We start from the raw sequence: 56,610 nt of genomic DNA on the forward strand, positions 1-56,610 counted from the left end.
TGGCTCTCCTCGTCGGTTTGGCGCCCACTGAACGCCCGGTTGCGGGTTATGTTGTGTTCGCTTCATTTGTCAGGTGGGGGTGAACCTGTCAAGGGCCGGCGCGAGGGGCCGGCCCCTCGCGCTCCCCGAGGTATTTTTGGCCAGATGAAGGGGGATCTTGGAATTGCACTTGGGGGTGGGGCGTGCATGATGTCGGAAAAAGAAAAGAGGGTGTCATGGCAGCGACGAATTTTCTGGAAACGGCGCAGGGACGGCGGCTGGCCTATCACAAAAGCGAGGGCACCAGGCCGACCATCGTGTTTCTGGGCGGGCTCAAATCCGATATGGAGGGCACCAAGGCGGTGCATTTGGAGGCCTGGGCGAAGGGGCGTGGCCATTCATTTCTGCGGTTCGACTATTCAGGTCACGGTGAAAGCGGGGGCACGTTCGAAGAAGGATGCATTGGTGACTGGCATGAGGATACGCTGGCCGCGATCACGGAATTGACGGATGGACCGCTGATTGTAGTCGGCTCGTCCATGGGGGGGTGGCAGGCGCTGCTGTTGGCCAAAGCGCTGCCAGATCGGATTCAGGGAATGGTGACCATCGCTGCTGCACCGGATTTTACTGAGGACGGGTATTGGGCTTCATTCTCGGAAAACCAGAAACAGGCACTGGAAACTGTTGGCCATGTCGAGCTGCCTTCGGACTATATGGAGCCATACATCGTGACCAAACGGATGATCGAAGATGGTCGCCAACATTTGGTTCTGCGCAAGCCTCTGCATATGCCTTTTCCCGTGCGGTTTTTGCAAGGTACCGAAGACACAGCGGTTTCAACCGGAACAGCAGTGCGCCTGATTGAACATGCGTTCGGGCCCGATATGCGCCTGTCATTGATCAAGCACGCCGATCATCGCTTTTCGGATGGCCCATGCCTTGGGTTGATCGAACAAGCCGTTCTCGATGTGATGGCAGCCCAATAATGCGGATATTGGGTCGCGTTTTTCTGACATTGATCGTTGCGTTTGGCCTGATCTATTGGCTTGGCCCGCGTGAGAAGGTTGATCTGGCCCCAACATTTGACGCGCGCAAATTCGGTGAAGGGGTGCAGGTCTATTTCGAAAGTGTGGAATCTGCATTCGCCGACATCATTCCGGGGGTCGAAAAGCGAGTTATTTGGCAAGAGGGCTATAAAGAGCAGCGAACACCTGTTTCGATTCTATATCTGCACGGGTTTTCGGCATCATCCGAAGAGATCCGACCGGTTCCCGATCTGCTCGCCGAAACGTTGGGCGCCAATCTGGTCTACACGCGGCTGCAGGGTCATGGTCGCGGCGGGGATGCAATGGGTGAGGCGACGGCCTCGGGTTGGATGCAGGATCTTGCTGAAGGGCTGGCTGCTGCACGGGCGGTTGGGGATAAGGTCGTGGTGATTTCGACATCAACCGGCGGCACGTTGGCAGCGGCGGCCGCACTGAATGAAGAGCTGAGCCAAAACGTTGCAGGGATCGTATTTGTTTCTCCGAATTTCGGCGTTAAAGCGGCCGGAGCATGGATACCCGGATTGCCTTGGGCGCGCATTTGGTTGCCCCTGATGATGGGTGAAACCCGGGGCGTCGCAGGGGTGAACCCGGAAATGAACAAATTCTGGTCGGCGGTCTACCCTTGGCAGGCTGTGGTGCCGATGACAGTGCTGGTGGATGTGGTCTATGCGCAGGATTTTTCAGACGCAAAGGTTCCCGCGTTGTTCTGGTTCTCGAATGAAGATCAGGTCGTGCGTGCCGACCTGACCCACGAGATTACCAAGGCATGGGGCGCCCCTGCGTCGGTTGAGCTGGTAACAATGGGGCCCGGGGACGATCCTAATTCCCATGTGATCGCCGGGCGGTTGATGTCTCCGGGGCAGACCGACGAAGTGGTGGCTGGTATCCTGAGATGGCTGAAAACCTTGGGGATCGAGTGAGGAAGAAATAATGCGCAGACCAGGCAGTATGTGGAGCCTTGAAACCCTCGGTCGTGTGCGTCTGTCCCGTCATTTTTTCATGCGCGATTTTCTGTATTCGGAAATAGGCAATTTTCACGAAAAGCAGAATTTTCCTGACGATCCCGACCTTGCCATCGAAACCGGAAAGGCGCTTTGCGAAACCCTGCTGGACCCGCTTGAGGAGACCTTTGGCCGGATTGCCGTACGATCCGGCTATCGCTCGGCATCATTGAACCATTTCGGTAATGAAAACCGGCTGAATTGCGCGCGAAATGATAACCCGCTTGAATGTCACATCTGGGATCGCGCTGTGGGTGATGATCGGATTGCCGGGGCATCGATCGTGATCCCATGGTTTGCGGATCAATATGAGGCGGGGCGGGATTGGCGGGATTTGGCGTGGTGGATGCACGACCATCTTGAATATTCTGAAATCTGGTTCTTTCCAAAACTCTGTGCTTTCAATCTGGTCTGGAGGCCTGTGCCTTATAAGCGCATCGACAGTTATATTGCACCGCGGGGCTGCCTTCTGCGCCCAGGAGGCGCGCCTGGCGATGGTGACCTTGAGCGGCAAAAACGATATGCGGACTTCCCCGCTTTTCGCAGTATCCGCTACCCCTGAACTTTAACTTGCCGAACCATACAAAACCTCTCATCCTGAAACTAATGACGACGATTTGAGTGACTTTTCCAAAGGAGGAGTTGTTTGATCGAGCCGTTGGTTCTTTTGCCCGGTTTGATGTGTGATGCGCGGGTATTTGAGCATCAGATGCGCGCCCTGTCACGTGATCGCGCCGTGACGGTCGCTTCGGTTTCGACTGCTGAACGGATTGAAGAGATCGCGCGGGGCCTATTGGTTCAGTTGCCACAACGCTTTGCATTGGCGGGCCTAAGCCTGGGCGCAGTAGTCGCTTTGGAAATTGTCCGATATGCACCCGAGAGGGTGTCGCGCTTGTGTCTGATGGCTTCGGATGCGCATTCGGAATCGCCCCAGACCGCAGCCGCGCGGGAGGAGCTGTTGGTCGCCGCCAAGATGGGTCGGTTAGAGGAAGTGATGCGTCGGCTGATTGGATCGGATTCGCTGGCCCCGGGGCCTCGACGTATTCCCATTCTTGCTGATGTCATCTAGATGGCGTTGGATTTGGGCCCGCAGGTGTTCGAGCGTCAGATTCGCGCGCTGCAGCGTCGCCCGGATCAGCAGGGCAACCTGCGCCGGATCACGGCCCCGACTTTGGTGCTATGTGGGGCGCATGACACGGTTGTTCCGGTGCGAAGGCATGCGTTCATGGCGGACCTGATCCCAAATGCAGAACTGCACGTCATCAAGGATGCAGGACATTTGCCTACGTTGGAATCGCCTGAAAATGTCACCGAGGCGCTGAAGACCTGGCTCAGCGTGAAGCCTGCGCTGGACTACGCGTAGAGCGCTTTACGCTGTTCTTTGCTGAGAATGACCGGGGTTGAGATCGTCTGGCCCGTATTCTGATCAAAGAACGGGGTGTCCCTCCAACTGCCAGAAAGCCGGGATTTTAGTACCCGCGTAACAATCCCGGCGACAGCGTAACCCAGTCGCTTGTGTTTGTGTTTTCCATCGGCCTGCGGAATGAACCCTTGGGTCGTAACCGGCCCTAAACAGTCCGGATCGGAAGCTCGTTTCACATCAAAGCCCGCAAACGGAAATTTTGGAGTATTTGATGTCGTCGCCAGCGGTGCATTGCAGCAGCTGGCATACCAGCGCAGCATCCCCTTGGGGCCAAGGCGCATCGCGGCCAGGTGTTCGATGCCGCCGTCGATCCTGATTTCTTCAGGGGCCATTTGAAAAATGTCCACCGGTTCCGGCGCAGGGTCCGGTTGCCCGAAATATATCTGCGCGGCCCGGCAATCACGGCAAAAGCAGACTACATGCGTTCCGTACTGAACGCCTCTGGCTGTAATGCTGCCAAAGAGTTTTCCACAGTTGCAGGCGAAAGCCGTCTGTTTGGCGACTTTCTTTCCCATCGGCGTTAGGCCACTTTGTTGCGGTTGGCCGCTTTGCGAGAGGGTTTGCGGGCGTTGGCGTTCATAAATTCGATCACCAATGGGCGGATATTGTCGCGCCAGCTGCGGCCGGCGAAGATGCCATAGTGACCTGCGCCAGGTTCGACATGGCTGGCTTTTTTCGAATCCGGCAGCCCTGTACACAGCTCGAGCGCAGCAATGCACTGTCCAGGGGCCGAGATGTCGTCATTCGCACCTTCGACTGTTTTGACAGCAACGTTTGTAATTTTGCCGATATCCACCTTGTGCCCTGCAACAACAAACTCGTTGCGCGCGATTTCGCGGTTTTTGAAGACGCGTTCGACGGTCGAAAGGTAGAACTCGGCGGTCATGTCCATGACGGCGAGGTATTCATCGTAGAATCTGTTATGGGCATCGTGATCCGAAGCCTCGTCCCGCATAACCCTCTGGATCTGCTCGGAAAACGCCTGAGAATGCCGGTCCGAATTCATCGACATGAACGAGGCCAACTGCAGCAGGCCGGGATACACCATGCGCCCGACGCCCTTATACTTGAAGCCGACGCGCTGAATCATGGTTTCTTCCAGCTGCCCCATTGTCACGCGGCGGCCAAAATCAGTCACGTCGGTAGGTGTGGCATCCGGGTCAACAGGTCCGCCGATCAATGTCAGCGTGCTGGGTTGGGCTTTGGGTTCGACCTCGGCCAGATAGGCTGTGGCGGCCAGAGTCAGCGGCGCCGGTTGGCAGACGGCTACAACGTGGGTGTCCGGTCCCAATTCTTTCATGAAATCGACAAGGTAAAGTGTATAATCCTCTACATCAAACTTACCTTCGGACACGGGGATATCGCGCGCATTATGCCAGTCTGTGATATAAACTTCGCAATTCACCAAGAGGCTTTTTACGGTGGACCGAAGCAAAGTGGCGTAATGTCCAGACATCGGGGCGACCAACAGCACCTTGCGGGGCTGTTCGGCGCGGCCATTGACACGTATATGTATCAAATCACCAAAAGGGCGTTCGATCACCGGGACAATATCGACCAGATGATCCTTGCCGTCTTCGCAAGTGAATGTACGGATTCCCCAGTCGGGTTTTACAACCATGCGCTGGAACGTCCGCTCAGTCACCTCGCCCCAGGCGGCCATCATGCTGAACGCAGGGTTGGGCACCATCGAAAACAGCGGATAAGAAGCCATGGCACTTGCCGTAGCACCCATCCACTGATTGGTGTTGCGCATCGTTTCCATCAGATCGTAGGTCATCATGTAGCGCATGAAATGGGCCTCCTGAGTGTCAGCCTGATAATTCGGACCATTCGTCGCTTTGCCCCCCGACGCCCACGACGTTATTCTGCATAGCAGCGAGGTTAGGGTGGAATTGTTAAAATGACAACAAGTGAAGATAACGCGCCAGAGCTGTCCGAGGAACACCTTGAACGGATTAGAGAAAATATGACGAAAGTCGAAGAATTGTCGAAAAGGCTGATCGATGTGATGGCTGGCAAAGAGGCGCACACTCCCGCGTTGGACGGTCCGAATCAAGATCTTTTCGCAAGAGCAGCAACTTCGTATTTCGCCGAAGCGTGGCAGAATCCCGCCAAGCTTCTGGAACATCAGGTCGCCTTCTGGGGACAATCCGTTATGAACTTTGCTGAGGCTCAGCAGGCGCTGGCCGCCGGCGGGGTCGAGGACAGCGAACCCGGACCCAAGGATAAAAGGTTCTCAAACCCTCTTTGGGACACCAACCCCTATTTCCGGTTTATTCGCCAGCAGTATCAGACAAATGCCGATGCAATCGCGCAGGCGGTTGCTTCGGTCGACGATCTGGACGGCAAGGACAAGCAGAGGCTGCATTTCTTTTCGCAACAGATCATTGACTTGATGTCTCCGACGAATTTTCTGGCCTCCAATCCCGACGCGCTGGAAAAGGCGGTCGAGACGGAAGGGCAATCGCTGATCAAAGGGCTAGAGAATCTAGTTGCGGACCTAGAAGCCAATAATGGTGAAATGGTTGTCAGACTGGCGGATGAATCCGCGTTCAAGCTTGGCGAGAATATCGCGACAACTCCGGGCGACGTGGTCTATCGCAACAGGCTTATGGAGTTGATCCAGTACAAACCCACGACCGAGACCGTACACGAAACCCCGATCGTTCTGTTTCCGCCCTGGATCAACAAATACTATATTCTGGACCTTAAGGCGCAGAACAGCCTCATCAAATGGGTGACCGAGCAGGGCTATACCCTGTTTGTTGTGAGTTGGGTAAATGCGGATGCTTCTCATGCCGAGGTCGGTATGGGCGACTATGTCGAAGAGGGATTTCTGACCGCCATCGAGACCGTCAAGTCGATCTGTAAGGTAAAGCAGGTCAATGCGGTGGGATATTGCATTGCCGGCACCACGTTGAGCCTGACGCTGTCCCTGATGAAACAGCGTGGCGACAAATCCATCAAATCGGCGACCTTCTTTACAACCTTGACCGATTTCGGTGAGCAGGGGGAATTCACGCCGTTCCTACAGAACGACTTTGTCGACGGCATTCAAGAACAAGTGACGAAAGACGGTATCCTAAAAGCATGGGTCATAGGTCGTACCATGTCGTTCCTGCGATCGAATGACCTGATCTACGGCCCCGCCATTCGAAGCTATATGATGGGCGAGACCCCTCCGGCGTTTGATTTGCTCTACTGGAACGGGGATGGCGCAAATCTTCCGGGCAAAATGGCAATCGAGTATTTGCGGGGGCTTTGTCAGAAAAATCAATTTGTGACCGACGGTTTCGATTTGCTTGGGCACAAACTACATATCCGCGACGTTGATGTTCCTTTGATGGCCATCAGCTGTGAAACCGACCATATCGCCGCCTGGAAAGATTGTTATCGGGGTGTGCAGCAGATGGGGTCACGTTCGAAGACGTTTGTCGTTTCGGAATCCGGTCACATAGCAGGCATCGTGAACCCGCCGAGCAAGAAGAAATACGGCCACTACACCAACCCTGATCTCAATGCGGATGCCGATGCGTGGATGAAAGAGGCCGATTTTCATAAAGGGTCCTGGTGGCCGCAGTGGGAAGCTTGGCTGAAGAAGAGATCCGGCAAGCAGATCCCCGCGCGCCAAGTGGGCGATTCGGGATACGCTTCCCTGGCCGAGGCACCAGGAACCTATGTTTTGGTGAAGGCAACAGATTGATTTTTAACAGTTTAGAAAAATATTGCTGCAGTGCAGCAAGAAAAAACTTGCAATGCTGCGATGCAGCAACGATATTATCCTCAAGCTGATGAAGCCCGGGGTTGGCCCGGATCGGCAAGCAAAGGATTTGGACAATGGCAAAGACTCAAGACTTTACCGCGACCCTGAAAGACATGATGGGTGCATTCCCTGTTGACACCACCGCTCTGGAAGGTGCGTTCAACACCACCGCGACCTTGAACGAAAAGCTGTCGGGCGTTGCTCTGGAAGCGGCTGAGAAATCGGCTGAGATTTCGAACAAATGGACCAAGGAAACCCTGGCCAAACTGTCCGATATGTCGAAAGCGAAATCTGACCCTGCAGATTACGCAAAAGCTGCAACCGACTACGCAAGCGCGTCGGCAGAAGTTGCTGCTGAAAACCTGGCTGCTTTCGCTGAAATCGCGAAAAAAGTTCAGTCGGAAACCGTTGAGCTGCTGATGGCTGCTGGCAAAAACGCTGCAGAAGACGCAACTGCCGTTGTCAAAAAAGCAACCAACGACGTGTCCACTGCTGCGAAAAAAGCAGCTGGCGCCAAGTAAGGTAAGATAGCGAGGCGCACCCACTCCTCCCATTTGGTGCAATCGCGTTGGGCGGGTCGAAAGACCTGCCCTTTCTTTTTGTTCTGCACTCGCATAATCTCTGCTGCAATGCATCATTCCTTGGGGAGGGTAGACGGTGTCAGAACAAGAAAAACCGTTGCTAATCAAACGATATGCCAGCCGTCGGCTGTATAACACTGAAACCAGTGACTATGTCACGCTCGAAGATATTGCGGCATTCATACGTGACGGTCGCGAAGTTCAGATCATAGACCTGAAGACTGGGGATGATCTGACACGGCAATATCTGCTGCAAATCATTGCCGAGCATGAAAGCCGCGGTGAGAATGTCCTGCCGGTGAACGTGCTGAACGATCTTGTGCGCAGCTATATGTTGCCGGGCGGAGGAGTGATGCCGCAATTCCTGCAAAGCTCGTTCGAAATGCTGCGCGAAAGCCAAAGCAAAATGATGGAAAACATGTCTGCGATGAATCCGATGACCCAGATTCCGGGTTTCGAAGCACTGCAAGCGCAGCAAAAGGCATTTCTGAAGGCGATGACCAGCGGCATTTCCGGCAGTTGGTCCGGTCCGGAAACGGATAGCGAGGCCAAACCCCAGTCGAGTGAGGATCTGGACGACATCAAGAAGCAGTTGGCGGAGTTGCAGCAAAAGCTGTCTAAACTGAACTGAATTTGTCCACACAATGAAATAGGCCCGCCGCTGGCGGGCCTTTTCGTTTGAATTCAGCTTGTTCAGGTTCCAAATGCGATTTTCGGGGCGGTAATTTCCCCTACTGAAGCCAACAGAATATCAGCGATCACATCCAGTTCCGCGCCTGTCAGGCGTACAGGCAGGCGCACGTCGCAAGCTTTCATCAGCATGTTTCGCGTTTGTGGCAGCTCGGTCTGTTCCGGCAGGAATTGCCAGTTCCAAAAGGCACGGGCGTTGTCTTCACTCAGGCCGAATACCTGAACTTTCACTCCGCGTGCTTCGGATGCTGCGGCAAAGGCGCGGATATCATCATCGCTTAGGTCAACCAGATTGAACTGGATCGAGTCCGGCGCCCGGCGTTCTGGCACCAGCGGGGCAGGCACGTTGATATAGGGCGATGAGTTCAGGCGCTCTGCCACATAGTCGTGGTTTTGCAACCCATCGCCGACACGGCGTGCCAATTCAGGCATCTGGGGACGGATTACTGCAGCGCTCAGGTTGCTCATCCGCAGGTTATACAGCGGCAACTGGTTCTGCCAGCGGCCAAAGGCCTGCTCGAGTTCCGATGAGTTGTCGCCACGCGGGCCTTTGTGTTTCTTCCAGTTATGTTCGTAGGCGCCGGACATGATCACGGCACGCGCGACCAGATCAGCGTCGTCGGTTATCAGAATGCCACCTTCGCCCGCATTGATCATCTTGTAGGACTGAAACGAGAAACAGCCGATCTTGCCAATCGTCCCAATATTGCGGCCATGCCAAGTTGTCCCCAGCGAATGGGCTGCGTCCTCGATCACCGGAATGTCGCGCGCGCTACACAGAGTCATGATCGCGTCCATATCCGAAGTATGTCCGCGCATATGGCTAATGATCACGGCCTGCACGTTATCCAGTTTGGCGGCAAAGTCATCCATGTCGATGCGATAATTGTCACCCACCTCACACAATACGGGGATGCAATCCGCATGTATGACCGATGAGGGCACCGCCGCAAAGGTAAAGCCCGGTATCAGCACCCGCGCGTCCCGCGGCAAACCCAGCGCCTTGAGCGATAGGAACAGCGCCGCCGAGCAGGACGATACAGCCAGCGCGTATTTCGTGCCCAGCAGTTCCGCGAATTCCGACTCGAGCAGCGCAACCGGAGCGTCCTGCGGCGCAGTGTAGCGGAACAGGTCGCCTGACTGCATCAGGGCATCAATGGCGTCGCGGGCGGCCGCGGGGATGGGTTCGGCGTCATGGACGTTCGGAGGCAGCGTCATATTTGGCATTCCTGAATTCTATCTTTGGGAAAGATAAAGCTAATGAAGTGTCAATCCAAGCCCTTAATCTTCAGGGTGGCGAAATTTCACTATTCTGTCGTAGTCAGAGAGACACAGGTTGGCTTACCCCGCGTAGCGGGAAATTCTTTTGAACTTGCAACTTTGGGGGAAGTAAGGTGGCAATGGATCTTCTTTGACGTTGTTCTCGTATGATGGGTTGGATCACTGCATTGACTATCATTCGTTTGGCCCTCTGGGGCGCGCTTTCAACTTTCGCTTCAGCGGTTCACGCAGATTATCTTCTGTCGGATGGCACTGAAGTTGCGCCGCTTGAGATGTTTCAGGAATGCGATGTTTGCCCTGAGATGATTGCCTTGCCTATGGGTGAGTTCATGATGGGTGGACCACCGGGAGAATCGAAACGAAACTTTCATTGGGATGAAAAAGGGCTTCGCCCCGCGACAGCGGAAGAGCCGTATATCGCACATCATGAAGGTCCGGTTCACAAGGTCACGATAGATATGCCCGTCGCCATGGGGCGGAATGAAGTCACTCATGACCAGTGGATGGCTTGTGTGATTGATGGCGGTTGTGGTGGGTATACCCCGCGAGACTGCATTTTGCAGCGTGACGGTCCCTGCGTTGAAATCAAGAGAAATCATCCGGTTGTAGACGTATCCTATCAGGATGCCGTGTCCTACACTGGGTGGCTAAACGACAAAATTGGGGCGGATGTTTATCGTCTACCTACGGAAGCTGAATGGGAATATGCCGCTCGTGCGGGGACGCAAACACCTTTTGCGCAAGGAGAAGAGGTCTCGACGGATCAGGTCAACTTCCACGGCAAACCAACAGAAGAAATGTTAGGGGTGAAGCGACCTGATCTGGCCCGTCGCGGTTATCCGGTTCGCGTTGATGAACTTGATGCCTCCAATGCTTGGGGTCTTCGGCATATGTCGGGGAATGTCGGGGAAAGAACGATGTCCTGTTGGACAGAGACGCACCCGGGTTGGTCGACTTCCATCCAGCACTTAGAGATGGCGAGATCAGTCGATTGTCACAGGCGGGTTGCAAAAGGCGGCTCTTATCCATTTGCTATGGATTTTTCACGGGTTGCAACTCGCGGTGGGGGAAGCATTGATTTGGGGTCAACATTGACGGGGTTCCGTGTTTTGAGGGAGTTTAAGTAACCTCCTCAGGCAATCTCGAAATCAGAATCCCAGCCGGTCCCGCAGAGAGAACCATGTCATCGCCAGCACCAGCAACGGGCTGCGCAGGGAAGGGCCTCCGGGGAAGGGCATGGCGGGTACGCGGGACATGGTGTCGAACCCCTCGGCCTGGCCTTGAATGGCCATCGCCATCAACTGCCCGGCATGGGTGGCCGTGCCGACCCCATGGCCGGAATAGCCCGAGGCCGACAGGATATTGGGCGCAACCCGCGTCAGATAGGGCATCCGCCGCATAGTGATGCCCAGAGTACCGCCCCAGGCATAGTCGATCTTTACATCGCGCAGATGCGGGAAAATCTCGGTCATCGGCTTGCGCACCTTGGAGGCGATATCTGTCGGGAAGCGGTAGCCATAGCTTTCCCCGCCGCCGAATAGCAGGCGGTTGTCGGCGCTCAGGCGGAAGTAATTTACCACAAACTTGGTATCAGCGACGGCGACATCCCGGGTCAGGACACGGGCGGCATCGGTGCCCAAAGGCTCGGTCGCGGCGATGAAATTGTTGATCGGCATGACGCGCGACGCCACTTTGCCGTTCAGATCGCCGAGATAGCCGTTGCAGGCCAGAATGACGTGGTTGGCCGTCACCTTTCCCTGCGGGGTTTGCACGATGGCCGGATCGACTTCGTCGATCCCGGTGACCTCGGTGCTTTCAAATATGCGCACGCTGGCCTTGGCTGCGGCATCAGCCAGCCCCAAGGCAAAGTTCAGCGGGTGCAGATGCGCCGCCCCCATGTCCAGATAACCTCCGCGATAGGTTGGGGATGGGCACAAGCCATGCGCCGCGCCTTCGTCCAGCAGCTCCATATGGTCATACCCATATCGCGCGGACAGATGCGCCGCGTGGTCGTGGAGGTCTTTCTGATCCCCGGTGCTGAGGCCCAGAACCGCCACGCCCGGTTTCAGATCACAGTCGATTTTGTGCTTTTTGATCAGCGATTTGACCAGATCCTTGGCATCTTCGGCCAGATCCCACAGCTTGGCGGCATCGTCATCGCCGACCAGGCGTTCAAGGTCTTCCTGATCCATCCGCTGGGCGCTGCCCAGCTGCCCGCCATTGCGGCCTGACGCTCCGAAACCAACGCGATGCGCCTCAAGCAGCACGACGTCGAACCCGGCCTCGGCCAGATGCAGCGCGGCGGACAGGCCAGTATAGCCGCCACCGACCACACAGACATCAGCTTTGGTATCCCCAGCAAGCGCTGGAAAACGGTCGAGCGTGTTGGCCGTCGCGGCATACCAGCTGGCCGGATACTCGGCCTTGCGGTCGTTGGAATAGAGGAGATTCATCGCGGCTTAAACGTTCATGAGCAGGTGCTCACGCTCCCACGGAGAGATGACCTGTAGAAATTCTTCATACTCGGCACGTTTGACAATGCCATAGACGCGGGCAAATTCCGGACCCAGCACTTCGTGCAGGGCGGTGGCCTCGTCGAACAGGTCCAGCGCATTGCCCATGACCTGCGGGATATCACCGTCACCTTCGTAGGCGTCGCCATAAAACTGACGGCGCGGGCGTTCCTGCTGGGTCAGGCCGAGATAGCCGCAGGCAAGCGACAAGGCGATGCCCAGATAAGGGTTGCAATCCATGCCTGCGATACGATTTTCAACGCGCCGCGCCTCGGGGCCGGACAGGGGAACACGGATGCCGGTCGTGCGGTTGTCACGAGCCCATTCCAGATTGATCGGCGCGGCATGGTCTTTCACATAGCGGCGGTACGAGTTCACATAAGGTGCCATGACTGCCAGGCCTGCAGGCAAGTGGTTTTGCAGCCCTGCAATGAAGTTATAGAATGCATCCGTTTCGCCGCCCTGAGGTCCGGAAAAGATATTCTGTCCGGTTTCGATCTCGGTGATCGAGTGGTGGATGTGCATGGCCGATCCGGGCTCATCCGCAATCGGTTTCGCCATGAAGGTCGCAAAGCAGTTGTGTCGCAACGCGGCTTCGCGGATCAGGCGTTTGAAATAGAACACTTCATCTGCCAACTTGACCGGATCACCATGGCGCAGGTTGATTTCAAGCTGTCCGGCGCCGCCTTCCTGGGTGATGCCGTCAATCTCGAATCCCTGATGTTCGGCAAAGTCATAGATGTCGTCGATCACCGGGCCGAATTCATCCACCGCTGTCATCGAATAGGCCTGCCGCGCGGCCGCCGGACGACCCGAACGGCCCATCATCGGTTTGATCCCCTGCGCGGGGTCGACATTGGGGGCGACCAGAAAGAACTCCATCTCTGGCGCGACAATCGGTTTCCAGCCTTTGTCGTGATACATTTTTACGACGCGCTTCAACACGTTGCGTGGGCTGAACGGGATCGGCTCTCCGTCCCGGTCATAGGCGTCGTGGATCACCTGCAGCGTCCAGTCACCCGTCCAAGGAGCAGCGGAAGCAGTCGAAAAGTCAGGCTTAAGGATCATGTCCCGTTCAATGAAGCCGTCCTCTCCGGCGGCTTCGCCCCAGTCCCCGGTGATAGTCTGGTAAAAGATACTATCGGGTAGATGGAAGTAGGACTGGCGTGCAAATTTGGTGGCCGGAACCGCTTTCCCGCGCGCGATGCCGGGCAGGTCAGAGATGATGCACTCGACCTCATCCAATCGGTGACCTTCAAAATAGGTACGGGCTGCCTGTGGCAGTTGTTCTGTCCAATCGGCCATCAGGCCCTCTCTTTCTTCAAAAACTCTGCCATGAACTGTCCGATCTTCGGACTGTCGTCGCGGGTGGGCAGGCGGTCGGCGGCGGCCTGCATCAGATTGTCTGGAACGACACCTTTGCCGCGAGTGTCCATCAGCCCTTCGATGAAGCTGTCGCCATACTCTGGGTGGGCCTGAACGGTCCAGATCGTGTCGCCATAGGCCAGCATGGCATTCTGGCAAAAGGCGTTCGAACCGGTTACTTGTGCACCGGCGGGCAGCTCCACCACCTGGTCCTGATGCCAGGCATTCAAAGTGACGGTCTGTCCGTCCAAATCGTAGTCCGTCCGCCCCACGGCCCAGCCCTGTTTGAACTTTTCAACTTTCCCGCCAAGGGCTTGCGCAATGACTTGATGACCAAAGCATATGCCGATCAGTGGTTTGCCGCTTTGATGGATGTCGCGGATCAGCGCTTCGAGCTTGCGAATCCAGGCATGGTCCTCATAGGCGCCATAGCGCGAGCCGGTGATGATCCATCCATCAGCATCGTCAAAACTTTGCGGAAAGTGATCGTCGACAACCACATAGGTCACAAATTCAAAGCCGTTGCCATCCAGCAGCGCGCGAAACATGCCGTCATACTCACCGAACTGATCGTGCAATTCGTCAGGGGGGTGGCCGGTTACAAGGATACCGATTTTCATGGGTCACCAAATTTGATCAAATTTATTCTAGCTGAGCAGAACGAAGCGGGCAAGGGGCTCAAACCGCCTCGAGATAACTTAGCCAATGCTCCTCGGGTGGGCGTTCGTCAAAGCGCAGGATTTCTTGTCGCTTTGTCATGGCGAGATTGCTGATCAGCGGGGCGGGAAAGATGCGCGCAACTTGCGGATCGGTTTCAAGGGCGGTGATGGCTGAAGCCCAGTCGCCAGCGAGTTGCGGCAGGCCGTCGATCTCATATGCGTTGCCCGTGATCGGAGCTGGCGGTTCAGTTCCGTCCTCGATGCCGTTCAGCGCCGCACCGAGCACGGCACTCAGCATGAGGTAGGGATTGATGTCACCACCAGCAACGCGATGTTCGATCCTGCGGGCAGAGGGTGCGCCGCCGGGAACGCGCAGCGCGGCAGTGCGATTTTCATAAGCCCAGCATGCCTCAGTTGGGGCATGGGCGCCGGGGACAAGCCGGGTGTAGGAGTTCCCGTGCGGTGCAAAAATCAGAGTTGAACCAGGCATTGCAGACAGACATCCGGCTATGCCCGAGCGCAAAAGATCAGTGCCTTCAGGCCCGCCATTGTCAAAGATATTTTGCCCATCCTGGTCGACGACCGAAAAATGGACATGCATCCCATTGCCCGCATCCTGGGCATAGGGTTTGGCCATGAAAGTTGCGGTAAACCCATGTTTGCGTGCAAGGCCACGAGTCAACACCTTGAAAAGCAACGTATCATCTGCGCAGCGCATGGCGTCCTGATGGTTCAGGTTGATTTCAAACTGGCCGATCCCGCTTTCGGAAATGGCGGTTTGAGCCGGGATGCTCATTGCCTCGCATCCGTCATAGAGGTCTGTGAAAAAGGCGTCGAACGCATCCATTTCCGCCATAGACAGGACTGCCTCGTCGACCAGCCGTCGCCCCGTCAAAGGATTGATCGGAGGCACCGGTCGTAGACCTGATGAGTCCAATAGCGTGAATTCCAGCTCGGTCGCCGCGACAACAGACCAGCCACGCTCGGCATAGCGTTGCAGCACCGAGGTCAGAGCATGGCGAGGGTCGCCGGCAAAGGGCGTGCCCTGATCGTCATACAGGGACATCAATACCAGCGCTGTTTCGGTTTCAAGCCAAGGAACTGGGACGGAGCCACGCTCGGTTGGCAGTAATATGCCGTCCGCGTCGCCTGATTCAAACACAAGCGGGCTATCCTCGATATCCGCGCCCCACAGATCAACATTCAATGCCGAAAAGGGCATCCGCACCACACCTTTACTCAGCTTGTCAGCATAAGAAGGAGGCACGCGTTTGCCGCGCAGCTGACCGTTAAGGTCGCAGGCCGCTACGCGAAAACTGTGTAGGGCGTTCAGGTCCATCGGCGTCTCCATCACTCTGGTACCCCGAGGTTTAATCGACACAAAGCGCCTTGTCACGAAATTTGATCAAATTATCCCCGCGCCGTTTTTTTCGGCGCGGGGTCGGGACCTTATGCAAAGCTTATGCCGTTCTCGGCCATCGGCAGATCGGCAATCAAGGTCCCCGACATTGCCTTGATTGCGTTCGCGAGCGCGGGGGCCGAAGGCGGCGTGCCGGGTTCGCCCACGCCCGTGGGGGCTTCGGCCGAGGGCAGGATGTGGACGTCGATTGTAGCTATATCGCCGATCCGAAGGGGCTCGTAATCCGGGAAGTTGTATTGATCCACGGAACCGCCGGTCAGTGTGATCTGATCGCGCATCACATGCCCGATGCCATAGCCAATCCCACCTTCCATCTGGGCACGCACCACGTCGGGGTTCACCGCGATACCGCAATCGACAGCACAGGTAACCTTTTCGATCTTGATGCCGTCATCCGGATCGCCCGAGATTTCGACCACCTCAGCCACATAAGAACCAAAGGATTTGTGCACCGCAATACCTTGCGCGCGACCGGCAGGGACGTTGCCCCAATCTGCTTTCTCGGCCGCAAGTTTCAGGACACCGGCCTTGCGCTGTTGGTCGGGATTGCCCGCATCCGCCAGATGGGCGAGACGGAACTCAACCGGGTCACGGCCCGCGGCGGTGGCGGCCAAATCCATCATTGTTTCCATCGTATAGGCAGTGTGGGTATGTCCTACCGACCGCCACCATAGGACTGACGTGGCCTTGGGTGTGTCGGTCAGTCCAAGCGCCATCCCCGGAATATCATAGGGGCTGTCTGCGATGCCCTCGATCGAGCTGTGGTCGACGCCGTCATGCACTGCAACCGCTTCGAACGGGGTGCCCTTCATGATCGACTGCCCAGCGACCTGATGCTGCCATCCGACGATATTCCCCTCCGCATTCAACCCGACACGGACTTTGTGGCCGAAGGCCGGGCGGTAGTACCCGCTGCGAATGTCGTCTTCCCGCGTCCAGACCAGTTTGACCGGGCGCGAGCGGTCGGTGACAACAAAGGCCAACGCGGCCTCAACCTGATAATCCGCATCCGGTGTTGCGCGACGCCCGAAAGACCCGCCGGCCAGCATCGTTCTGATGTGGATTTTCTCGGGTGGCAGCTGAAAGATTTGCTGATACGCCATGTGCGGACCGGTTGGCATCTGAGCGCCATCATGCAGAACGATGTCACCCTCTGCTGTCTGTTCGATTGTGCAGTTCAGTGGCTCCATCGGAGCATGGGCGAGGAGCGGGTAGTAAAAAGTTTTTTCTACGACCGTATCCGCCGCGTCGATCGCCGCCGAAACCGTGGCAACATCTGCCTTGTTCACGTTATAGGTCGGCTGGGCATTCAGCGCGTCCATGATCTCGGCCTTGATCTGATCCGAGTCGCGCGTTTCAGCGCCTGACATGTCCCATTCGACCTCAAGCGCGTCACGCGCCTGAATCGCCGCCCATGTATCTTCGGCATAGACCGCGACACCGGCCTGATTGGGCAGTGCGGCGGCGCTGATATAGCCTTTGACCTCTTTCGAGGCGCTGTCGTCAAAGCTGATGACAACGCCACCGCGCGACTCCGGACGTTTGATCATCGCAACCATCTGGTTGGGCAGGTGGACATCCATGGCATACATGGCTTGCCCGTTACCCTTGATGGCCGAGTCCGTGCGACGCACGGCCTCGTTCCCGATCAGGCGGAATTCCGAGGGGTCTTTCAGGCGTGGCTCGTTCGGCGCTTCCATCTGTAAAGCGGCCGCCACAAAATCGGCAATCGGGGCGGATTTGTCGCCTGCTTTGACGATGCCCTCCTCAATGGTGATGCCGGACGCACCCACACCCCAGCTTTGGGCGGCGGCATTGATCAGCATCTCGCGGGCGGCAGCGCCAGCCTGACGGTATTGCAGCCAGGAATTCGCCATCGCGGTCGAGCCGCCGGTGCCCTGGAACGGGCCGAACAGCAGGTTGTTATAGACTTGGGAGTTCGACGGCGCGAATTCGTAGTCTATCTGGTCCATTGTGACGCCGATTTCCTCGGCGATAAGCGTCGGCAGGCCGGTCGCCGGCCCCTGACCCTTTTCGAAGTGTTTGACGATGGCAGTCACAGTGCCGTCCGCGTCAATCTTCACAAATGGGTTGAGCTGCGTCATCTCAGATGAGGCCGCAGCCAGAACGCCATCGGGGCGGGCGCCAATCAGCAAGACGGCACCGGTAGCAGCAGCGCCTTTCAGAAAACTACGGCGAGAGGTGTTGATGGTCATGGATCAGGCCTCCAGAATTTCGGATGCGCGCTGGATACCGGCGCGGATGCGTTGATAGGTGGCACAGCGACAGGCGTTGCCGGACATGTAATCGTCGATTTCTTCAACGCTGGGCTTTGGATTCTCGGACAGCAATCCGACCGCCGACATCACCTGACCGGATTGGCAGTAACCGCATTGAACCACGTCCAATTCGACCCAGGCCTGCTGTACCGCGGCGCCAATATCGTTGTTTCCGACAGCTTCGATCGTGGTGATTTCGGCGTCTTCGACATCCTCGATATACGTCTGGCAAGAACGCACAGGCTCTCCGTCCAGATGCACGGTGCAGGCCCCACAGGACGCGACACCGCAGCCGAACTTGGTTCCTGTCATCTTCAGTTCGTCCCGGATTACCCACAGCAGGGGCGTGCCGGGCTCGGCCTCAACCGTGTGGGTCTGGCCGTTCAGTTTCAATGTTAAAGCCATTGGGGGGTCTCCTGTTGGGCTGGCTACCTGAATCGGTAAACTCGCGGGTTTACCTTAGGCAGGGGGCAGGGCCTTGTAAACCCGAGAGTTTACCTAGCGTTTGACCGGCTCATATCAAAGGGTCTATAGCTTTGGAGCATGAATGACCTCAGCGCACCGAAAGCATCAAAGCATGCCCAGATCATCGAGGCTGCCGTAGCTGAATTCCAGGAAAAGGGGTTCTCGGCGGCCAGTATGGATCGGATCTCGGCACGGGCCGAGGTCTCCAAGCGCACACTGTACAAGTATTTCGAAAGTAAGGAAAACCTGTTCCGCTCGATCGTGGTTGAGCTGTCGAACCGCTTCTCTGAGGTGTTGGATATTAGATACGAAAAGGGCCGGGATATCCAAGAGCAACTGACCGATCTGGCCTGGGCCGAGGGGCGCATTCTGATGTCACCCGAGGTGATGGCGATGTCGCGTATGGTGATCAGCGAAACCTTGCGCAATCCCGACCTTGCGGTCGCCGCGCAGGGTAAGCTGGACAAAACCGCTATTTTCTCAGCCATGCTGAAAGAAGCAGCGGAAGATGGTCAGCTACGCATCGATAACCCCGACATCGCGGGTCGTGAATTCATCGGTTTAATCAAGAGCAGGGCATTCTGGCCTATGGTTTTTTGCGGGTCCGTACTTAGTCAGGAGGAAATGTCTGATACCATTCAGCGCAGCGTCGAAATGATGATTTGCCGGTACGGTGTCGACAATCGGTGACGCGGTTGGCAGGCACAGGGACGACCCCTTTCGAATATGCTAAACCCCAGGCTGCCCGATTCGAGGGGCAGGAATTTGCGGTTTCGATCCGTCTGAATGGATACCGGGTGCGACGAGGGCTCAGCATTGAATGACAAGGTAAGACAAGCCGCACGCCTGAGCGTCGCCCCTATGATGGATTGGACGGACAGGCATTGTCGCTATCTGCATCGGTTGCTGAGCACCGAGGCGCTGCTGTACACTGAAATGGTCACAGCGCCTGCGTTAGTTCGGGGTGGTGCGCTGCATTTGCTGGACCACAACCCGCAGGAGCATCCCGTGGCCCTGCAACTGGGAGGGTCGGACCCTCAGGAATTGGCACAAGCGGCCCGGTTGGGGGCGGATGCTGGTTATGATGAGATCAATCTGAATTGTGGCTGCCCGTCTGATCGAGTGCAATCTGGCACTTTTGGTGCGGTGCTGATGAAATCCCCTGACCGCGTTGCGGATTGTGTTGCCGCAATGCGCGAAGCCGTGGACGTAGATGTCACGGTCAAATGCCGCATTGGAGTCGACGACCAACAGCCCGAAGATATTTTGCCTGAGTTTCTGAGCCAGATCAGGCAAGCGGGATGCACACGGGTCACGATCCACGCGCGCAAAGCCTGGCTGCAAGGGCTCAGCCCCAAAGAAAACCGGGATATTCCACCCCTGGATTATGATCTCGTGCATCGGATGAAGGCGGAATTCCCGGATATGCACATCTCTATAAATGGTGGCATTGCTGATCTGGAACAGGCGCGCGGGCATCTGGATGCAGGGCTGGATGGTGTCATGATCGGGCGGGCTGCGTATCATCAGCCGTCAGATGTTCTGTCCACAGCGGATCCTGTGATTTTTGGGGTCGGTCAGACCGCCGACCCGTTTGCTGTTGCCCGGAAAATGGTGCCTTATATCGAATGCCATCTTGCTGGCGGAGGGCGCTTGCACCAGATTACGCGACATATGCTTGGCCTGTTCGCAGGACGGCCGGGTGCGCGGGCTTGGCGACGGACCCTGTCTGAAGGTGCGGTGCATGACGGGGCGGGCCCCGAGGTTATGTTGCAGGCACTGGATCATGTCGCGCCTCTGACCGAGGCCTGAATGGTGGCAATACGGCAAAAGGTCGGTTGGGGGGAATGATGCCCGAAGTAATGTTGCTTGCTCAGATGCTGGTTCTTCTGCTGGTGATCGGAGCGCTGGCAGGCGTTTTGGCGGGTCTGTTGGGTGTCGGTGGAGGCATCGTGCTGGTCCCTGCTTTTTTCTATGCGTTTCAGACCCTTGGGTATGGCGGCCCGCAGTTGATGCAGCTGTGCCTCGCCACCTCACTGGCAACGATTATCGTAACCTCACTGCGGTCGCTTCTGGCACATAACAAAAAGGGTGCCGTTGATTGGGATATCCTGCGCAGTTGGGGTCCGGGCATCGCCATCGGTGCGGTGTTGGGCGTGATGGTGGCATCCGCTCTTCGGACCGAGGCATTGCAAGCCCTGTTCGGTGTATTGGGTATGGTGATTGGCGCCTATCTTGGTCTGGGTAAATCCGAATGGCGGCTTGGAGACGCCATGCCCAAGGGCCTGAAACGCGCTCTCCTGTCGCCCTCGGTCGGCTTCCTATCCGTTCTGATGGGTATCGGCGGCGGCAGCTTTGGCGTACCGCTAATGAGCTTGTTCAACACGCCAATTCACCGGGCTGTGGCCACGGCGGCCGGGTTTGGCGTGATCATCGCTGTGCCCTCGGTCATGGGGTTCCTGTTTCTCGAAATTGCCCCTGAACACCGCCCGCCCTTTACCATCGGCGCCGTCAACTTGATTGCCTTTGGGATTGTGGTCGCCATGACCATGATCACTGCGCCTTGGGGCGTAAAGTTGGCCCATGCGATGGATCCAAAGCCGCTCAAGCGGATATTCGCGGTCTTCCTGACTCTGGTCGCCCTGAATATGTTACGCAAGGCGTTGGGTTTTTGAGTTCTTTCGAGGAAAAGGGCTGGGTGAAATTTCCCCACGACCGGGCTATTCTGGACTGGGTATCTTATGCGCTGCCCGCAGCACGCGCTGCTGCGGCGGATCCGGAATTCGCGCATTGGCTGGACTGTGAAGGGACCTGGTTCATTGGGGTCGACGCGCTGAACAACGACACCGAGGGCAGGGTCCAGGGTTCCCCGGTTCTGACCGGGGCCGTCATGGATTTCATAGTGTCGCGTTATGGGTCGTTGCCATTGCACAAAGCCCAGGTCTCGGTCATTTTCCCCGGCTACCCGTTGCCCCGGCGCGGAGAGGGCGAGGCTGCTGCCCAGTATCGAGCAAAGCGGGATGCGGCCCATGTGGATGGTTTACGCCCGTCCGGCCCGGACAGGCGCCGAAGGGTCGAGGAACCGCATGCGTGGATACTGGGCATTCCATTGACTGATGCCAGCGAGAATGCGTCCCCGATGGTTCTTTGGGAAGGTAGCCACAAGATCATGCAGGCTGCATTTGCGGATGCACTTGAAGACAAGCGCCCGGAAACTCTGGATCAGGTGGACATAACAGATGTTTATCAGGCTGCCCGTCGTGAGGTCTTTGATACTTGCCGTCGCATCGTACTGCCCGCACGTCCGGGCGAGGCCTATCTGCTGCACCGCCACTGCCTGCACGGGGTAGCGCCATGGGGCAGCGGGGCTGAGGCTGGGTCGGATGGCCGGATGATCGCCTATTTTCGGCCTGAATGCGCTGGCGGTGTGGCCGAATGGATCAAATCCTCCTAACGTTCTGTCATTATACAGATTTGGAGGATTTTTTGATGATTGCTGTCCACAAAAACTCTGACGGAGCATTGATTGAAATCGAGCTTTCCGGCGAAGTGACAGGTACGGACTATTCCACAACATTGATCCCGGCGATTGAGGCCGCACTGGCCGAACACGACACGGTGCGGTTGTTGGCGATCGTGCAGCCAGAGTTCAAAGGGTACGATCTGAATGCGGTTTGGTCGGATACAAAATTGGGCCTCAGCCACTGGCGCGGCTTTGATCGAATTGGAGTGGTGGCGGATCAGGGTTGGGTTCAGACCAGTATCCGGCTTGCGGCTCCACTTTTCCCTTGCCCTGTGCAGGTATTCGATCACGCGAATATTGAAGAAGCGCGCCGATGGTTGCGCGAATCTCTGGGCTCAATTCACGTTATGGATCTGGGCGGCCCCTGCGTGCAGGTCAGCCTGATGGGAAAACTCGACCCTGACGAATTCAAAAAGGCCGAAACCGATCTGGAGTACATTTTGCAGGAGAAACAGGGGTTTCGCCTGCTGATTGATCTGTCCAAGTTCGACGGATGGCAAGGCCTTACGGCGCTTGCCTCGCATTTTCGGCTGGCCCGGGGGCATATTGGCAATCTGGATCGGGCAGCGGTTGTTGGCGACAAAGCCTGGCAACATCTGGCCCAACGGGTGGCCAGTCACATCCTTGGCACACGCACTCAGTTCTTTCCCGCCGAGGAAATTCAGAACGCCAAAACATGGCTTGCGTCTGGGTAGAAACGCAGCGGCTTGAGCCTGCTGTGACATTTACGTCAGGGCACAGAAATATCAGCGAGGATTTTTCTTGATCGATTGGTCAAAAAAGACGTACACAGATCGAACTCCTCTGCCGAGCCACTGCAGAGGATCGATTGTTGAAACGCGCCGCTGTGGGTTGCCACTCACTCACCAGCTGTCAACGAACTTGACCCCCTCGTAGTTCAGACCAGCCCGCAGCGGTGCAGATTCAGCAATCACATCCTTTTGTGGAAATCTCAGGCCTTGTTGAGCCGCCCCGCCCGGCCGCCGCGCCGTTTGGCAAGCAGCGGTTTGCGAGACGGTAGGTCTGCCATGATATCGGCGCGCTCAGAGCTGTCCATTTTTGACCAGCGAGAGATTTCGTCGATCGTGCGGTAGCAACCGGTACAAATACGCTCGGTCGGGTGCACAACGCAGATCTGGATGCACGGGCTTTCGACCTCGTTCCTTTTCCAAACCATGTTCGACATCAGCGTTTTCCGATCCTTAAAGAAAGCGCATTCTGTCCAGCGCGCCTTGCAGAATATAGCCTGCCGCGACGTGGTCGATAACCTGTCCGCGACGCTTTCGTGTCGTATCCGCCTCAAGCAGTGCCTTTTCTGCCGCAACCGTGCTGAGCCGTTCGTCCCAGAACCCGATCGGAACTTCGGTCAAACGGGACAGGTTTCGGGCAAAGGCACGGGTGGACTGGCAGCGCGGCCCTTCGCTGCCATCCATGTTTTTCGGCAGACCCAGTAGGATGCCCCCGATCTCACGGTCGGCGATGATTTCCAGCAGACGGGCAGAATCCAGAGTGAATTTCTTGCGCCTTACGGTCTCCAGCGGGCTTGCAACACCGCGCATCCGGTCCGAGACTGCAACCCCGATAGTCTTTTCTCCCAGATCGAGACCGATCAACGCGCTCATAGGCGCAAGCGCGCCTGCAAATTCCTCAAAAATGTCATGGATCATTGGGTCACCCCAGCCTGAGCTGCTGCCGCACCAAGGATATCCAGTGCGTTGTCATTGTCCGAGAATACGGATTGGGCTTCGGCGTAGATCGCGGTGGCCCGGTCGATGTCGCCAACCACCCCAAGGGCACCGATCAGTCGGGCCCATTCTTCGGGGGAGCCGCCTTCGGTTGCAAGCCTGTCTGACAGTTGCTCGACCATGCCAAGGATCATCTCTTGTCGCTCTTGTGCGGTCAGAGATGCAGCGGCCTCGATGTCATCCTCACCGGGGCCTGGGTTCCCTGCTGGTATAGGGGCGGCATTGAACACACCCGCACGAAAGGCCAGATCGTCCATCTGTGCGCGAATGGCCGTTGCCCAGGGGGCATTTGTCGGCGCGCTTCCAAGTGCATCCACCCAGATCCTGTAACCGATATCAGGTCGTCCGACCTGTACCATCATCTGTCCCAGGTAATACAAGGCCGGACCATGGCGTGGATCACGCTGCAATGACTGTTTCAATGCGTCTTCAGCTTCGGGCGAGATATATCCGTTGGTAGCAAGGATCATCATCTCGGCAAGATGCGAATAGACATCTGCGGGTGCAGTATTCCCGGACAGTTCGATCACACGTTGCTGCGCTTTGTAGGCGGCATGGAAGTTACCTGCGTTCGCCTCGTGCTGGGCAAGAAGGATATGTCCTTGTAGGTCATCAGGACGACCGGAAACGGTTTCGCGTAGTTGCCCGAGAAGAGAGGCATAGCTTTCGTCAAGCTGTGGCAGTGGTGCGGGTGGCGTGGCGGCTTCTGCCTCGGCCTGACTGGGGCGCTCTGTGCGCAGAGCATCGGCCATTTCTAGCCGCAATGACAGGGGCTGATCGGGGAGCCCGGCTGCACCAAGCTTCAGATACATCCAGGATCCTCCGCCTACCAGGATGACCGCGACAAATATGGATGCCGTAACCGAGATCCATTTGGAAGGCCCTTGCGGTTCAGACAAAGATTGCATCTGCGCATCAGCCGCAAGAATGCGGCGTGAAATTTCCGTGCGAACTCGCTCGGCATCTGCGTCAGCGATGACACCACGGGCCAAGTCTCGATCTACGCTGGCCAACTGTTCACGATAGACCTGCAAGTCATACGCAGTGGATGGTTCGCGCGTATCTCGCCTACGCAGTATCGAAATCCCAAGAAAAACCGCTATCAGGACGGCGGTGGCTATGATGAGGGCCCAGAAGGTCATGATAACTCCAAGATGGCTGTCCTGACTTAGACCTGTGGCGGGGCGGAAAAAAGGGACAAATGGCCGCGAGGGGGCTTCATGTCGCAATAATAAGGGCGATGTCGCAATAGTGCGATATTATGGCGTTGCACGGCAGGGGCCAAAGGCGGTTACACGGCATACCTGCGCCAATCACCGAACCGGATGGATTCGCTTATGAAACACTATTCAGCCTTTGCTGTGGCGCGCGAAGCGCTGCGCTATCATACCGGATGGGAACGCGCCTGGCGTTCGCCCGAGCCCAAGAAACGCTATGACGCCGTAATTGTGGGGGCGGGTGGCCATGGTCTGGCAACCGCCTATTACCTGGGTAAGAACTATGGCATCCAGAATGTCGCTGTGATCGAAAAAGGCTGGCTGGGCGGTGGTAATACCGGTCGGAACACAACCATCATCCGCTCGAACTATCTGCAGGATCCGTCTGCCGCGATCTATGAAAAGGCGCGCAGCCTTTATGAGGATTTGAGTCAGGACCTGAACTATAACGTCATGTTCAGCCCGCGCGGCGTGATGATGCTGGCGCAGACCCAGCATGAAATCCGCGGCTATCAGCGCACGGCTCATGCGAATGCGCTGCAGGGTGTAAAGACTGAATGGATCACACCTGAACGGGTCAAGGAACTGGTGCCAATCATCAATCTCGAAGGCCCGCGCTATCCGGTTCTGGGTGCGCTGTGGCAGGAACGCGGTGGCACCGCCCGTCACGATGCGGTGGCTTGGGGCTATGCGCGCGCTTGTTCCGCCATGGGCATGGATATAATCCAGCAATGCGAAGTGACCGGGGTTCGGTCACAGGATGGTCGTGTTGTCGGTGTCGACACCACCAAGGGTGCGATCGACTGTGACAAGCTGGGAATCGTGGTTGCGGGCCATTCCGGTCAACTGGCCGAAATGGCGGGCTTCCGTCTGCCGCTTGAGGCGATTGCTCTGCAGGCGCTGGTGTCTGAGCCGATCAAACCCTGCATGGACGTGGTCGTGATGGCCAACACGGTGCATGGCTACATGTCGCAATCCGACAAGGGAGAGATGGTGATCGGTGGCGGCACCGACGGGTTCAACAACTACACCCAACGCGGCAGCTTCCACCATATCGAAGAAACTGTGCGCGCGCTGGTCGAGACCTTCCCGATGATCTCACGCCTAAAAATGCTGCGGCAATGGGGCGGGATCGTGGACATGACCGGTGACCGGTCTCCGATCCTGTCGAAAACACCGCTTGGGAACTGTTTCATCAACGGTGGCTGGGGCACCGGTGGCTTCAAGGCCATTCCGGGGTCCGGCTGGGGCATGGCACAGCTGATGGCCACGGGCCATTCACCGCTGACCGAGGCGTTCTCGTTGGATCGTTTCAAAGAAGGCCGCTTCATCGACGAAAGCGTCGCGGCCGGGGTGGCGCACTGATGCAGATTTTCCGGCGAAAAATCTCGCGCGCCCGTTACTCAGATTTCGCATGCAGCATGGTCTCGCCTGCTGCCGAGAGGATGAACATATGCTGATCCTGAATTGCCCCTATTGCGGCGTCGATGCCGAAGAAACCGAATTGGCCGCCGGTGGCGAGGCGCATCTGAAGCGTTTCGGTCCGGGCTCGTCGGATGGTGACTTCCACGATTACCTGTTCATGCGTGAAAACCCTAAAGGCGTTCATTTCGAACGCTGGCGCCATGCGAATGGATGCGGCAAGTGGTTCCACGCGGCGCGCTGCACGCAAACGCTCGAAGTTTTCGGCACCTACTCTGCCCAGGTGTTTGAGCCGCCCAAAGAAATTCGCGAGGCGATCACCGCCAAGCGCCCTGGCTGGACGTGGAGAGAATACAAATGATCCGCGCCACCACCCGTAATTACGCCTGCGAAAGGTCCGCATCATGAGCACCCGTCTCGCAAATCAAGGCCGGCTGATTGACCGGTCGAAACAGGTCACATTCTCCTTCAACGGCACTTCGATGCAGGGCTACGAAGGCGACACGCTTGCCTCTGCCTTGCTGGCTAATGATCAGATGATGATGGGCCGGTCGTTCAAGTATCACCGCCCGCGTGGTGTTGTCGCCAGTGGTGCGGAAGAACCCAACGCTCTGGTCGGTCTGGGGCAGGGCAATCGGTTCGAGCCGAACCAGCGCGCCACCACGACCGAGCTGTTCAACGGTCTGACCTCGATTTCTCAGAACCACTGGCCGAACCTGGAATTTGATATCGGTGCGATCAATACGCACCTGTCGCGGTTCCTGCCAGCTGGCTTCTATTACAAGATGTTCATTCATCCCAAGCCGTTCTGGAAACACGTCTACGAGCCGTTCATCCGCCAATCTGCCGGTCTGGGCAAAGCCCCCGACAAGGACAGCCGTGATGCGGATACCTATGAGCATTTCTACAACTTCGTCGATGTGTTGGTGATCGGTGGCGGTGTGGCCGGTTTACAGGCTGCCAAAGTGGCTGCTCAGACCGGTGCAAAGGTCATGTTGATTGAGCAGACCGCGCATTGGGGTGGCCGTGCCCCAGTTGATGGCGGCACAATCAATGATGAGCCTGTGGATAAGTTCGTGGAACAAACTGTTTCCGAACTAGAAACAATGAACAACGTCATCTTGCGCAATCGCTGCATGGGTGCAGGGGTCTATGACCATGGCTATGTGCTGGGCTATGAACGCCTGACGGACCATAAGCCTGGCGCACAAGGCCCGCGCCATCGCCTGTGGCGTATTCGGGCGAAACAGGTCGTGACTGCTACCGGAGCGATTGAGCGTCCGTTGTCTTTTGCGGGTAATGATGTGCCGGGTGTCATGCTGGCCTCGGCCATGCGGGACTATGTCGTGAACTGGGGTGTGACACCCGGTGAAAAGGTGATTGTGGCCACCAATAATGACGACGCCTACCGGACTGCGATCACCCTGAAACAGGCCGGTGTGGATATCTTGCGTGTGGTTGACGCAAGGGCTACCTCGGGCCCTCTGGCTGAAGAGGCGCGCCAACTGGGTATCCGCGTCGATGTGGGCAAGGCCATTGCCAAAGTCAAAGGCGGCAAACGCGTCAAGAAAGTTGCCATCTGCAATCAGGACGGCATCGGTGGCGCCCGTGAAGAGGTGGAATGCGATGCGGTTGCGATGTCGGGCGGTTGGTCTCCGGTCGTGCATATGTGGTCGCATTGCGGCGGCAAGCTGATCTGGGACGATGCCAATGCGCATTTCCGGCCGGATCCTGCACGACCCCCGCTTGGGGCTGATGGCGAAGGGTTCGTCGTAGCCGCCGGGGCATCGAATGGCCCGATGGCGCTGGGCGATGTGCTGGCCGATGCCGATGCAGCTGGTAAGGCCGCAGCCAAAGCGGCTGGATTCAAAACCAAACGCACCAAAGCGCCTGTCGGGGAAACTACGTCCGAGGCACCTATGGCTGCGGTCTGGTTGATGCCTGCGAACGCGGATATTCAACTGCGGATGAAGTCCTGGCTGGACTTCCAAAACGACGTCAAAGTTTCGGACGTGCAACTTGCCGCGCGCGAAGGATATGAGAGCGTCGAACATACCAAGCGTTACACCACTCTGGGCATGGCAACGGATCAGGGTAAACTGAGTAACATCAACGGATTGGCGATCCTAGCTGATGCGTTGGACTCCGAAATCCCGAAGGTTGGAACAACAACGTTCCGCCCGCCTTACACCCCAATTTCAATGGCATCTATCGGCGGTGAGGCACGTGGTGAGGTGTTCCAGCCAATCCGCCGGACTCCGATGCATAACTGGCACGACAAGAACGGCGCCGATTGGGAGCCGGTCGGCCATTGGCGCCGGACCTATGCCTATGTTCGCCCGGGTGAAACCGTGCATGACGCCGTGAACCGTGAGGTGAAAAACACCCGCGAGAACCTCGGCTTGCTGGACGCCTCGACCCTGGGTAAGTTGATCGTCAAAGGGCCGGACGCAGGCAAGTTCCTGGACATGATGTACACCAACATGATGTCTACGCTGAAGATCGGCAAATGCCGCTATGGCCTGATGTGTTCCGAAAATGGCTTTCTGATCGACGACGGTGTTGTTGCTAGGATCGACGAAGACACATGGTTGTGCCACACCACCACCGGCGGGGCCGAACGTATCCACGGTCACATGGAAGAATGGCTGCAAACCGAATGGTGGGACTGGAAAGTCTATGTTGCCAACGTGACCGAGCAATATGCGCAGGTCGCCGTTGTTGGCCCCAACGCCCGCAAGGTGCTTGAAAAGCTCGGCGGCATGGATGTGTCGAAGGAGGCGCTGCCCTTCATGGAGTGGCGCGATGGCAAGATCGGCGACTTTGATTGCCGGGCCTATCGCATCTCGTTCTCGGGTGAGCTGTCGTACGAGATCGCCGTCCCTGCATCCCAAGGGCAGGCCTTCTGGGATGCGCTGACAGAGGCAGGCAAGGAATTCGGCGTGATGCCCTATGGCACCGAATGTCTGCACATCCTTCGGGCCGAGAAAGGCTTTATCATGATCGGCGACGAAACCGATGGAACCGTGATCCCGCAGGATCTGGGGCTGCATTGGGCGCTGTCGAAAAAGAAAGAGGATTACCTCGGCAAGCGCGCACATTCGCGCAGCCATATGGCCGATCCCGAGCGTTGGAAACTGGTGGGTCTTGAGACTGTGGATGGTTCTGTCATCCCGGATGGGGCTTACGCAGTGGGCGAGGGCGTCAACGCCAACGGTCAGCGCAACATGATCGGTCGTGTGACCTCAACCTATTATTCGGCCAACCTGGGCAAAGGTATCGCCATGGGCTTGATCAAGCATGGTCCTGACCGCATGGGCGAGATTGTCGAGTTCCCGGGCACCGATGGCAAATCCTACAAAGCAAAGATCGTGGATCCGATCTTCTTCGACAAGGACGGGGAGAAGCAGAATGTCTGAACCCATCAGCGCACTGAACCACGCCAGCTATGAGGGCATCGCCAAGGTTGAAGAATGCGGCCTGCAGGGCATGATCACCCTGCGCGGCGACCTGTCCGACAAGGTTCTGGTGAAGGCCGTCAAAGACGCCACCGGCCAGAAAGTACCCGGCCAGCGCGAGGCATTTGTCGACGGAGACAGCGGTGTTTGCTGGATGTCCACCGACGAATTGCTTGTGCTTGTCCCATATGCCGAGGTCGAGGCCAAACTGGCCGCGATGACCAACGCGCTAAGCGGTGTGCATGCCCTGGCGGTCAACGTCTCGGATGCCCGCGCGGTGTTCAGCATCTCGGGCTCGAACGCTCGCGAAGTTCTGGGCAAACTGGCCCCGGTAGATCTGTCGGCTGACGCCTTCCAACCCGGCCAAATCCGCCGCTCGCGCTTGGCGCAGGTTGCCGGTGCGTTCTGGCTGGATGACGCCGAAACTCTCCGCGTCGTCTGCTTCCGGTCAACCGCAGACTACGTGTTCAAACTGTTGAAGGTCGCAGCGCAGCCGGGCAGTGAGGTCGGGGTTTATTAGGTTCCGAAGCTAGGAAAAAAAGCCCCGGATTTTCCGGGGCTTTTGCGGTTTAACCGAAGCTTAACCATCGATCACTTTGCATTTGCCTTGCCCTGAAGGCTTGTTGACAAAGTTGGCATTCACCCAGTTGCCTCTCAGTTTCACGGTGTTGTGAGAAGGGTCAATGCGGGCCGTGTAATTTACCCGGACTTTTTGGCCGCCAAACTCTGTCAACTCAACGCGCCAATCCAGCTTGTAACGCTTCTTTCTATCAATTTTCAGCTTAGCGGACTGCATTTCGTTGTGCCCGCTGGCTGTTTGCGCACTAACGCCGTCCTTATCAATAACAAAGATATAGCGGGGCGCGACCCACCCGGTTCCGTCGCGGTCGCGAACGGCACAATCGTAAGTAATTGTTTCCGCCGCCGCTGCCTGTGCAAAAACGGTAAAAATGGATGCTAAGAAAAGATATTTCATGGTTCCTCGTTTACTCGGTCTATCCAGAAGGGAAGACACCAAACAACGCGAGAGTTTCAAGCGCATATGCAACTAATGCGCGAAAAAAATACTGCACCTTCTATTCATGCAACACAACGGCGCGATACCGCTTCAACTCTTGAGGTTGCAGCAATTCTTCGACCTTTAGCGGGTGCCCGTTTTCGTCTTGAATTTCGGTGTAGAATGAAAGGCTTTCAAGGAGTTGAGATGTCCGTGTAAGCCGGTCTTCCTCGGCCAGAAGGGGCGAGTGGAGCGAAAGATAGAGGGCCGGGCGATGCTTTTTCAGAAAGGGCAGAAGGCTCGGCAGAACCGCAAATTCTGCCCCTTCGATATCCATCTTGACCAAGGAGACACGGGACAGGTCATTTACGGCCTCGAACTGATCCCACTCGATGGTCAATGCATCTGTCCCATGCACCCCGTCATGCAACAGTGAACTGGTGGAATCCCCGGGTTCACCGCGAACGGATGCCATACGGGCCACGCCGAATTGATCCGACAATGCGACGCCAAATGCCGAAACATTGCGAATGTCGTTCAGGTCCAGATTCCACGCCAGATGCCGAAACGCGGTGGGGTCTGGTTCGAAACACCAGACGTGGCGGGCTTTGCGGGCACCGTACAGCACCGTTGGGCCAATCCATGCCCCGATGTCCAGATAGTCGCTGTCCGGCGTTAGATATCTATCCAGCACGGCAAAAGTCTCGGGCTCCCACGCGCCGGCCGAGGCCTTGCGCCAGAACTTCGAGTGGTAGGGATCCAGCCGGAAAGGCTCGCCATTCAGGCTGCCCGCATAGTATCCGCGGGCGCGGTAAAACATCTTGCGCGCCTGAGTTAGCATCGCGGACCTCCGGGTTTTATGATCTCTGCCCTTGACCTGCGGCACTTGCCAAAGCATTTAACCTTTGGAAACCGCAACATTCATTTTCAACAGGGGGCCGAGATGGCTTTTGAACTTCCTGATCTTCCTTATGCACACGACGCGCTGGCAGCCAAGGGCATGTCCGCCGAAACATTGGAATTTCACCACGACCTGCACCACAAGGCCTATGTCGACAACGGCAACAAGCTGATCGCCGGTACCGAGTGGGACGGCAAGTCGCTGGAAGAGATCATCACCGGCACCTACGACGCAAATGCCGTCGCGCAAAACGGCATCTTCAACAACATCAGTCAGCTTTGGAACCACAACCAGTTCTGGGAGATGATGGGCCCCGGCGACAACGCCATGCCTGGCGAGCTGGAAAAGGCGCTGGTCGAATGCTTTGGCTCGGTTGACGAGTTCAAGTCGCAGTTCAGCGCAGCTGGTGCCGGTCAGTTCGGTTCGGGCTGGGCGTGGCTGGTCAAGAATGCGGACGGTTCGTTGGCAGTGACCAAGACCGAAAACGGCGTGAACCCGCTGTGCTTTGGTCAGACTGCTCTGTTGGGCTGCGATGTGTGGGAGCATTCTTATTACATCGACTTCCGCAACAAGCGTCCGGTGTACCTGTCGAACTTCCTCGACAACCTGGTGAACTGGGAAAACGTCGCTTCGCGGATGTGATCCAGTGACCCGTAGAGGGTTCATAAAGGGCCTGCTGGCAGTGATGCTGGCAGGCCTTTTTGCTGCCACGTATGGTTTCTTCATCGAACCCGCGCTGCGCCTGCGTGTTCGTAAGTGGCGGATCCGGCGCGCGGACTGGACCGCACCGCCGCTGCGGATCGCGGTGCTGGCTGATCTGCATGTGGGTGAGCCCTATGTGGGGCTGAAAAGAGTCCAGCAGATCGTTCGGCGCACAAACGCTCTGTCACCTGACCTTATCCTGCTGTTGGGTGACTATGCCGCCGGGCATAGGATAAATCTAAAACCTGTGAAAATTGCCGATCTGGCGCCAGTGTTGTCCGGATTGCAGGCAAAGCATGGTGTCTATGCGGTTCTGGGAAATCACGATTGGTGGGATGACCGGTCAGCCCAAAAGCGCAGGGGCGGGCCGAATCTGTACGGCGATGCGCTGAGGCGGAATGGTATCCGGGTGCTTTCAAACGAGGCCTTCAAACTGGATGGTGCCGGGATTTGGCTTGCAGGCCTCGAAGATCAGTTGGCGATTTATACGGGCAATGGTCGATACCAAGGGCTGGATGACCTGCCTACGACGCTTAGGCAGATCACGGATGATGCCCCGGTGGTGATGATGGCGCATGAACCGGATATCTTCCCCAAAATTCCTGATCGCGTGGCCCTGACCCTGTCAGGTCATACTCATGGAGGGCAGGTACGGCTGTTTGGCTGGTCGCCGGTGGTGCCCTCGAAATTCGGCAATCGCTATGCCTATGGTCACGTGCGCGAAGGCAATCGTGATCTGGTCGTGTCCGGGGGTATCGGATGTTCGATCCTGCCCGTGCGTTTTGGTGTAACGCCCGAAATTACGGTCATCGAACTGTCCTCCTAACCGGTGAAAACTCGCCTATAACCGCAGTTTCGCGGTCCGGCCGGATTGTAAGACGGCGCGCAGTGCTTACTTTAAGTGTGGCGGAGGAGAGAGCCGCAAATCACTTTAAAAAAATTCCAGGCGGCGCGGCGAAAAACAAAGCTGCGTAAACGGTTAGCCGTGCCTGAAACCCGAGGGATGGTCTCAGAAAAACCAAAACAGGAGATCACAATGGTCGCACTATCGCAGGGAACATGGATTGTCATTGCCGACGGGGAAAAGGCGCTGTTCATGGAGAATATCACGGATGCCGAAGACCCCAATCTGGTGGTTGTCTCGGTCGAAGAAAGCGACGGCTCAGGCGTCAGGCCTTCGGATCGGGCAGGGCGACGCTCTGACAACGGGCCCAATCAGAAATCAGCCGTTGAGGAACCCAAGTGGAAATCGCAGGCCAAGTCTCTGTTCGTGCAGGATGTGGCAAATCTGTTGAATCGCAAAGGCCTGAAGGGGGCATATAAGCGCCTGGTACTGGTCGCCAGCCCTCATGTTCTGGGGCTTCTGCGCCGCCGCCTGCACAGCGAAGTCCTAAGGAAAGTGGTGGCCGAGGTTGATAAGACCCTGACCAACCACCCGCTGAACAAAGTGGAACAGGTTCTGATCAGCCGTCTAAAACCCGCCACCTAGGTCTGCGGCAATCTGCGGGCGGGTCACACCGCCCGACTAGCCCTTATGCGGGACCAACATCGCTCTCAGGGTCGACATCGCCGTTTCCGGGCTGTCGACCCACGCTATGAAATCGGCCAGAGATGTGTCCGCAAATCCCTGGCCGATGACCTGCTGCACAAGATCATGGAGGGCATCCCAATATCCATCAACATTCATGACCAGAATGGGCTTGTCGTGCAGACCCAACTGTCGCCATGTCAGGGCTTCGAACAATTCGTCCAGTGAACCCGGACCACCCGGCAGGACAACCACCGCATCGGCATTCATGATCATGACCTTTTTGCGTTCGTGCATCGTTTCGGTGATCACGAACCGGGTCAAGTCTGTCTTGCCAACCTCGCGCTTTAGCAGGTGAACGGGAATCACGCCGAACGTGTCCCCTCCGGCGGCTTGGGCCGCACGCGCGACCTCGCCCATCAGACCCACATCGCCCGCGCCATAGACCAGTCGCCAGCCCTCCTGCGCCAGAAGCTGACCAAAGGAGCGGGCTGCGTCGGAATAGCTGGTTTGGGCGCCATTGCGTGACCCGCAATACACACAGACGGATTTCTGAGACATCGAGAGGCTTCTCCGGGGTTGTATCTGGGGTTTTGACCCGTGATAGCGGTATTGATAGATTGGCTCAACCGTCAGGCAGAATGCGTTGTAGATAAGGCATTTGCGCTGCGGAGTGAAAGGAAGAGTATGGATTCCAATTCGGGAAGCGAGAGCCCCAGATCTTTCACCTGGGGGGTGATCGCCGGTTTGCTGGTTCTGTTGGGCGTCGGCGGTGCATATTTTTCCGGCGCGTTTAACGGCACGTCTCTCGACCCAACAGCGCAGGAAGATGTGGCTGAGGATGCGTCTGAGAACGCGTCCGTTGCCTCGGACACAGAAGAAACCCCGCAGGCCGATGCGACGACTGATACGGATACGGCAGCAGCCGAGGCTCCGACCGAAGAGGCTGACGAGACCGCTGAATCGGCTGAGGAGGTTGCTGAACCGGCTGAGGAAGTTGCCGAAGTTACGCCTCCGGCCTTGGATCAGATCTTTGTTGAGCCTGACGGGAATGCTGTTCTGTCCGGAAATGCAGAACCCGGCGCCAAGGTGCGGGTATTGCTGGACGGTGAGGCAGTTCACAGCTTTACCGTTGATGACAGCGGGCAGTTTGCCGAATTCGTGTCGATCCCGTTTTCCACGGCCGCACGCGGTCTGACACTGGAAACCGATGGGGTCGATCAACCGGTCCGCTCTGATGACTATCTGATTGCGGCTTTGCCCGAACCCGAACCAGAGGTCGCATCGGTTGATACGGCGGAAACCACCCTCGCCGACGAATCCGCAGGCGGCGATGAAACCGAGGCGGGGCAGGTCGCTCAAACCGGCGACACATCTTCTGAAGGAACGGCAGATTCCACGCAAGGACAACAGGTTGCGATCCTGCGATCGGGGGAAGACGGGGTCGAGCTTGTCCAACCTGCGACGCCTCAGAGCACCGAACCTGATCAGGTCGCGTTGGATACGATCGGGTATTCAGACACGGGTGAGGTCGAGCTGACCGGCCGCGTGGCTGATGGTTCCGCGGTACGCGTGTACCTGGACAACCAACTGGTCGCTGATATGCAGCCCACGGATGATGGAAAATGGCGCAGCGAGATCGAAGGCATTGATCCCGGTGTGTATACGCTGCGTGTGGATGAGGTTGCCTCGGACGGCACGGTTAAAAGCCGTCTGGAAACCCCGTTCAAGCGTGAGCCTCTAGAAGTTCTGAGCGTGGCCGAAGTGGACGATGGGCCTGCACCCTCTCAGGAAACACCGGCCATCCGTTCGGTTACAGTACAAAAGGGTGATACGCTTTGGGCTATCTCTCGGGAACGATTTGGCGATGGTGTCTTGTATGTCAAACTGTTCGAGGCCAACCGAGGCGCGATCCGCGACCCGGATCTGATCTATCCGGGGCAGGTATTCACCATTCCGGAATAATCCTGTACCTCTGACCTTCCGGGGTCAGGGGCACTCTCTGACCGCAGTTCCGGTACGTGAAGAGACGAGTAGCCCCGATGAATTCCGACAATATCCCAAAATTGGACGCGCGCAGCTCTGGCTGGCGTACAATCCGGAAAGTTGCGCCTTATCTCTGGCCCGAGGATGAGCCCTGGGTTAAGCGCCGCGTTCTGATTGCTATGGGCATGTTGGTTCTGGCCAAGTTGATCGCGGTCTACACCCCGATTTTGTACAAAGGTGCGGTTGATAGCCTGGCGGGCGAGGGCGTTCCCCCCGTTGCGCTGGGTGCTGTTGGGTTGACGGTGGCATATGGTGTCGCGCGCATGATGACTGTTGGTTTGCAGCAGTTGCGGGATGCGGCCTTTGCTCCTGTCGGGCAGCGGGCATTGCGCGCACTGGCATTGGAAACTTTCCAGCATATCCACCAGTTGTCGATGCGCTATCACGTGACGCGGCGCACGGGCGGTCTGAGCCGTATTATCGAGCGCGGCGTAAAGGGGGTCGAGTTCCTCTTGCGTTTCCTGCTGTTTTCCATCGGGCCTTTGATCCTTGAACTGCTGCTTGTTGCGATCATTCTGATGTGGCTGTTTGATGTCTGGTATCTGGTGGTCGTCGCGGCAACGATCGCGCTGTATATCTGGTTCACATTCGCAGTGACCGAGTGGCGCGTGAAACTGCGCCGCGAGATGAATGATCAGGATACCGAGGCGAACCAGCGCGCCATCGACAGCCTGCTGAATTTTGAAACCGTCAAGTATTTCAATGCCGAAACGCGTGAAGCTGAACGGTATGATGTGTCAATGAAAGCCTATGCGGGGGCAGCTCTCAAGACTGCGTATTCTCTGGCGTTTCTAAATTTCGGGCAGTCCTTTCTGATCACCTGCGGATTGATCGGTGTAATGGTCTTGGCAGCCATCGGGGTGCAGGCCGGGACGCTGACCGTGGGCGATTTCGTCATGGTCAACGCCTATATGATCCAGATTACCGTACCGCTGAACTTTTTGGGTACGGTGTATCGGGAAATCCGCCAATCTCTGGTCGATATGGGCCAGATGTTTGACCTGTTGGAACAACCCGCCGAAGTGGTCGACAAGACCGATGCACTGGATCTGGATGTAACAGGAGGTGAGGTTACCTTGCATGATGTACAATTCGGATATGATGCTGAGCGGGAAATTCTCAAAGGTGTTTCCCTAACCATTCCTGCGGGCCAAACCGTAGCGATTGTGGGTGCGACGGGGTCGGGTAAATCCACCATCGGTCGGTTGCTGTTCCGGTTCTACGATGTCACCGGGGGCGCGCTGAAAATTGATGGGCAGGATGTGCGCGACGTCACGCAGACCAGCCTGCACGCGGCAATCGGAGTGGTGCCACAGGATACCGTGCTGTTTAACGATACCATTCGCTATAACATTGCCTATGGACGCGACGGAGCCACGCAGGAAGATGTCGAAGCCGCCGCCCGGGCTGCCCAGATCCACGATTTCATAGTCACGTTGCCCGAAGGCTATGACACGACAGTCGGTGAGCGCGGGCTAAAGCTGTCGGGTGGGGAAAAGCAGCGGGTCGGTATTGCCAGAACGCTGCTGAAAAACCCGCCGATCCTTTTGCTGGACGAGGCGACATCGGCGCTGGACACAGATACCGAACAAGACATCAAGGATGCTTTGGCCCATGCGGGCGAGGGGCGTACGGTTCTGACGATTGCCCATCGCCTGAGCACAATCGCCGAGGCAGACAGTATTGTAGTGCTAGAGCGTGGCAAAATCCTGGAGCAAGGCACGCATGATGAGTTGCTGAAACGTGAGGGGCGTTATGCCCAGCTTTGGAATCGCCAGCAATCGGATATGCAGGCGGCCTGATAGGCGGCCCAAACTATGTTACACTACAGATCACTCATCTGAGGTTTTGTTATGCATAAATATTTCCGCAAGTTCATTGTGCCAGCCATAGCGGCAGTTGCCACACTTACACCGGTCTATGCGCTTGGAGACCCCATCATTGGAATTTGGAAGACCGAGCCGGACCGGAAGAACCTCGTCTCTGACATCAAAATTACAGCCTGCGGTGACAAGTTCTGTGGTCAGATTTTATCTGCATATGACGCCAGCGGAAAAGCAGTACAGACGCCGAATATCGGAAAGAAACTGTTCTGGGATGTCGGCAGCCAAGGCGGTGGTAAATATGGCGGGGGTGAATTCTGGGTGCCGTTAGTGGATGTTGATGCAGTTCCGCAAATGACGCTGAAGGGTGACACTCTGATGGTCAAAGGGTGTGAACATCACATTTGTGCGCATCAAACCTGGACGCGCGAGTAAAACAGGGCTGGATTGCCCAACCCTGTTGCTCTTTATTCGGCTGCTTTCAGCGGTGAACCGGTCGGTTCTTTCCCAGAACTGTCAGCGCTCGGATCGTCGGCACGCAGCTCATCATCCCAGACCATTTCGGTTGCCTGAGCATTCATCGCGGCTTTACCGATAGCCATATCCAGCGCCACCTGGCTGGATTTTCCCGCTGTAGCACGGGCCAAAATCTTACCCAACCAGATGGCATAGGTTGTCACCCAGACCCGCATAGCCAAAAGCGAAGGCGTCACGATCAGCGTCAGTACCGTCGCGATACCAAGGCCAAAGACAACTGCGGTTGCCAGCTGTTTCCACCACAGTGCTGTGGGGCTGTTGATCGAATACCCGCCGTTGATAAAGTCCAGCGACAGCCCGAACATCATCGGGGTAAGGCCAGCCATCGTGGTGAGTGTGGTCAACAGAACCGGACGAATGCGTGCCTCGGCAGTGCGTATGATCGCCTCGATCCTTGGCATGTACTGGCTATATTCCTGATAGGTGTCGATCAGAACAATGTTGTTGTTCACCACGATCCCCGCCAGAGCCACAATACCCGTTCCTGTCATGATGATCGAGAAGGGCTGTTGCATCACCATCATACCGATCAGAACACCTGTTGTGGACAGTACCACTGCCAGCAGAACCAGGATCGAATTGTAGAACGAGTTGAACTGCGCGAGCAGAATAACGAACATCAGCCCCAACGCGCCCATAAAGGCATTCACAAGAAACGCCCCGGATTCGGCCTGATCCTCCTGATCACCTGTCCATGTCCAGCTGACGGAACTGCCAAAAGGATCGGTTTCCAGCCATTCAGTCAACACAACAATCCGTTCGTTCGGGTTAATCAGACTGGTGCGCGCGTCACCGGATTCGATCAGCGTGCGCAAAGCATCGGTGCTTTCTGCCTCGGTCAGCATGATCAGTTCGAACTGAGTGCCATCGGGAAATGCCAATGCGCTAGCTGTGGGGCTTTCATCCTCTGCGAGTTCGCGCACCACTGCCAATCTTTGATCGGCCCCATCCGGTCCTGTGACCACAACATTGCTCAGGCCGGGCTCAACATCCGCCTTCACGTCAAAATAACGTTCCTGATCGACACGGTTGATTTCGGCCAGTTTGGCGACTGGTTTGCGCGAGACAAAGTTGGACAGTGGCACCAAACCATCGACCGTGCGGACCTTGAGCGTGTCAAGCGTTGACAAGACACGATCCTGATCAGGCAGGCGAACACGGATTTCGATTTCATCATCCACGTTGTCCGGGCGCATTTCGCCCAGCAAAAGGCCACGCGTAACAAGCTGTACCATCGCACCGACGGTGGCTACGTCTGCGCCAAACCGGCCTGCTTTGGCGACATCAACGTCAATCTGCCAATCGATACCGGGCAGGGGCAGCGTGTCCTCGATCTTAATGAGGCCCGGGGTGGCGTCGAATGCCTCACGTGCGGCCAAAGTGGCTGATGTCAGCTCTTGCCAGCCACCGGCCTTGATCCGCAGATGGACAGGTTTGGAAGAGCCTGGCCCTTGCTCAAGCGGCAAGGTCTCAACGATGATCCCCGGTAGCTGCGCAAGCTCCCTGTTCAACTCTTCCAGAACATAATCGCCGTCATAGTCTGGCGCCACTGTGTGCCGGTCCAACAATCCTCCGAAAATCGGTTCCGAGACGTTCGGTCTGTCTTCCCAAGGGATGATTTCGAACTGAACCTGACCAACTGTATCCGCCGGGGATTGGCCACCGGGTCCACCGGTGTCCAAACCACCTTCACCAGCGAATGCAAAGACGTTGATAACAGCCGGGTGCGCACTGATAATCTCTTCTGCGGCGAGTACCATCTGGTCCTTTTCGGCCAAAGAGATATTGCCGCGTGCACGGACATAGGCCGTGGCCTGCTCTGGTTCGCTTTCAACGAAGAATTCAACTCCGCGGTTGTTTTCCCCAAATGCCGTCATGACCAGATACACGGCGAAGCCAATCACAAGGATTGACACAAGCGGCATGACCGGGTTGCCCACAAGGAACTTTACCACATGCCCAAAGCGTGTGTGTTCGCGGCTGGTCTGCACATGCTCAACCGGGGCGCGTTCGATTTTTGCCGCGCTCAGGGTGACCGACCCGGCAAACGCACCTAGCATGAACAGGATCATTCCAAGAACTGAACTACCTGAATCGACCAGGTAATTCGGGTTCAGTGTCTGCATCGCCCCCAGGAAGATCAGGTATAACGACGGGGGAACCATCGCTGCCCGAACCCACCAGGCTGTTCGCGCCCTCAGCCAGTTCGACGACCGGTCAAACACGCGGCTGAGGCGGCCGGAAACGCCGCCCATCACGGGCAGGTAGATCAGTGCAACGATCAACGACGCCGACAAAACGAATATCAGCGTAACTGGCAGCATCCCCATGAATTCGCCCGGAACGCCGGGCCAAAAGAGCATAGGCAAGAAGGCGCATAATGTCGTAGCTGTCGAGGATACGATCGGCCAGAACATCCGTTGTGCGGCTTCGACATAGGCATGCATGGGACCCACGCCCTCGTTGATCCGCTTGTCGGCATATTCAACCACCACGATGGCCCCGTCGACCAGCATTCCGACCGCAAGAATCAAACCGAACATGACGATGTTCGAAATGCTGACCCCCATCACCGCAAGGAATGCAAAGCACAGCAGGAATGAGGTTGGAATCGCAAAACCCACCAGCAGGGCGGCACGGGTCCCAAGCGAGGCCAGAATGACAATCATAACCAGCGCAATAGCGGTAAGAACCGAACCCTCAAGCTGGCTGACCATCGACCCTACGATCCGGCTCTGGTCGTTCGAGGTGCCCAGTTTGATCGCCGCCTGCATCTCGGCTGGCCATTTGGATTGGGCCGCTGCGATAGAGGCTTTGACCTCGTCGACCGTGTCGATCAGGTTATAGCCTTTGCGTTTGACGACCTGCAGTGCCACGGTGGCCTCGCCGTTGAAGCGGGCGGTGCCTTCGCGATCTTCGAAAGTATAGTTGATTTGCGCCAGCTCGCCCATGGTCACGACGCGGTCGCCATTGACCTTGACGGGTAGGTCATACACGTCCTGGGCGGTCTTGAAAGACGAAGGGATCTTGACCGAGAAGGTGCCTTGATCGGTTTCCACCTCACCAGCGGCGATCAGCTGGTTGTTATTCTGAACAACATTGATCAGCTCGGCGGCGGTAACGTTATACGCTTCCAGCCGCAGCGGGTCGATGATCACTTCTAGCAATTCGTCTCGATTGCCAGCTATCCCTGCCTCAAGCACGGAATCCAATGCTTCCAGATCATCCTGCAAGTCTTTGGCGACACGGGCCATTGTTCTTTCAGGAACAGCCCCGGTCAGATTGACAATCACAATCGGGAATTCAGAAAAGTTGATCTCGGTCAGGGTATATTGCTCAGCCCCTTCAGGAAAATCGGCCTGGGCGCTGTTCATGGCGTCGCGGACATCGGCCATGATCGCCGTCTTGTCCCATCCAAAATCGAACTCCAGCGCGACACCGGCATAGCCTTCGGCAGCCGTCGACGTCATTTCTTTGAGACCGTCCAGATCAGCCAGCTCGGTTTCCATCGGCTTGACCAGCAGGTTTTCCGAGTCTTCAGCGGAAATGCCGGGGAACTGAACCGAGACGAAAAGCGCAGGGATTTCGATATCCGGCTCACCTTCTTTCGGCAGGCCAACATAGGCGTATCCACCTACGATCAAGGAAATCGCGATAAATGCCAGAACCATTCGGGCTCGGCCAGCGGCCCAGCTTACTATTCCGGTCATTGCACTGCATCCCGATAAGTTGGCTCAACCATCACGCCGCGAGTCACGAATTCTTGCCCGACAATGATGATGTCCGCCGTTTCCGGCAACCCGTCGACCCAGACACCTTCGGAGGTGTCGCGCAACAAAGTGACCGGCAGGAAATCCACAATGTTCCCATTTCCAACGGTCCGTACACCAACTTTGCCATCGTTATTCAGCGTCAGTGCGGACTGAGGCAACAGATGTGCCTTGGTCCCTTCAGCCGAGATTCGGATGTCCGCAGTCTGACCGTCCCGAATTGTCAGGTCGGGGTTAGGAACGGTAATCTCGACCTCAAAGGTCCGGGTGGTCTCATCGGCCGACCGGCTAAGGAAGGTGACCCGCCCAGAGACCTGAAGCCCCGAGATCAGCTGGGCCGAAGCCTCGGACCCTACGATGATCCGGTTTACATCTGCCTCGGGAACAAACCCGACCAACTTGATTGGGTCCAACTGGATCACAGTCGCACACAGCGACCCTGGTTGCATAAGGCTTCCAAGCTCAGCTGTGTCACTTTCTAGCAGACCCTTGAATGGAGCTTCGATCGTCTGGCGTTCGATTTCACGTTCGGCGGCCTCGACTTCGGCTGATGCCGCTTCGATACCGGCGCGTGTTGCTTCCAGCCCGGCTTCGGCGCTTTTGATACCAGCCTGGGCTGTACTCATTTCTGCCTCGCTGGAAATCCTGCGGGTTTCCGACCCAAAACCGGTCTCTGATAGCTTTCGTGCGGCTTTCAAGTTGATTTCGGCTTCGGCTACGCGTGCATGTGCCTCCAGCAGACGCGCTTCGGCTTCGGGCACCCGGCTTTTGGCTTCAAGCTTGGCGGCTGCTGCTTCGGCCAGGCTTGCCGGACGGGTGCCTGGATCCAGCTCACATAACAAATCACCGGCTTCGACAAAACTGCCCTTGCGCTTGGGTTCTGATACGACAGTTGACGTCGTTTCGGCCAGAACTTCGACCTCGCGGTTTGCTCTGGTTTGTCCACGCAGAGTCACTGCACTGTCTACTTCGCGGGCGACAGAGCGCTGTGCAACTACACGGATTACGTGCCGATCCTCTGCGGGAATTTCAGAAGATTCTGCCTCGGACGTAGTGCCCGGGTTTGAATCATCGCGGCCGGCGAATGCTAATAATGCATCCCTTTCGAATACCAAATAGAATAAGGCAACAATCACCAAAAAGGCGTTTACGAATGAAATCAAACGCATACAGGGTCTCTCCCAGAATTCTTTGCCGACTGTCCCTCGGCGCGCATGCTTAGAAATGGGGGCGGGGCCTCATCTTTTCCACACTAAACTGAATAGTTCGGTTCACTTTTTTCTGCAAGGGTATCCGCAGGTGGGGGAATTGTATGAAATCGGACCCTTGGCTTGGCAATGGCAGCGGGGTATGACATTGCCCAATATCACAGAACACAAGCCCGGGGAGCAGGGATGAGCGACGTCGACAGTTTCATTGATGAGGTGACCGAAGAGGTGCGCCGCGACCGTCTGTTCTTGCTTTTGCGCCGTTGGGGTTGGGTTGGCGTAGTGGCGGTTGTTCTGATCGTTGGTGGTGCCGCGTTCAACGAACTACGCAAGGCGCGCGCAACCAGTCAGGCACAGGATCTGGGAGATGCGATTCTGGCCGCTATGGCACAGAATGAGTCCGCCGATCGTGCCGATGATCTTGCCTTGGTACCTGCACCAACACCCGGTGGAGATGCGATTGTAAAGATGCTGCTTTCTGCCTCGCAGACCGAAATCGAGTCCGGGCAGGGCGCTGTTGAGAGTCTGAACGCCATTGCGGTTCAGGGTGATCTGCCTGAAATTTACCGGGCCATCGCGACCTTCAAGGCATTGCTGCTGCAAAGCGAGACAATGCCGGTAGCAGACCGGCGTCAGCAATTCGAAGCGCTGGCCGTGCCGGGAGCCCCATTGCGGTTGCTGGCAGAGGAGCAACTGGCACTGATCGAAGTGTCCGAAGGTCAAGTCGATGCCGCCATTTCCCGTTTGCAGGCAATGCGGCAGGACGCTGAAATCGGCGTAGATCTGCAGCAACGCGCAACACAGTTGATTGTTGCGCTGGGTGGTGAACCGGAACCGCTGGTCGCACGGCAAAGCTGAACCGGTAGAAAATAAATGACAGGCAAGTTCGGAGTATCATGGTGATTAGTCTCTTCCCCCGTATTGGGTTGCCGGTCGCGGTTGTTTCCCTGACATTGCTGGCGGCTTGTCAGGAGCCCGAGGTCATCCTGCCCGGAGCTCGTGAGGACATCCGACCCACATCCGACAATGAAACGGTTGAGACCCAGGGGGCCAAGCCGATCAGCCTTCCTGCCCAGACGGCCAATGCCAACTGGTCACAAAGCCCGGGAACCGCGGCGTATCGGACGACAAATGCCTCTTTGCGTAATACTCCACAGAAACTGTGGTCAACGTCGATCGGTGATGGAGATTCGCGCAAGCAGCGCATCACGGCCGAGCCGGTCGTTGCAGGTGGTTTGGTCTACACGCTGGATTCCGGAGCGACCGTTTCAGCGGTCTCACCGCAGGGGCAGGTTGCCTGGAGTACAGATCTAATCCCTGGCACCGACGGGGATTCAGATGCAACTGGCGGTGGATTGGCCTATGCCAATGGCGTTCTTTATGTGTCTTCTGGTTTTGGTCGCCTGACCGCTCTGGATGGCAAAACCGGTGCCATTCGTTGGCAAAAGCGCCTGAATGCTACGGGCAGCGGCTCACCTCTGATCAATGATGGCCTGCTGTATCTTGTCGCCGGAGATGAAATCGGATGGACGATTGATACAAAAGATGGGCGCATCCTCTGGCAGGTTCAGGGCACCCCAAGCGTTGGCAATGTGTTGGGCGCGCCTGCGCCGGTGATTGCCTCGGATTTCTCGGTGTTTGCATTTGGCTCGGGCGATATAGCTGCAACGTTCCGCAGAGGTGGTATTCGCCGCTGGAACGCGTCGGTTGCTGGTGGGCGTCGCGGGCGCGCCGCAGCGCAGATCGTTGACGTAACAGGCGGCCCGATGGTGGTCGGCGATACCATCTATATCGGCAACCATTCGGGCCGCACCGTGGCATTCGATTCCACTTCGGGTGAGCGGAGATGGACCGCGGATGAAGGTGCCGTTGATACGGTTTGGCCGGCTGGAAACAGCATCTTCCTGATTAGTGATCGCAGTCAGTTGGTGCGTTTGGATGCTTCGGATGGCTCGATTGTGTGGGCGCAGGACTTGCCTGGATTCGTCAAGGACAAGCCTGGTCGGCGTGGCGCAATCTATGCGCATTACGGGCCGATCATGGCCGGTGGGCGTATCGTTGTTGCATCGAACGATGGTTATCTAAGGTTCTATAACCCGCTCGACGGCACGCTGGTTCACCGCGTCGAGGTTCCCGGCGGTGCCACTACGGCGCCAGTTGTTGCCGGGCAAACCTTGTACGTCGTTTCGACCAAAGGTGAACTGCACGCTTTCCGTTGACGACAAGATGCGCTAAAGGGCGCGTCTGAGTCTTGAAAGTTGAGTAACATGTCCCTGACCCTCGCTATCGTGGGGCGCCCCAATGTGGGCAAATCCACTTTGTTCAACCGCCTCGTCGGCAAACGACTGGCATTGGTCGACGACCAGCCAGGTGTTACGCGCGATTTGCGCGAAGGCGAAGCGCGTCTGGGCGATCTGCGCTTTACCGTTATTGATACGGCGGGTCTTGAGGATGCGACAGACGACAGCCTTGAAGGCCGGATGCGACGCCTGACCGAGCGCGCCGTGGACATGGCTGATGTGTGCCTGTTCATGATCGACGCGCGTGTGGGGTTGACGCCCACAGATGAGATGTTTGCCGAGATTCTGCGCAAACGATCGAAACACGTGATCCTTGCGGCCAACAAAGCCGAAGGTTCGGCGGCTGATGCCGGTGTGCTCGAAGCTTATAATCTGGGTCTGGGCGAGCCGGTCCGCCTGTCGGGTGAACATGGCGAGGGGATGACCGATCTTTACGCACATCTGATGCCTCTGGCGGATGCTGCTGCGGAAAAAGCGATCGAAGAAGCGCCCGTAACTGATATCGAGCTTGATGAAGACGGCGAAGCCGTAACCCCGTTGATCACCGACGCCAAGCCGTTGCAAGTTGCCGTTGTTGGTCGCCCGAATGCCGGAAAATCCACCCTGATCAACAAGATCGTTGGCGAAGATCGCTTGTTGACCGGACCCGAGGCCGGGATCACACGCGATGCAATCAGCCTGCGGATCGACTGGGCCGACCCCGAGGGTGAAAGCACGCCGATGCGGATCTTCGATACGGCGGGGATGCGCAAAAAAGCCAAGGTACAGGAAAAACTTGAGAAGCTTTCTGTATCGGATGGTTTGCGTGCAGTAAAATTTGCCGAGGTTGTGGTGGTGTTGCTGGATGCGGCGATTCCGTTTGAACAGCAGGATCTGCGCATCGCGGATCTGGCCGAACGCGAGGGCCGAGCCGTCGTTGTCGCCATTAACAAATGGGATATCGAAGAGGACAAGCAGGAAAAACTGCGCGATCTGAAAGAATCATTCGAACGTCTTCTGCCGCAGTTGCGCGGCGCGCCACTGGTCACGGTTTCCGCCAAAACAGGGCGGGGGCTTGAGCGCCTGCGAGCTGCTATCCTACGCGCCCATGATATCTGGAATCGCCGTGTGCCGACTGCTGCTTTGAACCGTTGGTTGATCGCAATGCTGGAACAGCACCCGCCGCCAGCGCCGCAGGGTCGCCGGATCAAGCTGCGGTATATGACGCAGGCCAAAACCCGCCCCCCTGGATTCGTGGTTATGTGTTCGCACCCCGACAAGATGCCTGAAAGCTATAACCGTTATCTGGTCAACGGCCTGCGTGAGAGTTTCGATATGCCCGGGACCCCCATCCGACTGACCTTGCGCGGACAGGGAGACAAGAACCCTTATAAGGGACGGCGTAAGAAAAACGCAGGTGCCTTGGCCAAACATTTGAAGGGACGCGCGTAACTGCGCCAATCTGTTGCATTTTTCATCTCGGGGCGTGACAGCCCTTTGATGGCGCGCTAGCATTCGCTGGCGCGCTTTTGTTTCCAAGCGTGTCGCTTGTTTGCGGGAAGACCGCACCCATTTTTAGAATCACATTGCAACGGGCCATTGTGGGGAGCCGACGGAATGGATTTGAGAGAATACACACGTCAATACGCGGTTCAGGACAATGGATTGGCCGCGATCAGCTACTTTGGGACTTTCGCGGTCTATTTCTCATCGTTGGCATTAGCCATCATCTATGTGGACCGCTGGTACGTCATGATGCCTGCCGGGGTGGTTTTCGCGTTTTCCGCTGTTCGCCTTTACGTGCTGCAGCACGATTGCGGGCATCATTCGCTATTTGAAACGCGTGCACAGAATGAATGGGCAGGGCATGGGCTTTCCCCGTTCACTTTCGCTCCATTCGAAGTGATGAAGCAAAACCACAACCTGCATCATTCCGGCATCGGCAATCTGGAACATCGTGAGACCGGCGAAATTCATACCATGACCGTGAGGGAATGGAATGCGGCGAACTGGTGGTCGCGGCTGTATTATCGCCTATACCGCAACCCGTTTGTGCTGGTACCGGTCGGAGCACTGTTTACTTATTTCATTCGCTACCGCTGGCCCAAGAATACGGTGCGGTTCGGCGTCAAAGGCGTGCTGCTGCACAACCTGTCGATCCTGATATTCCTGGGCCTGCTGTATCTGATCGCCGGTGCGACCGGTATTTTGGTTTGGGTGGCCTTTTCCTTCCTTGGCGGGATGCTGGGAGTTTTCCTAGTCTATCTTCAGCATAATTTCGAAGACACATACTGGGACCGTCGCCCAGATCTGGATCCGAAATTGGCTGCGCTGCAGGGGTCGTCGGCGCTGGATTTCGGCTGGTGGTTTGATAATGCGGTGGCCTGCATCACATTGCACGACATACACCACTTCAACGCGCGCATCCCGTCTTACCGGCTGCGGGAATGCCACTATAACCTGCCGTCCGAGTATACGCCGCGTCGGATCAAATTCCCCGAGGCGGTAGCGGCTTTGAATCTGAAACTTTGGGATGAGGACACTAAACGGCTTGTGCCTTTCCCGCCCAAAGATCAATCCCGGAGGCTGGCCCATAGCAGCTAGCCGATACCCGCACTGATGTGAGAAGGAAGGGAACTTTGATGACTGCAGTGACCGATGTTAAGGGGGTAGGCGAGGTGCTTGGGCAAGCGTTGATTGCCAATGGCTTCAAGACCGCAGAAGACCTTGCGAGCGCGAAACCCGCAGAGCTCGTCAAAGTTCCCCGCATTGGTGTGGCACGGGCACCGGTTCTTATAGCGGCGGCGAAAGCAGCTGTTTCAGCCAAAACCACGACTGCGCGCGCGGCAACCAAGCGCCCAGCTGCTCGGAAGGGCGTTACTGCCGCCGCCCGGAAGCGGGCTGAGGAAACCGCCCAGAAGGCTGCTGAAGAGAAAGCCGCTGCTGAAGCCAAAGCGCGAAAAAAGGCCAAGGCAAAAGCCAAGGCTGAGAAAGCTGCCAAAAAACTGCTGGAAATGGAGGCCGCATTCTCAAAGGCAAAGGACAAGGTGAAAGCCAAAGCCAAAAAGGATAAAAAGTCCAAAAAGGACGACAAGAAAAAAGATCAAAAGAAACAGGACGCCAAAGAGAAAGTCGGCAAGAAGAAGAGTAAGAAAAAAGATAAGAAAAAGGCGAAGAAGTAGACCTCCTCCGCCTTTTGATTTTCTCAGGACCGGCGCAGTTGGTTAGCGCCGGTTTTCTTATGCCAGCGTGCCGTCCCGCTGTAAGGTCAGTTTGCCGCCAAGATAGGGGGCCAAAACCTTGGGCAAGGTCACGGTACCATCGGCGTTCTGACCATTTTCCAGCACGGCGATCAGGCAACGACCGACAGCTAGACCGGAGCCGTTCAGTGTATGGACGTATTCCGGTTTGCCACCCGCTTCGGGGCGGAACCGCGCGTTCATGCGGCGGGCCTGAAAATCACCACAAGTCGAGACCGAACTGATCTCGCGATAGGTATCCTGTCCGGGCAACCACGCCTCGATGTCATAGGTACGGCGCGCGCCAAAGCCCATGTCGCCCGTACACAGGATCACGGTGCGATAGGGGATGCCCAGCTTTTCCAGAATACCCTCGGCACAGCGCAGCATGCGTTTTTGTTCGTCGTCCGATTTGTCCGGATGGGTGACCGAGACCATCTCGACCTTTTCGAACTGGTGCTGGCGCAGCATCCCACGGGTGTCTCTGCCAGCGCTGCCAGCCTCGGACCGGAAGCACAGGGAATGCGCGGTATAGCGGCGAGGCAGATAGCTTTCTTCGATCAGCGTTTCATTGACGATATTGGTCAGCGACACTTCGGAGGTTGGGATCAGCCACCAGCCTTCACGGGTCTGATAGCTGTCCTCGCCAAACTTCGGCAGTTGCCCGGTGCCCTGCATCATTTCGGACAGAACCAGAACCGGGCCGTTGACCTCGGTCAGTTCGTTTTCGTTGATATGTGTGTCCAGCATGAACTGTGCCAATGCGCGGTGAATGCGGGCTACGCCACCGGACAGCAGCACAAAACGCGAGCCGGACAGTTTCGCGGCGGTCTCAAAATCCATACCGGTCTGGACGGCTTCGATCTCAAAATGCTCTTTGGGCGCAAAATCCAGTGTGGGCGGAGTGCCCCAGCGGTTGACTTCGACATTGTCGTTTTCATCCGCGCCTTCGGGCACATCTTCGGCGGGCAGGTTGGCGATGCGGATCAGTTGATCGGTCAGAAGGGCGTCCAGATCCTTGGCCTCGGTCTGCATCTGGGCAATCTCGGCCTTTTTCTCGGCGACCAGCGCGCGCAAGCGCTCGAACTCGACCTCATCGCCACGCCCCTTGGCCGCGCCCACCTCTTTAGAGGCTTTGTTCTGCTCGGCCTGAGCGGTTTCGGCGGCCAGAATCTTGGCACGGCGGCTTTCGTCCAGGCGCAACAGGTCCGACGACACCGGCGCGTCCCCACGGCGCGCAAGGGCGGCGTCGAAAGCGGCTGGGTTTTCGCGTATGGCGCGGATGTCGTGCATGGTTCAGGTCCTTAAATGCGTGAATCACTGAACCTGCTTATGCACCATATGAAAGGCAGGGTGTAGCACCGGTTACGACTTATCCGTTCCCTCGTGTGCTTCATGTGCCAGATGGCCATCCCAGCCTTCAGTGGGGATTTTCGGCTCGGGTGGATCGGCGATGTAAGACGGGGTCATAATCTGCACATTGTTCTCATTGAACACAGCCACAATATTGCGATGCAGGTCTGACCGAATTTTCGGGATGATGCTGCCCCGCGTAGTATAGCCGTTGATCTGATAATTGATCGCATAGTCGGCCAGAGCGGTCCACAAAACGAATGGTTCTGGCTTTGCCTTGATTGCCTTTGTCCGGCGCGCGGCTTCGATCAGCATCGCTTCGACCTTCTCCGTAGGCTCCTCATAGCCGATACCAACAGTCGTATGCAGCAACAGCCCGCTACCATCTGTTTTCTTTGAAAAGTTGATCACATCCGAATTCATCAACTGCGCATTTGGGATCGAGATCAACTCGTTCTTGATCGACTTCAGGTGGGTCTCCATCAGCTTGATCCGTACAACGTCGCCGATGTGGTCGCCGATCTGGATGCGATCGCCGATCGAGGTTGAGCGGCGGTAGATCACAAACAGCCCAGCCAGCATGTTGGAGACCACCGAATTCGCGCCAAGCGATAGCATCGCACCCACCAGAATAGTCAGCCCCTGAAACGCTGCGGAATCCGAGCCTGGGATATAGGGTACTGCAAACACCAATGCGATCAGGATGACCAAAACGCGGGCAATGTTGAATGTCGGGTTTACCCAATGGCTTTCAAAATCGCCCAGTTCGAATGTGCCGGCCTCGACCGCGTCAAAGAACACGCGCATCCCTTTGATGATATACATCGCCAACCAGGCGATCAGCGCCAGCATGATAAGGTTGGGGATATAGCTGACCACTCCTTTGAAGATCAGCAGAACCGGTTCGGTCAGATAGGTCAGCAACAGCTGAGCGAAATACCGGGTTTCGGCAAAGGAAAGCAGAACAAAAGACAGGTAGTAGTAAAAGCCCAGAAAGAAGACGACCAGCAATATGAAGTTCAGACCGTAACTGACGAGGGCTGCAATGGCTTCGGCTTGAACGCTTTTGGCTGTTGCCGTTTCCACGTCCTTCAGATGGCGCGATACGAATTTCAGCGTACGCCGTCTGATGCGCCGGTGCAGCCACAGAATAAAGGCGATGAATACGGCAAACCCCAGCGTCCAGCCCAAAGCCTCAAGCGCGCCGGATACACGCGCCTGTTCGGTTCGGTTTGCGCGGTAAGCGACAATCGCATCATGGATGGCCGAGCCATGGAGATAAGTGATGACGTCCAGCTCCATCTGGTCCATTTCGGCATCGGCGACGGTGACCGTCGATACCGGCACGCCATCAACCAGAATACGCGTGCCCAGTTCCGTATCCTCATAAGTGATAGTAACTTCGGGATTTTCCGAGGACAGGGCCACTTGAATAATGTTGTTCTGAACGGTCTCGGCCCGTTCGGGCGCGGGCAGGGCGCTGGATCCGCGCAGGAAAAACAGGCTTTCGCCGTCGATGATGACCGGCGCTTTGAAATTCTCTGATTGTTCAGAGGTTTCAGGCGTTTCGATTGGCGCATCCTGTGCTAGCGCCATCGCTGTGCTGAACATAATCCAGACAAGCGTGAACCAGATGCGCGAAAGCGTGCCAAGCGTTTGGATTAATTGAATCATCGGTCCTCCTGCCGGCCAACTATATCCCAGCCGAGCCCGGATCAAAGGACCGATCTGCGACCCCGGCGTATTTCTTTGATCATTATGAGCCAATCATTGTAAAAACCTGTGCTGCCATTCCTTGCAAACAGGTGGTTCAGAGAATAGGTTCTCGCAAAATTTGCGGAGCATTTTCGCAGTACCAAACCAAAAGGAATGTCCCATGGAAGGTGGCGCAATCGCCCAGTTTCTCCCGCTGATCCTGATTTTTGCGATCATGTATTTCCTGCTGATCCGTCCGCAGCAGAAGAAAATGAAGGAACATCAAGCCATGGTCGAGGCCGTGCGCCGGGGCGATCAGGTCGTTACCCAGGGTGGGCTGATTGGTAAAGTGGCCAAGGTCAAAGAAGGCGATAACGAGATCGAAGTCGAAATCGCCGAGGGAGTCAAAGTCCGCGTGGTTAAATCGACCATTTCGCAGGTTCTGAACAAGACTGAGCCGGCGAAGTAACTTCGCGATATAATCCCTTGAAAAGGCAGGGTAATGCTGCAAATTGATACCTGGAAGCGGGTTCTGATCTGGCTGGTCTGCGTGACTGGCTTGCTGATGGCCCTGCCGAATGCGTTTTATACGCGCGTTGAACAATCCAATGACGCCAAGGCGGCGATTGAGCTTGGCGTCGACACTCCTGAAATGCAGGCCGAGGCGGCGCAATGGCCGAACTGGCTGCCGTCGTCGCTGGTCAATCTAGGGCTGGATCTGCGTGGTGGCGCGCATCTTTTGGCCGAAGTTCGGGTGGGTGACGTCTACGAATCCCGCATGGACGCCATGTGGCCCGAAATTCGGGATGCGCTTCGGGACGAACGTGCCACTGTGGGCACCATCCGTCGCCAGGACGCGGCGCCTGATGAGATTCGCCTTCGCATCAGTCAGCCCGAGGGCATGTCCCGCGCGCTGGAGGTTGTCCGCGGTCTGGCCCGTCAGGTGCAGACCCTCAGCGGTGTAGGGGCCACGGATATCGAGGCTCGCGCCGAAGGTGATACGATCATTGTACAACTTTCTGAGGCCGAGAAGCTGGCGTCAGACGACCGCACCGTGCGTCAATCGCTGGAAATCATTCGCCGTCGGATTGACGAGGTGGGCACCCGCGAGCCGACCATCCAAAGGCAAGGCACCGACCGTATCCTGATCCAGGTGCCAGGTATCGGCAGCGCAGGAGAGTTGAAAGAGATCATCGGCACGACCGCGCAACTGACCTTTAACCCCGTTGTTGGGCGCGGAACCGACCCCGATGCGATAGCGGGCTTTGGCGAAGAGGTGGTGCCGTCGATTGACGAAAATGGCGTCTATTACACGTTGGATGCCGCGCCTGTTGTAACGGGCGAGGAACTGGTCGATGCGCAGCCCGCGTTTGACCAGAATGGCCGCCCGGCGGTGAGTTTCCGCTTTAACACCTCTGGCGCGCGCAAATTTGGTGATTACACGCTGGAAAACATCGGGGCACCCTTTGCCATTGTTCTGGATGACGAAGTGATCTCAGCCCCGGTGATCCAAAGTCATATCCCCGGCGGGTCTGGTATCATCACCGGTAATTTCACCGTTGAGGAAAGTACAAATCTGGCTGTCCTTTTGCGCGCAGGGGCACTGCCCGCCGGGCTGGAGTTTCTGGAAGAAAGAACCATCGGCCCCGAGCTGGGCCAGGACAGTATCGACGCGGGTAAGGTGGCAACCGTCGTGGCCTTTGTCGCGGTGCTGACATTCATGGCGCTCAGCTATGGCCTGTTTGGTATCTTCGCCAATATTGCGCTGATCATCAACGTTGGCCTGTTGTTCGGTCTGCTTTCCCTGATTGGGGCGACGTTGACCCTGCCTGGGATCGCGGGGATCGTTCTGACGGTAGGGATGGCGGTGGATGCCAACGTACTGATCTTCGAGCGTATCCGAGAGGAACTGAAATCTGCCAAAGGTCCTGCCCGCGCGATTGAGCTGGGTTATGAAAAAGCGCTGTCGGCCATTCTGGACGCCAACGTGACCACCTTCATTACCGCTGTAATCCTGTTTGCCATGGGCAGCGGGCCAGTGCGCGGGTTCGCAATCACTTTGGGTCTGGGTATTCTGACCTCGGTCTTCACCGCGATCTTCGTGACGCGCCTGATGATCGTGATTTGGTTCGAACGCCGCCGTCCGAAAACGATCGAGGTTTGACATGAGACTGAAACTCGTACCCCAGAATACCTCGTTCGATTTCTTCAGTCGCTGGAAGATCTGGCTGGGTATCTCGGCCTTGATGATGATTGTCGCGTTTACGTCATTCATGCTGCAGGGCCTGAATTTCGGCATTGATTTCCGTGGAGGGACCACCATTCGGACCCAAAGCGCGCAGGAAATCGATGTCGGCACATATCGTGACGCTATTGCGCCGCTTGGACTTGGCGACGTGACGATCACCGAGATTTTCGATCCGAGCTTCGGGCCAGATCAACATGTCGCGATGATCCGCATTCAGGCGCAGGATGATGCTGAGGCTGTCAATGCGGCCACGATTGAACAAATTGGCGAAGCTCTTGCCGCAGCGGACCCCGGGTTGAAACTGCCCTTCGAAAGCGTCGAATCTGTAGGACCCAAAGTCTCGGGAGAGCTTATCCAGACCGCCGTAATCGCGGTGGTGCTCGCCATTGGGGCGGTGCTTGTCTACATCTGGCTGCGGTTTGAATGGCAGTTTGCGCTGGGGGCTGTCGCTGCGCTGGTGCATGACGTCATCCTGACTATCGGCATCTTTTCCGAACTGCAGATCCGCTTTGATCTGGCGATCATCGCTGCGCTGCTGACCATCGTGGGCTATTCGTTGAATGATACGGTGGTCGTGTTCGACCGGGTGCGCGAGAACTTGCGGAAATACAAGAAAAAGGACCTAAAGGAGGTTCTGAACCTTTCGATCAACGAAACGCTCAGCCGGACAGTCATGACCTCTGTCACCACCTTGCTGGCGTTGATTTCGCTCTATGTTCTGGGTGGGGATGTGATCCGCGGGTTTGTCTTTGCTATGATTTGGGGTGTGATCGTAGGTACCTATTCGTCCGTCTTTGTGGCCTCAACCATCCTGTTGTGGCTGGGCGTCAAGCGCGACTGGTCCAAGCCATCAAACACTTCTGGCAACCAGTTTGCCAACATCGATGCCTGAGTATTTTGGCCAGTCCCCCACAGGGCTGGCCATCATAGTTTTTGCTGCCTTTCTTGGCGGTGTAGTGCGCGGCTTTTCCGGATTTGGGACCGCCCTGATTTTCCTGCCAATCGCAACCCAATTCCTTGATCCTTTCAAGGCGCTGACGTGCCTGACAATCATGGATATTCTGGGCCCGCTGCCCAACCTTCGCCGGGCCTGGCGCGAGGTCGACAGGGGTGATCTGGTCCGTCTGGTGGGAGGGTGCGCACTCGCTCTGCCATTGGGGCTGTGGTTGCTGACCACGGTCGATCCACATGTATTTCGCTATACCGTTAGCCTGTTGGCGTTTCTTATGCTGGCTATTCTGGTGTTCGGTCTGCGCTATCACGGTCATGTCAGCCGCAGAATGGTTTTGGGAATAGGAGGCGCTGGTGGGTTTTTGGGCGGTGTCGCGGGCCTGCCGGGACCGGCCGTTATCTTGTTCTATATGTCTCGACCTCTGCCCGTGGCCGTGATCCGTGCGACGATCCTGTTATACCTGTTCGCCTTTGATTTTCTGCTGCTCGGGTACCTGACTGGCATGGACCGTATCACGCTGCCTGCTGTGATATTGGGTCTGGCTCTGGCGGTCCCCAATCTAGCTGGTAATTGGCTGGGCGGTTGGATGTTCCGGCCCGAGCGGGAAAAGCTGTATCGTGCCGCTGCGTATCTGGCGATAGCGCTTGCAGCCTTGTCGGGCCTACCGCTTTGGGGCTAGATGCCTCCTATGCGTATGAATGAAATCTCTTATGACAATGCGGCCCCTGTTGACGGATATGGTCCTGGGTTTTTCCGCATCGGTGGTCAGGTCTATGACGGGTCGGTGCTGACCGGCCCGGCAGGATCAGCGAAATGGGGCGGGTACGACGACAGGGATGGTCTGTTGAAATTGGCGGGTCAGGTCGATGTGCTGTTTATCGGAACCGGCGCTGAGCTGGCCCATATTCCTTCTGATCTGCGCGCCGCCTTGGAAGATTCGGGGATCGGGGTTGAGATCATGAACTCTCCGTCCGCGTGCCGCACATACAATATCCTGTTATCCGAAGGGCGCCGTATTGCACTGGCGCTGCTACCGGTCTGATCGGATTCTTTTCCTCTGGCCTTGCGCTTAGATGCCACCCAAATACGTTGCTGTCGGTATGCTGCGGCAAATCCCGCCTTTTGCCTCTGACGGCAATAGGATAAGCGGGATTCATGACATTGACCGTGACCGACCTGTCGATCGCCCGAGGGGGCGTTCCTGTGCTGGAAAATCTCAGCTTTTCGCTGGAGCCCGGAAAGGCGCTTATCCTGCGCGGGCCGAACGGGATCGGTAAAACAACGCTGCTGCGAACGCTGGCGGGCCTGCAGCCTCCGCTTGAGGGGCAGATCGACGGGGCTGAGGACCGGATCGCCTATGCCTCACATTCCGACGGACTCAAGCCGACTCTGACCGTGGTGGAAAACCTGTCGTTCTGGGCGCAGGTCTTCGGCAGTCACAGCATTCAACCGGCCCTGGATGCGTTTGCTTTGACTGAGCTGTCGGATCGCCATGCAGG

The 56,610-nt window shown here is 56.8% G+C and carries 54 protein-coding genes (1 of these 54 only partly in view); 35 read left to right on the plus strand and 19 right to left on the minus strand.

Features of this window, described 5'->3' with window-relative positions; translation table 11 throughout:
- Nucleotides 1–215 precede the first annotated feature (215 nt).
- The 5 genes from AC2FIC_RS08630 to AC2FIC_RS08650 all read left to right on the plus strand — a co-directional run bounded on the left by AC2FIC_RS08630 (nt 216) and on the right by AC2FIC_RS08650 (nt 3,389).
- Nucleotides 216–965 (plus strand): alpha/beta fold hydrolase, encoded by a 750-nt coding sequence (locus tag AC2FIC_RS08630; RefSeq protein WP_496692390.1) that lies wholly within the window; start codon nt 216–218, stop codon nt 963–965.
- Nucleotides 965–1,945: an alpha/beta hydrolase gene (locus tag AC2FIC_RS08635; protein ID WP_496692389.1), complete on the plus strand. Its 981-nt coding sequence runs from the start codon at nt 965–967 to the stop codon at nt 1,943–1,945. Before AC2FIC_RS08630 ends, AC2FIC_RS08635 begins: the two co-directional genes overlap by 1 nt.
- Nucleotides 1,946–1,973: 28 nt before the next feature.
- Nucleotides 1,974–2,588 (plus strand): hypothetical protein, encoded by a 615-nt coding sequence (locus AC2FIC_RS08640; protein WP_496692460.1) that lies wholly within the window; start codon nt 1,974–1,976, stop codon nt 2,586–2,588.
- Between the two features lie 84 nt (nt 2,589–2,672).
- Nucleotides 2,673–3,095, plus strand: a complete 423-nt coding sequence (locus AC2FIC_RS08645) for an alpha/beta fold hydrolase (RefSeq protein WP_496870130.1) — start codon at nt 2,673–2,675, stop codon at nt 3,093–3,095.
- Nucleotides 3,096–3,389 (plus strand): alpha/beta fold hydrolase, encoded by a 294-nt coding sequence (locus tag AC2FIC_RS08650; RefSeq protein WP_496870132.1) that lies wholly within the window; start codon nt 3,096–3,098, stop codon nt 3,387–3,389.
- Here the strand turns inward: AC2FIC_RS08650 and AC2FIC_RS08655 are convergent.
- Nucleotides 3,380–3,964, minus strand: a complete 585-nt coding sequence (locus AC2FIC_RS08655) for a DUF6151 family protein (protein ID WP_496692388.1) — start codon at nt 3,962–3,964, stop codon at nt 3,380–3,382. The genes AC2FIC_RS08650 and AC2FIC_RS08655 overlap by 10 nt on opposite strands.
- A 5-nt stretch (nt 3,965–3,969) precedes the next feature.
- The gene (gene phaZ, locus AC2FIC_RS08660) at nt 3,970–5,241 is read right to left on the minus strand and encodes a polyhydroxyalkanoate depolymerase (RefSeq protein WP_271947865.1); all 1,272 of its coding nucleotides are present in this window, start codon (nt 5,239–5,241) and stop codon (nt 3,970–3,972) included.
- Between the two features lie 111 nt (nt 5,242–5,352).
- On the opposite strand from phaZ, the gene AC2FIC_RS08665 reads away from it, so the two are divergent.
- From AC2FIC_RS08665 to phaR, 3 genes are all read left to right on the plus strand, one after another.
- Entirely contained in the window at nt 5,353–7,155 is a 1,803-nt protein-coding gene (locus AC2FIC_RS08665) for a PHA/PHB synthase family protein (RefSeq protein WP_496692387.1), read from the plus strand.
- A gap of 134 nt (nt 7,156–7,289) precedes the next feature.
- Nucleotides 7,290–7,736 (plus strand): phasin family protein, encoded by a 447-nt coding sequence (locus AC2FIC_RS08670; RefSeq protein ID WP_142633002.1) that lies wholly within the window; start codon nt 7,290–7,292, stop codon nt 7,734–7,736.
- 136 nt (nt 7,737–7,872) lie between these two features.
- A complete protein-coding gene (gene phaR / locus AC2FIC_RS08675; RefSeq protein WP_142633004.1) occupies nt 7,873–8,427 on the plus strand; it encodes a polyhydroxyalkanoate synthesis repressor PhaR in 555 nt (184 codons plus the stop codon).
- Between the two features lie 62 nt (nt 8,428–8,489).
- Here the strand turns inward: phaR and AC2FIC_RS08680 are convergent, their stop codons facing one another.
- Nucleotides 8,490–9,704: a DegT/DnrJ/EryC1/StrS family aminotransferase gene (locus AC2FIC_RS08680; RefSeq protein ID WP_496692386.1), complete on the minus strand. Its 1,215-nt coding sequence runs from the start codon at nt 9,702–9,704 to the stop codon at nt 8,490–8,492.
- 209 nt (nt 9,705–9,913) lie between these two features.
- Here AC2FIC_RS08680 and AC2FIC_RS08685 point away from each other — a divergent pair, with 209 nt between their 5' ends.
- Nucleotides 9,914–10,894 (plus strand): formylglycine-generating enzyme family protein, encoded by a 981-nt coding sequence (locus tag AC2FIC_RS08685; protein WP_496692385.1) that lies wholly within the window; start codon nt 9,914–9,916, stop codon nt 10,892–10,894.
- Between the two features lie 21 nt (nt 10,895–10,915).
- On the opposite strand, the gene AC2FIC_RS08690 is transcribed toward AC2FIC_RS08685, so the two are convergent.
- The 6 genes from AC2FIC_RS08690 to AC2FIC_RS08715 all read right to left on the minus strand — a co-directional run bounded on the left by AC2FIC_RS08690 (nt 10,916) and on the right by AC2FIC_RS08715 (nt 18,408).
- Nucleotides 10,916–12,220 carry an NAD(P)/FAD-dependent oxidoreductase gene (locus AC2FIC_RS08690; protein ID WP_496692384.1) on the minus strand — a complete coding sequence of 435 codons (1,305 nt, stop codon included), beginning with the start codon at nt 12,218–12,220 and terminating at the stop codon, nt 10,916–10,918.
- Between the two features lie 6 nt (nt 12,221–12,226).
- The gene (locus AC2FIC_RS08695) at nt 12,227–13,585 is read right to left on the minus strand and encodes a glutamine synthetase family protein (protein ID WP_496688525.1); all 1,359 of its coding nucleotides are present in this window, start codon (nt 13,583–13,585) and stop codon (nt 12,227–12,229) included.
- Nucleotides 13,585–14,265 (minus strand): type 1 glutamine amidotransferase, encoded by a 681-nt coding sequence (locus tag AC2FIC_RS08700; protein ID WP_496692383.1) that lies wholly within the window; start codon nt 14,263–14,265, stop codon nt 13,585–13,587. Before AC2FIC_RS08700 ends, AC2FIC_RS08695 begins: the two co-directional genes overlap by 1 nt.
- A 58-nt stretch (nt 14,266–14,323) precedes the next feature.
- Nucleotides 14,324–15,643, minus strand: a complete 1,320-nt coding sequence (locus AC2FIC_RS08705) for a glutamine synthetase family protein (protein WP_496692382.1) — start codon at nt 15,641–15,643, stop codon at nt 14,324–14,326.
- Nucleotides 15,644–15,753: 110 nt separating this feature from the next.
- Nucleotides 15,754–17,940 (minus strand): molybdopterin cofactor-binding domain-containing protein, encoded by a 2,187-nt coding sequence (locus tag AC2FIC_RS08710; protein WP_496870134.1) that lies wholly within the window; start codon nt 17,938–17,940, stop codon nt 15,754–15,756.
- A gap of 3 nt (nt 17,941–17,943) precedes the next feature.
- Entirely contained in the window at nt 17,944–18,408 is a 465-nt protein-coding gene (locus AC2FIC_RS08715; protein WP_496688520.1) for a (2Fe-2S)-binding protein, read from the minus strand.
- Nucleotides 18,409–18,546: 138 nt separating this feature from the next.
- Here AC2FIC_RS08715 and AC2FIC_RS08720 point away from each other — a divergent pair, with 138 nt between their 5' ends.
- The 5 genes from AC2FIC_RS08720 to AC2FIC_RS08740 all read left to right on the plus strand — a co-directional run bounded on the left by AC2FIC_RS08720 (nt 18,547) and on the right by AC2FIC_RS08740 (nt 22,686).
- Nucleotides 18,547–19,158: a TetR/AcrR family transcriptional regulator gene (locus AC2FIC_RS08720; RefSeq protein WP_496692380.1), complete on the plus strand. Its 612-nt coding sequence runs from the start codon at nt 18,547–18,549 to the stop codon at nt 19,156–19,158.
- Between the two features lie 96 nt (nt 19,159–19,254).
- On the plus strand, nt 19,255–20,280 hold the full coding sequence (gene dusA, locus AC2FIC_RS08725) for a tRNA dihydrouridine(20/20a) synthase DusA (protein ID WP_496692379.1): 1,026 nt from the start codon (nt 19,255–19,257) through the stop codon (nt 20,278–20,280).
- 38 nt (nt 20,281–20,318) lie between these two features.
- A complete protein-coding gene (locus tag AC2FIC_RS08730) occupies nt 20,319–21,143 on the plus strand; it encodes a sulfite exporter TauE/SafE family protein (RefSeq protein WP_281994423.1) in 825 nt (274 codons plus the stop codon).
- Between the two features lie 23 nt (nt 21,144–21,166).
- Nucleotides 21,167–21,922 carry a phytanoyl-CoA dioxygenase family protein gene (locus AC2FIC_RS08735; RefSeq protein WP_281994424.1) on the plus strand — a complete coding sequence of 252 codons (756 nt, stop codon included), beginning with the start codon at nt 21,167–21,169 and terminating at the stop codon, nt 21,920–21,922.
- Between the two features lie 35 nt (nt 21,923–21,957).
- Complete coding sequence (locus AC2FIC_RS08740) at nt 21,958–22,686, plus strand: SpoIIAA family protein (protein WP_496692378.1); 729 nt, start codon at nt 21,958–21,960, stop codon at nt 22,684–22,686.
- Between the two features lie 257 nt (nt 22,687–22,943).
- Here AC2FIC_RS08740 and AC2FIC_RS08745 read toward each other — a convergent pair whose 3' ends face one another.
- Genes AC2FIC_RS08745 through ccmI form a run of 3 tightly spaced genes read right to left on the minus strand, consistent with a single transcriptional unit; the run spans nt 22,944 to nt 24,878 of the window.
- Nucleotides 22,944–23,177, minus strand: coding sequence for a DUF1289 domain-containing protein (locus tag AC2FIC_RS08745; RefSeq protein WP_142633031.1), 234 nt, complete (start codon nt 23,175–23,177; stop codon nt 22,944–22,946).
- Between the two features lie 16 nt (nt 23,178–23,193).
- Nucleotides 23,194–23,658 carry a Holliday junction resolvase RuvX gene (ruvX, locus tag AC2FIC_RS08750; protein ID WP_142633033.1) on the minus strand — a complete coding sequence of 155 codons (465 nt, stop codon included), beginning with the start codon at nt 23,656–23,658 and terminating at the stop codon, nt 23,194–23,196.
- Nucleotides 23,655–24,878 carry a c-type cytochrome biogenesis protein CcmI gene (gene ccmI / locus AC2FIC_RS08755; protein ID WP_496692377.1) on the minus strand — a complete coding sequence of 408 codons (1,224 nt, stop codon included), beginning with the start codon at nt 24,876–24,878 and terminating at the stop codon, nt 23,655–23,657. The genes ruvX and ccmI overlap by 4 nt, the downstream gene beginning before the upstream one ends.
- A gap of 195 nt (nt 24,879–25,073) precedes the next feature.
- Between ccmI and AC2FIC_RS08760 the strand changes: the two genes are divergently transcribed.
- The 4 genes from AC2FIC_RS08760 (at nt 25,074) to AC2FIC_RS08775 (ending at nt 30,353) form a co-directional block, all read left to right on the plus strand.
- Nucleotides 25,074–26,318: a sarcosine oxidase subunit beta family protein gene (locus AC2FIC_RS08760; RefSeq protein WP_142633037.1), complete on the plus strand. Its 1,245-nt coding sequence runs from the start codon at nt 25,074–25,076 to the stop codon at nt 26,316–26,318.
- A gap of 88 nt (nt 26,319–26,406) precedes the next feature.
- Entirely contained in the window at nt 26,407–26,736 is a 330-nt protein-coding gene (locus AC2FIC_RS08765) for a sarcosine oxidase subunit delta (protein WP_142633040.1), read from the plus strand.
- 43 nt (nt 26,737–26,779) lie between these two features.
- On the plus strand, nt 26,780–29,794 hold the full coding sequence (locus tag AC2FIC_RS08770; protein WP_496692376.1) for a sarcosine oxidase subunit alpha family protein: 3,015 nt from the start codon (nt 26,780–26,782) through the stop codon (nt 29,792–29,794).
- On the plus strand, nt 29,787–30,353 hold the full coding sequence (locus tag AC2FIC_RS08775) for a sarcosine oxidase subunit gamma (protein ID WP_281971888.1): 567 nt from the start codon (nt 29,787–29,789) through the stop codon (nt 30,351–30,353). The genes AC2FIC_RS08770 and AC2FIC_RS08775 overlap by 8 nt, the downstream gene beginning before the upstream one ends.
- A 60-nt stretch (nt 30,354–30,413) precedes the next feature.
- Here the strand turns inward: AC2FIC_RS08775 and AC2FIC_RS08780 are convergent, their stop codons facing one another.
- Entirely contained in the window at nt 30,414–30,809 is a 396-nt protein-coding gene (locus AC2FIC_RS08780) for a hypothetical protein (protein WP_496692375.1), read from the minus strand.
- A gap of 100 nt (nt 30,810–30,909) precedes the next feature.
- Nucleotides 30,910–31,671 carry an FkbM family methyltransferase gene (locus tag AC2FIC_RS08785; RefSeq protein ID WP_496692374.1) on the minus strand — a complete coding sequence of 254 codons (762 nt, stop codon included), beginning with the start codon at nt 31,669–31,671 and terminating at the stop codon, nt 30,910–30,912.
- 102 nt (nt 31,672–31,773) lie between these two features.
- Here AC2FIC_RS08785 and AC2FIC_RS08790 point away from each other — a divergent pair, with 102 nt between their 5' ends.
- The 3 genes from AC2FIC_RS08790 (at nt 31,774) to AC2FIC_RS08800 (ending at nt 33,922) form a co-directional block, all read left to right on the plus strand.
- Nucleotides 31,774–32,373, plus strand: a complete 600-nt coding sequence (locus AC2FIC_RS08790; RefSeq protein ID WP_142633050.1) for a superoxide dismutase — start codon at nt 31,774–31,776, stop codon at nt 32,371–32,373.
- A gap of 4 nt (nt 32,374–32,377) precedes the next feature.
- Nucleotides 32,378–33,259, plus strand: coding sequence for a metallophosphoesterase (locus AC2FIC_RS08795; protein ID WP_496692373.1), 882 nt, complete (start codon nt 32,378–32,380; stop codon nt 33,257–33,259).
- A gap of 210 nt (nt 33,260–33,469) precedes the next feature.
- Nucleotides 33,470–33,922, plus strand: a complete 453-nt coding sequence (locus tag AC2FIC_RS08800; protein WP_496692372.1) for a host attachment family protein — start codon at nt 33,470–33,472, stop codon at nt 33,920–33,922.
- 36 nt (nt 33,923–33,958) lie between these two features.
- Here the strand turns inward: AC2FIC_RS08800 and AC2FIC_RS08805 are convergent, their stop codons facing one another.
- Nucleotides 33,959–34,522: an LOG family protein gene (locus AC2FIC_RS08805; protein WP_496692371.1), complete on the minus strand. Its 564-nt coding sequence runs from the start codon at nt 34,520–34,522 to the stop codon at nt 33,959–33,961.
- 126 nt (nt 34,523–34,648) lie between these two features.
- Here AC2FIC_RS08805 and AC2FIC_RS08810 point away from each other — a divergent pair, with 126 nt between their 5' ends.
- From AC2FIC_RS08810 to AC2FIC_RS08820, 3 genes are all read left to right on the plus strand, one after another.
- On the plus strand, nt 34,649–35,926 hold the full coding sequence (locus AC2FIC_RS08810; RefSeq protein WP_496692370.1) for a LysM peptidoglycan-binding domain-containing protein: 1,278 nt from the start codon (nt 34,649–34,651) through the stop codon (nt 35,924–35,926).
- 77 nt (nt 35,927–36,003) lie between these two features.
- Nucleotides 36,004–37,809, plus strand: coding sequence for an ABCB family ABC transporter ATP-binding protein/permease (locus AC2FIC_RS08815; protein WP_496692369.1), 1,806 nt, complete (start codon nt 36,004–36,006; stop codon nt 37,807–37,809).
- Nucleotides 37,810–37,860: 51 nt separating this feature from the next.
- On the plus strand, nt 37,861–38,265 hold the full coding sequence (locus AC2FIC_RS08820) for a DUF2147 domain-containing protein (protein WP_496692368.1): 405 nt from the start codon (nt 37,861–37,863) through the stop codon (nt 38,263–38,265).
- A 32-nt stretch (nt 38,266–38,297) separates the two neighbouring features.
- Here the strand turns inward: AC2FIC_RS08820 and AC2FIC_RS08825 are convergent, their stop codons facing one another.
- Together AC2FIC_RS08825 and AC2FIC_RS08830 are read right to left on the minus strand one after the other, a co-directional pair.
- On the minus strand, nt 38,298–42,077 hold the full coding sequence (locus tag AC2FIC_RS08825; protein WP_496692367.1) for an efflux RND transporter permease subunit: 3,780 nt from the start codon (nt 42,075–42,077) through the stop codon (nt 38,298–38,300).
- Entirely contained in the window at nt 42,074–43,306 is a 1,233-nt protein-coding gene (locus AC2FIC_RS08830) for an efflux RND transporter periplasmic adaptor subunit (RefSeq protein WP_271947728.1), read from the minus strand. Before AC2FIC_RS08830 ends, AC2FIC_RS08825 begins: the two co-directional genes overlap by 4 nt.
- Before the next feature lie 225 nt (nt 43,307–43,531).
- On the opposite strand from AC2FIC_RS08830, the gene AC2FIC_RS08835 reads away from it, so the two are divergent.
- The 5 genes from AC2FIC_RS08835 (at nt 43,532) to AC2FIC_RS08855 (ending at nt 48,806) form a co-directional block, all read left to right on the plus strand.
- Nucleotides 43,532–44,203 (plus strand): hypothetical protein, encoded by a 672-nt coding sequence (locus AC2FIC_RS08835; protein ID WP_142633066.1) that lies wholly within the window; start codon nt 43,532–43,534, stop codon nt 44,201–44,203.
- Nucleotides 44,204–44,241: 38 nt separating this feature from the next.
- A complete protein-coding gene (locus tag AC2FIC_RS08840) occupies nt 44,242–45,564 on the plus strand; it encodes a PQQ-like beta-propeller repeat protein (protein WP_142633068.1) in 1,323 nt (440 codons plus the stop codon).
- Nucleotides 45,565–45,612: 48 nt separating this feature from the next.
- On the plus strand, nt 45,613–47,076 hold the full coding sequence (gene der / locus AC2FIC_RS08845) for a ribosome biogenesis GTPase Der (protein ID WP_142633070.1): 1,464 nt from the start codon (nt 45,613–45,615) through the stop codon (nt 47,074–47,076).
- 165 nt (nt 47,077–47,241) lie between these two features.
- Complete coding sequence (locus tag AC2FIC_RS08850; RefSeq protein WP_496692366.1) at nt 47,242–48,228, plus strand: fatty acid desaturase; 987 nt, start codon at nt 47,242–47,244, stop codon at nt 48,226–48,228.
- 38 nt (nt 48,229–48,266) lie between these two features.
- Nucleotides 48,267–48,806: a helix-hairpin-helix domain-containing protein gene (locus AC2FIC_RS08855; RefSeq protein ID WP_496692365.1), complete on the plus strand. Its 540-nt coding sequence runs from the start codon at nt 48,267–48,269 to the stop codon at nt 48,804–48,806.
- A 57-nt stretch (nt 48,807–48,863) separates the two neighbouring features.
- Here AC2FIC_RS08855 and serS read toward each other — a convergent pair whose 3' ends face one another.
- Together serS and AC2FIC_RS08865 are read right to left on the minus strand one after the other, a co-directional pair.
- Nucleotides 48,864–50,156 carry a serine--tRNA ligase gene (gene serS, locus AC2FIC_RS08860; protein WP_496692364.1) on the minus strand — a complete coding sequence of 431 codons (1,293 nt, stop codon included), beginning with the start codon at nt 50,154–50,156 and terminating at the stop codon, nt 48,864–48,866.
- Between the two features lie 72 nt (nt 50,157–50,228).
- Entirely contained in the window at nt 50,229–51,890 is a 1,662-nt protein-coding gene (locus AC2FIC_RS08865; protein WP_496692363.1) for a mechanosensitive ion channel family protein, read from the minus strand.
- A gap of 202 nt (nt 51,891–52,092) precedes the next feature.
- Between AC2FIC_RS08865 and yajC the strand changes: the two genes are divergently transcribed.
- The 6 genes from yajC to ccmA all read left to right on the plus strand — a co-directional run.
- Nucleotides 52,093–52,380 (plus strand): preprotein translocase subunit YajC, encoded by a 288-nt coding sequence (gene yajC / locus AC2FIC_RS08870; protein WP_142633080.1) that lies wholly within the window; start codon nt 52,093–52,095, stop codon nt 52,378–52,380.
- Nucleotides 52,381–52,413: 33 nt separating this feature from the next.
- Nucleotides 52,414–54,075 carry a protein translocase subunit SecD gene (gene secD / locus AC2FIC_RS08875; protein ID WP_496870137.1) on the plus strand — a complete coding sequence of 554 codons (1,662 nt, stop codon included), beginning with the start codon at nt 52,414–52,416 and terminating at the stop codon, nt 54,073–54,075.
- A 1-nt stretch (nt 54,076) separates the two neighbouring features.
- Nucleotides 54,077–55,051 (plus strand): protein translocase subunit SecF, encoded by a 975-nt coding sequence (gene secF, locus AC2FIC_RS08880; protein WP_282021836.1) that lies wholly within the window; start codon nt 54,077–54,079, stop codon nt 55,049–55,051.
- Nucleotides 55,044–55,790, plus strand: a complete 747-nt coding sequence (locus AC2FIC_RS08885; protein WP_496692362.1) for a TSUP family transporter — start codon at nt 55,044–55,046, stop codon at nt 55,788–55,790. Before secF ends, AC2FIC_RS08885 begins: the two co-directional genes overlap by 8 nt.
- Before the next feature lie 9 nt (nt 55,791–55,799).
- A complete protein-coding gene (locus AC2FIC_RS08890; protein ID WP_142635082.1) occupies nt 55,800–56,153 on the plus strand; it encodes an Mth938-like domain-containing protein in 354 nt (117 codons plus the stop codon).
- A gap of 113 nt (nt 56,154–56,266) precedes the next feature.
- On the plus strand, nt 56,267–56,610 hold the 5' portion of the coding sequence (gene ccmA / locus AC2FIC_RS08895; RefSeq protein ID WP_496692361.1) for a heme ABC exporter ATP-binding protein CcmA. The gene runs 271 nt beyond the window's last position; 344 of the gene's 615 nt are visible here — the first part of the coding sequence; the start codon lies at nt 56,267–56,269; its stop codon lies beyond the right edge, outside the window.

It is taken from the genome of Ruegeria sp. CDSC079, assembly GCF_059610505.1.

Bases quoted from the DNA above. Each gene is read 5' to 3' on its own strand.
- AC2FIC_RS08630 (WP_496692390.1), top strand. From the start codon at position 216: ATGGCAGCGACGAATTTTCTGGAAACGGCGCAGGGACGGCGGCTGGCC.
- AC2FIC_RS08635 (WP_496692389.1), top strand. From the start codon at position 965: ATGCGGATATTGGGTCGCGTTTTTCTGACATTGATCGTTGCGTTTGGC.
- AC2FIC_RS08640 (WP_496692460.1), top strand. From the start codon at position 1,974: ATGTGGAGCCTTGAAACCCTCGGTCGTGTGCGTCTGTCCCGTCATTTT.
- AC2FIC_RS08650 (WP_496870132.1), top strand. From the start codon at position 3,096: ATGGCGTTGGATTTGGGCCCGCAGGTGTTCGAGCGTCAGATTCGCGCG.
- AC2FIC_RS08655 (WP_496692388.1), bottom strand. From the start codon at position 3,964: ATGGGAAAGAAAGTCGCCAAACAGACGGCTTTCGCCTGCAACTGTGGA.
- phaZ (WP_271947865.1), bottom strand. From the start codon at position 5,241: ATGCGCTACATGATGACCTACGATCTGATGGAAACGATGCGCAACACC.
- AC2FIC_RS08665 (WP_496692387.1), top strand. From the start codon at position 5,353: ATGACAACAAGTGAAGATAACGCGCCAGAGCTGTCCGAGGAACACCTT.
- AC2FIC_RS08670 (WP_142633002.1), top strand. From the start codon at position 7,290: ATGGCAAAGACTCAAGACTTTACCGCGACCCTGAAAGACATGATGGGT.
- AC2FIC_RS08680 (WP_496692386.1), bottom strand. From the start codon at position 9,704: ATGACGCTGCCTCCGAACGTCCATGACGCCGAACCCATCCCCGCGGCC.
- AC2FIC_RS08685 (WP_496692385.1), top strand. From the start codon at position 9,914: ATGATGGGTTGGATCACTGCATTGACTATCATTCGTTTGGCCCTCTGG.
- AC2FIC_RS08690 (WP_496692384.1), bottom strand. From the start codon at position 12,220: ATGAATCTCCTCTATTCCAACGACCGCAAGGCCGAGTATCCGGCCAGC.
- AC2FIC_RS08695 (WP_496688525.1), bottom strand. From the start codon at position 13,585: ATGGCCGATTGGACAGAACAACTGCCACAGGCAGCCCGTACCTATTTT.
- AC2FIC_RS08700 (WP_496692383.1), bottom strand. From the start codon at position 14,265: ATGAAAATCGGTATCCTTGTAACCGGCCACCCCCCTGACGAATTGCAC.
- AC2FIC_RS08705 (WP_496692382.1), bottom strand. From the start codon at position 15,643: ATGGACCTGAACGCCCTACACAGTTTTCGCGTAGCGGCCTGCGACCTT.
- AC2FIC_RS08710 (WP_496870134.1), bottom strand. From the start codon at position 17,940: ATGACCATCAACACCTCTCGCCGTAGTTTTCTGAAAGGCGCTGCTGCT.
- AC2FIC_RS08715 (WP_496688520.1), bottom strand. From the start codon at position 18,408: ATGGCTTTAACATTGAAACTGAACGGCCAGACCCACACGGTTGAGGCC.
- AC2FIC_RS08720 (WP_496692380.1), top strand. From the start codon at position 18,547: ATGAATGACCTCAGCGCACCGAAAGCATCAAAGCATGCCCAGATCATC.
- dusA (WP_496692379.1), top strand. From the start codon at position 19,255: ATGGATACCGGGTGCGACGAGGGCTCAGCATTGAATGACAAGGTAAGA.
- AC2FIC_RS08730 (WP_281994423.1), top strand. From the start codon at position 20,319: ATGCCCGAAGTAATGTTGCTTGCTCAGATGCTGGTTCTTCTGCTGGTG.
- AC2FIC_RS08740 (WP_496692378.1), top strand. From the start codon at position 21,958: ATGATTGCTGTCCACAAAAACTCTGACGGAGCATTGATTGAAATCGAG.
- AC2FIC_RS08745 (WP_142633031.1), bottom strand. From the start codon at position 23,177: ATGTCGAACATGGTTTGGAAAAGGAACGAGGTCGAAAGCCCGTGCATC.
- ruvX (WP_142633033.1), bottom strand. From the start codon at position 23,658: ATGATCCATGACATTTTTGAGGAATTTGCAGGCGCGCTTGCGCCTATG.
- ccmI (WP_496692377.1), bottom strand. From the start codon at position 24,878: ATGACCTTCTGGGCCCTCATCATAGCCACCGCCGTCCTGATAGCGGTT.
- AC2FIC_RS08760 (WP_142633037.1), top strand. From the start codon at position 25,074: ATGAAACACTATTCAGCCTTTGCTGTGGCGCGCGAAGCGCTGCGCTAT.
- AC2FIC_RS08765 (WP_142633040.1), top strand. From the start codon at position 26,407: ATGCTGATCCTGAATTGCCCCTATTGCGGCGTCGATGCCGAAGAAACC.
- AC2FIC_RS08770 (WP_496692376.1), top strand. From the start codon at position 26,780: ATGAGCACCCGTCTCGCAAATCAAGGCCGGCTGATTGACCGGTCGAAA.
- AC2FIC_RS08775 (WP_281971888.1), top strand. From the start codon at position 29,787: ATGTCTGAACCCATCAGCGCACTGAACCACGCCAGCTATGAGGGCATC.
- AC2FIC_RS08780 (WP_496692375.1), bottom strand. From the start codon at position 30,809: ATGAAATATCTTTTCTTAGCATCCATTTTTACCGTTTTTGCACAGGCA.
- AC2FIC_RS08785 (WP_496692374.1), bottom strand. From the start codon at position 31,671: ATGCTAACTCAGGCGCGCAAGATGTTTTACCGCGCCCGCGGATACTAT.
- AC2FIC_RS08790 (WP_142633050.1), top strand. From the start codon at position 31,774: ATGGCTTTTGAACTTCCTGATCTTCCTTATGCACACGACGCGCTGGCA.
- AC2FIC_RS08800 (WP_496692372.1), top strand. From the start codon at position 33,470: ATGGTCGCACTATCGCAGGGAACATGGATTGTCATTGCCGACGGGGAA.
- AC2FIC_RS08805 (WP_496692371.1), bottom strand. From the start codon at position 34,522: ATGTCTCAGAAATCCGTCTGTGTGTATTGCGGGTCACGCAATGGCGCC.
- AC2FIC_RS08810 (WP_496692370.1), top strand. From the start codon at position 34,649: ATGGATTCCAATTCGGGAAGCGAGAGCCCCAGATCTTTCACCTGGGGG.
- AC2FIC_RS08815 (WP_496692369.1), top strand. From the start codon at position 36,004: ATGAATTCCGACAATATCCCAAAATTGGACGCGCGCAGCTCTGGCTGG.
- AC2FIC_RS08820 (WP_496692368.1), top strand. From the start codon at position 37,861: ATGCATAAATATTTCCGCAAGTTCATTGTGCCAGCCATAGCGGCAGTT.
- AC2FIC_RS08825 (WP_496692367.1), bottom strand. From the start codon at position 42,077: ATGACCGGAATAGTAAGCTGGGCCGCTGGCCGAGCCCGAATGGTTCTG.
- AC2FIC_RS08830 (WP_271947728.1), bottom strand. From the start codon at position 43,306: ATGCGTTTGATTTCATTCGTAAACGCCTTTTTGGTGATTGTTGCCTTA.
- AC2FIC_RS08835 (WP_142633066.1), top strand. From the start codon at position 43,532: ATGAGCGACGTCGACAGTTTCATTGATGAGGTGACCGAAGAGGTGCGC.
- AC2FIC_RS08840 (WP_142633068.1), top strand. From the start codon at position 44,242: ATGGTGATTAGTCTCTTCCCCCGTATTGGGTTGCCGGTCGCGGTTGTT.
- der (WP_142633070.1), top strand. From the start codon at position 45,613: ATGTCCCTGACCCTCGCTATCGTGGGGCGCCCCAATGTGGGCAAATCC.
- AC2FIC_RS08850 (WP_496692366.1), top strand. From the start codon at position 47,242: ATGGATTTGAGAGAATACACACGTCAATACGCGGTTCAGGACAATGGA.
- AC2FIC_RS08855 (WP_496692365.1), top strand. From the start codon at position 48,267: ATGACTGCAGTGACCGATGTTAAGGGGGTAGGCGAGGTGCTTGGGCAA.
- serS (WP_496692364.1), bottom strand. From the start codon at position 50,156: ATGCACGACATCCGCGCCATACGCGAAAACCCAGCCGCTTTCGACGCC.
- AC2FIC_RS08865 (WP_496692363.1), bottom strand. From the start codon at position 51,890: ATGATTCAATTAATCCAAACGCTTGGCACGCTTTCGCGCATCTGGTTC.
- yajC (WP_142633080.1), top strand. From the start codon at position 52,093: ATGGAAGGTGGCGCAATCGCCCAGTTTCTCCCGCTGATCCTGATTTTT.
- secD (WP_496870137.1), top strand. From the start codon at position 52,414: ATGCTGCAAATTGATACCTGGAAGCGGGTTCTGATCTGGCTGGTCTGC.
- secF (WP_282021836.1), top strand. From the start codon at position 54,077: ATGAGACTGAAACTCGTACCCCAGAATACCTCGTTCGATTTCTTCAGT.
- AC2FIC_RS08885 (WP_496692362.1), top strand. From the start codon at position 55,044: ATGCCTGAGTATTTTGGCCAGTCCCCCACAGGGCTGGCCATCATAGTT.
- AC2FIC_RS08890 (WP_142635082.1), top strand. From the start codon at position 55,800: ATGCGTATGAATGAAATCTCTTATGACAATGCGGCCCCTGTTGACGGA.